We start from the raw sequence: 57,671 nt of genomic DNA on the forward strand, positions 1-57,671 counted from the left end.
CTGCGGTGCGGCACAGCTCCCGGACCCCCTGCCCGCGGGCCCGGCGCCCCTGACCCCGGCGCCCCCGACCCCGCCGCCCCTTACCCTGCCGCCCCTGCCCCCGGCGGCCGTGACCCCGCCGCCGTGACCGACCTCCGCCGCCGGACGGCCGCACCGGTCCGCCGTGCCCGCCCGACCGTGCCGCAGCCGGCGTCCGCCCTCCCCCGGACCAGCCCGTGGCCCGGGCTGCTGGGCCGGCGCACCGAGTGCGAGACCCTGAGCGGGCTGGTGGCCGCGGCGAAGGCCGGCCGCAGCCAGGTCCTGGTGCTGCGCGGGGACGCCGGCATCGGCAAGACCGCCCTGCTCGACTTCCTGCTCGAGCGCGCCGTCGGCTGCCAGGTGGCCCGCGCGGCCGGCGTGGAGTCGGAGATGGAGCTGGCCTTCGCCGGCCTGCACCAGCTGTGCAGCCCGCACCTCGACCGGCTGGCCACGCTGCCCGCGCCGCAGCAGCAGGCGCTGGGCACCGCCTTCGGGCTGCGGGCCGGCGCCGCGCCCGACCGCTTCCTCGTCGGCCTGGCCGTGCTCACCCTGCTGTCGGAGGTGGCCGAGGAGCGGCCGCTGGTCTGCGTCGTCGACGACGTGCAGTGGCTCGACCAGGCCTCCGCGCAGACCCTGGAGTTCGTCGCCCGCCGGCTCGCGGCCGAGCCGGTGGCGATGGTGTTCGCCGTCCGGCCCTCCGACCGGGAGCCCACCCTCACCGGCCTGCCCGAGCTCGAGGTGCGTGGCCTGAGCACCACCGACGCCCGGGCGCTGCTGGACTCGGCGGTGACCGGCACGCTCGACCCGCGGGTGCGCGACCGAGTCGTCGCCGAGAGCCACGGCAACCCGCTGGCCCTCCTCGAGCTCCCGCGGGGGCGCACGCCCGCCGAGCTCGCCGGCGGCTTCGGGCTGCCCGACGCCACACCGCTGGCCGGCCGGATCGAGGACAGCTTCCGCCGCCGGCTGACCCCGCTGCCCGAGGTGACCCGCCGGCTGCTGCTCATCGCCGCGGCCGACCCGGTCGGCGACCCGGTCCTGGTGTGGCGGGCCGCCGAGCGGGTGGGCATCGGCCCCGACGCGGCGGTCCCCGCGACCGACGCGGGGCTGGTGGAGATCGGCACGCACGTCCGCTTCCGGCACCCGCTGGTGCGCTCGGCGGTGTACCGCGCGGCCTCCCCGGAGCAGCGGCGCACCGCGCACCGCGCGCTGGCCTCGTGCCTGGACCCGGGCACCGACCCCGACCGCCGCGCCTGGCACCGGGCGCAGGGGACCGGCGGCCTCGACGAGGACGTCGCCGCCGAGCTGGAGGCGGCGGCGGTCCGGGTGCGCGCCCGCGGCGGGCAGGCCGCCGCGGCGGTCTTCCTGGACCGGGCGGTGGCGCTCACCCCCGGCCCCGGGCGGCGGGCCCGCCGCGCGCTGGCCGCGGCCCACTCGGCCAACCTCGCCGGGGCGCCCGAGCGGGCCCTGGACCTGGTGTCCACCGCGCAGGCCGGACCGCTCGACGAGCTGGACCGGGCCCGGGCGGAGCTGCTGGCCGCCCAGGTCACCTTCGCGGCGACCCGCGGCCGGGACGCGCCCCGGCTGCTGCTGTCGGCCGCGCGGCGGCTGGAGCCGCTGGACGCGACCCTGGCCCGGGCCACCTACCTCGACGCGTTCGCAGCGGCGGTGGCCGCCGGGCGGGAGGCCCGGGGCGGGGACCTGCGCGACGTCGCCGCCGCCGTCCTGTCCGCCGGGTGGGGCCCCTCCCCCGGCGCGCTGCCGCGGTCGTGCGCCCTGCTCCTCGACGGGCTGGCCCTGCTGCTGACCCAGGGACCCGGCGCCGGCGTCCCGGTGCTGCACCAGGCCCTGGCCGCGCTGCGCGACGAGCCGCTCCCCGAGGACGACGCGCTGCGCTGGCTGTGGCTGGCCTGCCGCACCGCGCGGGCGCTGTTCGACGACCTGAGCTGGGACGTGCTCAGCGAGCGCCAGGTGCGGGTGGCCCGCCGGACCGGCGCGCTGTCGCTGCTGCCGATGGCGCTCACCGAGCGGTTCAGCATGCAGCTGTTCGCTGGCAACCTCGCCGTGGCGACGTCCCTGGTCGGTGAGGCGGCCTCCGTCACCGAGGCGATCGGCAGCCGGGTCACCCCCTACGGCGCGGTCTCCCTGGCCACCTGGCGCGGCCGCGAGGCCGAGGCGCGGGCGCTGGTCGACGCCAGCCGGGAGGACGTCGTGCGGCGCGGCGAGGGCCTGTGGCTGATCTCCGCGGACTGGACGACGTCGGTGCTCATGCTCGGGCTGTGCCGGTACGACGAGGCGCTGGCCGCCGCGGAGGGGGCGGCCCGCAAGGCCGACGGGCTCGAGCTGTGGACGTGGGTGGAGCCGGAGGTGGTGGAGGCGGCCGTCCGCAGCGGCCGGCCCGAGCGGGCCACCGGGCCCGCGGAGCGGTTCGGCACCTTCGCGCGGTCCAGCGGCACCGACTGGGCGCTCGGCGTGGACGCCCGCTGCCGGGCGCTGCTCACCGGCGGCGAGGAGGCCGAGGCGCTCTACCGCGAGTCCGTCGAGCGCCTCGGCCGCACGGGCATCCGGGTGGCGCTGGCCCGCGCGCACCTGCTGTTCGGGGAGTGGCTGCGCCGCGAGGGCCGGCGCCGGGAGGCCCGCGACCACCTGCGCACCGCCCACCGGATGCTGGTCGACATGGGCATGGAGGCCTTCGCCGAGCGGGCCCGCCAGGAGCTGACCGGCACCGGGGAGACGGCGCGGCGCCGGGTCGTGGCGACCCTCGACGAGCTGACCCCCCAGGAGGCGCAGATCGCCCGGCTGGCCGCCGAGCGGCTGACCAACCCCGAGATCGGCACGCAGCTGTTCCTCAGCCCCCGCACGGTCGAGTGGCACCTGCGGAAGGTCTTCACCAAGCTCGGCATCGGCTCCCGCCGCGAGCTGGTCGCCGCACTGGCCCGCGCCGACGCCTGAGCGCCCGGCGCCCGCTCCGGGTCCCCCCGGGGCGCGGCTCACCCGGCGACGCGGGCCCCGGTGCGCAGGCGGCGGTCCCAGCCGTGGAAGTGCGACCAGTCCCCGGCGTCCCAGGCCTCGCGCAGCCCCGGCGCGCCGAGGTCCCAGTCGGGGCGCACCTCGGCGGTCGCCGCGCGCAGGTCGCGCCACAGCTCGGCCAGCGAGGGCCGGCCCCAGAACCAGTACCCGTTGTAGACCGAGTGCACGACCAGGCCGGGCTTGAGGACGAGCGTGTGCGGGATCATCGGGTCGTTCTCGGGGTCGGTGTACTCCTGGATGTCGAGGTCGCGCTGCACGACCCGCGCGGGATCGGACAGGAAGGTCCACTGCGCGCCGACCGAGGCCCGGAACTCCTGCAGCGACCGGTGGTCGTCGGTGCTGACGGTGACGATCCGGGTGTAGGCGACCGCGAACCTCGGCTGGGCGGCGGCCAGCTCCAGGTGCTGCTGGTGGTCCTTCGGGCAGTAGTGGCCGCGCGCGAGCAGGAGGACCATCGGGTCGCCGCCCTGCAGCTCGCCGAGGGTGCGCTCGGTGCCGGTGTGGTCGGGCAGGGTGTAGTCGGGGAAGACGCCGCCCGGCGTGATGTCCGAACGCATGGGATGCCCCTCTCCTCCGGCCCCGTCGCCGACGAGCCTGCACCGCCCCCGCGGCCGGTCGCGCCCGGCAGATGCCCTGGCCCCTCGCCCGCCGGTCCCCGGTCGGGTCCCGGCCCGCCCGCGGATCCCCGGGACCAGGCGCCGGACCAGGGACTGTCCCTGGCTCGCCGCCGGCGGCACCGGGCCAGCCTGGACCCGACCGGCGCCGGTCGGTGCCGGGTCCGGCGATCACGAGGAGCACACCGTGGACGAGATGGACGTCGCGACGCTGGCCGGCCTGCTGCGCGAGGCCGAGGAGCACCACGGGCAGTACGAGCCGGTGGGGCCGCCGCACCACTGGTCGGACTGGTACGCCGGCTACATCGTGGCCCGCCGGCAGGGCCGCACCGCCGACGAGGCCGTCGCCGAGGCGACCGCCGTCGTCGAGGGCGCCCGGCACTGACCGCCCCGGACCGGCGGGTCCCTGACCCCCGAGGAACGCACCCGAGGAGCAGACGTGGACTACGACGTCATCGTGCTGGGCGGCGGAGCGCCCGGGGAGCACTGCGCCGCCCGCCTCGCGGAGGGCGGCCGGCGGGTGGCCGTCGTCGAGCGCGAGCGGGTCGGCGGGGAGTGCTCCTACTGGGCGTGCATCCCGTCGAAGACGCTGCTGCGGCCCGGGGAGGCGCTGGCGGGCGCGCGGCGGGCACCCGGCGCCGCGCAGGCGGTGACCGGCCCGCTCGACACCGCCGCCGCCTTCGCCTGGCGCGACTTCATGGTGTCCGACTACGACGACTCCGGCGCCGTGAAGTGGGCCGAGGGCGAGGGCATCGACGTCATCCGCGGCCACGGCCGCCTCGCCGGCCACGGCCGGGTGGCGGTCTCGGGGCAGATCCACACCGCCGAGCACGTGGTCGTGGCCACCGGCTCCGACCCGTTCGTGCCGCCGGTCCCGGGCCTGCGCGAGCTGCCCGGCTTCTGGACCAGCCGCGAGGCGACGAGCACGACCGCGGTCCCCCGCCACCTGCTGGTCCTCGGCGGCGGCCCGGTGGGCGTGGAGATGGCCCAGGCCGTCACCCGGCTGGGCGGCTCGGCGTCGATCGTCGAGGGCATGGACCACCTGCTCTCCCGCGAGCCGCGGCCGCTGGGCACGGCGCTGGGCACGGCGCTGGCCGCCGAGGGCGTGGGCCTGCACCTGGGCCGGATGGCGTCGGCGGCCCGCTACGCGGACGGCGAGTTCGTGCTCGAGCTGTCCGGCGGCGAGCAGCTGCGCGGCGACCGGCTGCTGGTGGCCACCGGCCGCCGTCCCCGGGTGCACGACATCGGCCTGGAGACCGTCGGCCTCGAGGAGCTGCGACTGGACACCCGGTGCAACGCCCGCGAGGGGCTGTGGGCCGTCGGCGACGTCATGACCCCCTGGCCGCTCACGCACGTCGGCAAGTACCAGGCGCGCGTGGTGGCGTCGAACATCCTCGGCCGGCCCCGCACGGTCGACTACTCCGCCGTCCCGCGGGTGACCTACACCGACCCGGAGGCCGCCGCCGTCGGCGCCGCCGACGGCCCGGTCACGGTCACCGTCCCGCTGTCGCAGGTGGCGCGCACGGCGACCTACACGCGCTCGTACGACACCGAGCCCGGCTTCCTCACCCTCGTCTCCGACGGGACCCGGCTGACCGGGGCGTACGCCCTGGGACCGGCCGCCGGGGAGTGGCTGCAGCAGGCCACCCTCGCCATCCGGGCCCGCGTGCCGCTGGAGGTGCTCGAGGACGTGATCCAGCCGTTCCCGACCTTCTCCGAGGCCTTCCTGGAGGCGCTGCTCCGGCTGCGCGCCGCGGCCGGGAGCGGCTGACCGTCCCCGACCCCGTCGCGCCGGCCCCGCGCACCGGCGCGACGGTCATCTGACCGATGCCGGCCCGCGCGGTCCCCCACAGGGTGGGACCGGCGGGCGGCGGCCCCGGCGGCACGGGCCGGGGGCCGCCGCACGAGGAGGAGGGCAGCCATGTCACTGGTCTCTCGGGGGTTCGGCCGCCGGAGGTCCGGCACCACCGACGACCGCCTGCCACCGGGGCAGTACGACACCGGCAGCCGCTTCCCGGTGCTGTCGGCCGGACCGACGCCGCACACCCCACTGGCCCGCTGGGACTTCTCGGTGCGCGGGGAGGTGGAGACCCCGCGCACCTGGACCTGGGAGGAGTTCCGGGCCCTGCCGCGCGAGGCCATCTCCGTCGACATCCACTGCGTGACCAAGTGGTCGAAGTTCGACACCCGCTGGGAGGGCGTCGCGGTCGACACCCTGCTGGCCGACGTCGGCACCCGGACCACCCACGTGCTGGCGTTCAGCGACGGCGGCTACACCACCAACCACCGCCTCGACGACGTCACCGGCGGGCGGGCGTGGGTGGTCGACACCTACAACGGGGAACCGCTGGCGCCCGAGCACGGCGGCCCGGCGCGGCTGCTCGTCCCCCACCTGTACTTCTGGAAGAGCGCCAAGTGGGTGCGCGGGCTGATGCTGACCCGCACCAACGAGCCCGGCTTCTGGGAGACCTTCGGCTACCACGACCGCGGTGACCCGTGGCTCGAGCAGCGGTACAGCGGCGACTGACCTGGCTGCAGGCCAGGATGGCCGGCAGCCGGCCCGCGAGCGCGCGGGTCCGGCGGCTGGTCTTCGACGTGGACGGCTGGCCCGGGCACCTGCCGGGGCAGCACGTCGACGTGCGGCTGACGGCCGAGGACGGCTACACCGCGCAGCGCAGCTACTCGATCGCCTCGCCGCCGGAGGACCCGCAGCTGCACCTGCTCGTCGAGGACCTCGACGGCGGGGAGGTGTCGCCCTACCTCACCGAGGACATGCGCCCCGGCGACGTCCTGGAGCTGCGCGGGCCGATCGGCGGCTACTTCGTCTGGTCGGCCGCCGCCGACGCCGCCACCCCGGCGGAGCAGCGGCGGCCGGTGCAGCTGGTGGCCGGCGGCGCCGGGGTGTCCCCGTTCCTGGCGATGCTCGACCACTCCCGCCGGGCCGGCGACCCCACCCCGGTCCGGCTGCTGTACTCCGCCCGTGACGCCGGCGACGTCCTGGGCGAGGAGCTCCTCGGCGCGCAGACGACGGTCACGCTGACCCGCGGCGCGCCGGAGGGCTGGACCGGGCGCACCGGCCGCATCGACGCCGACCTGCTGCGGCGGGAGGCGTTCGCACCCGCCGACCGGCCGAGGGTCTTCGTGTGCGGGCCGACCGTGTTCGTGGAGACCGTCGCCGGCGCCCTCGTCGACCTCGGCCACGACCCGCGCAGCATCCGGCTCGAGCGCTTCGGCGGCTCGACCGACCCGCAGTGACCGCGACCGCCCCGACGTCCCGAGGAGAGCCATGACCGCTCCCGCCGGCGCACCGCCGACCGTGGGGTCGGCGATGCGTCCCCCGGTCACCAGCGTGGAGCTGCGGGCGCACCTGGCCGCGGCGGCCTACCTGATGAAGCGGTCGGGCGACACCGCCCTCGTCGTCACCCGCGCCGACGACACCGGCGTCCCGATCGGGATCGTCACCGACGCCGACGTCAGCCAGGCGGTGGCCGACGGCCACGACCTCGAGCAGCTGCGGGTCAGCGACGTGGTGTCCGGCCCGCCGGTCACGGTGGCCCCGGACACCCCGGTCCCCGAGGCGCTGCGCGCCATGGTCGACCACCGCCTGCACCACCTGCTGGTGCTCGCCGAGGGCAGGCTCGCGGGCATCGTCGACATGCTCGACCTGTGCCGCGTCTCGCTCGACGGGCCCGCGCCGGCGGTGCCCGGCACGGTCTGAGGTCCGGGCCCGCGCGAGGCGGCGGGTGCCGCCGCCCGCCCGGCGGGCCGGCGCGTGCCGCCGACCACGGGTGCGCACTCGGCCCGCGGATCGTCCCCCGCGAGCGGTCAGCCGGCCGGCGGTGCGGCCAGCAGCAGCACGCCGCTCATCTCCAGGCGCCGCCCGCCGTCGTCGGACGCGCAGCGCATGACGACCTGCATGCAGCCCGGGCAGCGCACCACCATGGCCGGGGCGTCGGCGTAGACCAGGTGCGCGCCCAGCGCCGCCCGGTTGCCGCAGTGCGCGCAGGTGACCATCGCGGTGGTCGGGTCCAGGGTCATCATCTCGGTCAGCACACCGGCCGCCGCGTTGCCGTCCAGTCGGCGGTCGGGCTCGCCCGTCGGGTCGCTCATCGGGTGTCTCCCCTCCCCCGCGCCCCGCGGCGCGGGCGTCCTCACGGTCCGGACCGGCGGGCGGCGGGCACCCCGCGCAGCGGCTGCGCCGCGCGGCTCCCCCCGTCGCCGTGGAAGCGGCGGATCGCCGCCAGCGTCTCCGCCGGCCGCTCCTCGGCCAGGAAGTGGCCGCTGTCGAGCGCCTCGCCGGTGACGTCGTCGGCCCACTCCCGCCACACGGCCAGCGTGTCGTACCAGGCCTCCAGGGCGCCACGGCCGGCCCACAGCACCTGCAGCGGGCAGCCGATCCGCCGCCCGGCGGCCCGGTCGGCCTCGTCGTCGTCCCGGTCGCAGGTGGCCCCGGCGCGGTAGTCCTCGCAGATGGCGTGCACCACGGCCGGGTCCCGCACGCAGCGGGCGTAGTCGGCCACCGCCTCGGGCCGGAAGCCGCGGACGGCGCCGCCGAACTCGGCGTCGAAGAAGAAGAACTCCGGGTCCGGGGCGATGAGCCGCTCGGGCACCGGCTCGGGCAGGGCGAGGAAGGCCCAGTGCCAGTAGCCGAGGGCGGTGCGGGCGTCGGCGCGGGCCCACACCTCGGCGGTGGGGACGACGTCCATGACGGTCACCCGGCGCACCGCCGTCGGGTGGTCGAGGGCCATGCGGTAGGCCGCCCGCCCGCCGCGGTCGTGGCCGACGACGTCGAAGCGGTCGAAGCCGAGCCGGCGCATCAGGCGCACGCCGTCGCCGGCCATCGCCCGCTTGCCGTAGGTCTCGTGGCCGGGGACGGTCGGCGGCTTGGAGCTGTCGCCGTAGCCGCGCAGGTCCGGCGCGACCACGGTGAACTCCTCGGCCAGCGCGCCGGCGAGGCCGCCCCACATCAGGTGCGTCTCCGGGTAGCCGTGCAGCAGCAGCAGGGGCGGCCCCGAGCCGCCCGAGCGCACCCGCAGGGTGACGTCCCCGACCGGGAGCTGCGCCTGCGCGAAGCCCGCGAACCCGTCGCCGGAGCCACCGCCGGAGCCACCGCCGGAGCCACCGCCGGAGCCGCCGGGCCCGGGGGTGCCACCGGTGGGGCGGGTCATGTCGGGCTCCTCTCGGCAGGCCAGCCGTGCGCCGAGTCTGCGCAGGTCACCGTGGCGGGGCATCGGTCATGTGACCGGGCCCACCGCCGGCCGCGGGCGGCGTCAGCCCGGCTGCGGCTCGACCCGCTCCAGGGACTGCACGTGCTCGTCCTGCACCCGCAGGATCGCCGAGTTGCCGCGGAACAGCACGGTCCAGCCGTCCTCGCGCTCGACCACCACGTCGTCGAAGGTCTCGCGGACGACCTGCTCGCCGTCGCCGTACACCATCCGGTAGGTCGGCACGGCCCACTCCCTCGCCTCGGTCCGGTGTCCCCGGGCCGGTGCCGCCGGCCCGGGGACACCGTCTCCGGGCGCCGCGGCCGCCGCATCGGTCATGCGACTGCCGCCGGGACGCGCCAGGGCCTGCCCGGCGGCGCCCTGACCGGGCAGGATGCCCCTCACGGCACCCCGCCGACGACGCCCAGCCGCCCCCGGAGCCAGCCATGTGCGCGACCGCCTCGCTGCGTGACGCCAAGCGCCGGCAGACGCGCGAGCGGCTGGAGCAGACGGCGCTGCGGCTGTTCGCCGCGCGCGGCTTCGACGAGGTCACCGTCGAGGACGTCTGCCGCGAGGCGCACGTCGCGCCGGCCACCTTCTACCGCCACTTCGGCAGCAAGGAGGAGGTCGTCTTCGACTACGTGGCGGGCTTCGGCACCGCGCTGCAGGCCGCCGTCGCCGCCGCGCACGGGGAGACCGAACCGTCGCGGCAGCTGCTGCGGGTGCTGGTGCACTTCGCCGGCCACCTGCAGTCGCAGCTGCCGTCGCTGACGCTGCGCGACGGCATCGTCCTCGGCCACGACGGCCTCATGCGCCGGACGCTCGCCGTCCAGCGCGACGTCGAGACGAGGCTGGCGCAGGGGCTGGCCGAGCTGCGCGGCCTGCCCGGACCCGACGACGACGTCGTCGCCGAGGCGGCCCTCGGGCTGGTCGTGCTGCGGCTGGCCGTGCGGTCGTGGCGGGGCGGGCACGCCGACCACCTGCCGACGGCCACCGAGGCGGCCTACGCGCAGCTGCGCCGGCTGCTGGAGGTCGACGGCGCCCGGCCGTGCGGACTCCCGCCGGCGGGGCACCCGCCGGTCACGCCGGCCCCCGGTCCCCGGCCTCCTGCGGGACGCGGCTGAGCGCGTCCCGCAGCGCCGCGCGGGAGGAGATGCCGAGCTTGGGGAACACCCGGTACAGGTGCGCGCTCACCGTCCGCGGCGAGAGGTAGAGCTGCGCGCCGATCTGCTTGTTGGTCAGCCCCGACGCGGCCAGCAGCGAGATCTCGTGCTCCTGCGGGGTGAGCTCGACCGGGGCGGCCCGCCCGGCCGGGGAGCGGGACACGCCCGTCGCCCGCAGCTCGTGCTCGGCCCTCGCCGCCCACGGCCGGGCCCCGAGCCGGGTGAACGCCTCCAGCGCGGCGGCCAGGTGCAGCCTCGCGGCGCCCGTGGCCCGGACACGGCGCAGGTGCTCGCCGTAGGCCAGCCGCACCCGGGCGTGCTCGAAGGGGTGGCGGTCGGCGCCGGGCACCGCCATCGCCTCCTCGAAGCAGGCCGCGGCGCGGTCGTCGGGCGCGGCCAGCGCGGCGCAGCCGGCCGCCAGCAGGGCCAGCCGGGGACGCAGCCGCACGACCTCCAGCTCCCGCAGCGCCGCCGCGTGCGCCGCCGCCTCCGCGCGCCGGCCGGTGCGCACCGCGGCCTCGACCAGGTCCAGGGGGACCTCCAGGGCCACCGGCAGGTGCGGCGGCAGCACCCCGGGCGGGCCGACCGCCGTCCCCTGCCGGTAGGCCTCCTCCACGTCGCCGGCGGCCAGCGCCGCCAGGGCGCGAGCGCGGCAGGCGGCGTGCTCCAGCCCGCGCAGGCCGCGCGGGCCCGCCCAGGACGACAGCCGGGCGGCCAGCGCGCGGGCGGTCGTCCCGTCGCCCTCGGCGGCGGCGAGCAGCGCCAGGACGCCGGTCGCGGTGAGGGCGGGCAGCCGGTGGCCCAGCGTCTCGCCCAGCTCGACGGCCTCCTCGGCGGTGCGGCGGGCCTCCTCCCACCGGCCCGCGTCGAAGCCGTCGCGGCACAGCAGCACCAGCGCGCCGACCGCGGAGCCGGCGGCACCGCCCTCCCGGCCGTCCCAGACCACCCGCCACAGCGCCGGCCGGCACTCCTCCAGCCGGTCGACGGCGAGGGCGGCGGCACCGATCCGCACGATCCGCGCCGGGTCGGCCTCGGCGTCGATCCCCGCGAGCACGTCGTCGAGCCGGCGCAGGTCGGCGGCGGTGGTGCGCGCCGGGGCGCCGAGGGTGGTGCGGGCGACGGCGAGGACGGGCCCGAGCCGGGGACCCAGCCGGGCGGTCGCCGCCTCCAAGGGGGGCCACCGGTCGGCGCGGCCGGCGGCGCAGCAGACGTCGAGCAGGTCCGACAGCGCCTCGTCGAGGTCGCCGGACCCGACCGGGCCGCGCAGCGCCGACCCGATCGCCCGGACCAGGCCGGCGTGGGCGCTGTCGGCGTCGCCGGTGCCGAGGAACAGGTGGGCGGCGGCGGCCAGCGCCGTCGGCAGGGCGTCCCCGCCGTCGGGGTCGGCCCGCCGGGCCTGCAGCAGCAGGGAGGGGACGCTGCGCAGGTCGCCGAGGACCCGCGCGCCGAGGTAGGCGGCGCGGGCCAGGCGGCGGGCCCGCGGGGCACCGGAGGGGCTCAGGTCGGCGGCGCGCAGCAGCGCGGCGACGGCGCGTCCGCCGTCGCCGCGGCGCAGCGCCCGGTGCGCGGCCTCGTCGAGCAGGTCCGCCGCCTGCCCGTCGGAGCCGACGGCGGCCTCGGCCAGGTGCCAGGCCCGGCGGTCGGGCTGGTCGGCGAGGACGTCGGCCAGCGCCAGGTGGGCGCGGCGGCGCTCGCCGCTGGTGGCCAGCTCGACGGCGGCCGAGCCGGTGAGCGGGTGCCGCAGGGACACCCGCTGGGTGTCCGCGTCGACGCGGACCAGGCCGGCCTCCTCGGCCGGGGCCAGGACGTCGAGCCAGTCCTCCCCGGGCGAGGCCGCGCCCAGGACGGCGAGGTCGCCGGTGCCCTCCAGGGCGGTGAGCAGCAGCAGCCGCCGGGTGGCGGGCGGCAGGCCGGCCACCCGGCCGGCGAACCGGGTCCGCAGCCGGCGGCCCAGCGGCAGCACCGGGGGCAGCGCCTCGAGGGCGGCGCGCTGCCGCCCGCTGAGCTCGGCCGGGAGCTCGAGCAGCGCGAAGGGGTTGCCCCGGGCCGCGGCGACGACGCGCCGGCGCACCCGCACGGCCATCGCCGGGTGGCGGCTGCCCACCAGCTCCGCGGCCGGGCCGTCGTCGAGGGGCCGCACCTCGTGCTCGGGCAGGCCGGCCGGCGGGAGGGACCCGTCGTCGCCCGTGCGGGACGCGGCGAGCAGCCCGACCCGGGCGCCGGCGAGCCGGCGGGCGACGAAGCCGAGGACCGCGACGCTGGCCCGGTCGAGCCACTGCAGGTCGTCGACCACCACCAGCACCGGCCCGCCGTCGGTGACCCGGCGCAGCAGGGTGAGGACGGCGGTGGAGACGACCAGCCGGTCGGCGGGCGGGCCGGCCTGGTAGCCGAGGGTGCGGGCCAGGGCGCCGCGGTGCAGCGGGGAGAGCGCGGCCCACTCGTCCAGCACCGGCACGAGCAGCTGGTGCAGCCCGGCGAAGGGCACCTCCGCCTCCAGCTCGGCGCCCGCCGAGGACAGCACCCGGGTGCCCGAGGCGGCCGCGGCCCGCGCGGCGAGGTCGAGCAGGGCCGTCCGGCCGACCCCCGGCTCGCCGGTGAGCAGCAGGGCCGCGCCGGACCGGGCCGCCCGGTCGAGGAAGGCGGTCAGCAGGGCGGACTCCTCCGACCGGCCCACGAGTCCCTGCGCCGGGTGCGCTGCGTCGCCGTCGTCCACCGGTGTCCCCTCCGCCTCGGAGCCGTCCCGTCCCGACCGGCCGGCGGGGGACGGACGGCCGACCGGCCCCCGTGGAAGCGAGAGCCTCTCTCGCGAACCGGGGGCGGACAACCGCCCCGCGCACGCGGCCGGCCCGGTCGCCCGACACGCCCGTGGGCGTCCGTCGCCGCGACGGGACGTGCGCGCTCAGTCAGATGACCGATGCAGGCTCGCTATGCCGGACCCGATGCTCGCCGCACCAGCGGCGGGCGGTCGGCGACCGCCGGCCACCGACCGGGAGGGGCGCCGGCATGGGCACCGGGAGCTTCGGCACCGACGGCATCTACGACACCGACGGCACCGACCCCGAGGAGGACACCGGCCTCCTCGACGCCGAGGACACCCTGGAGGACCTCGACGGTGTCGAGGACGTGCTCGACACCGGCTGGTCCCCGGCCGAGCGGCCGTGGGGCGTCGACGAGTGGGGCACCACCGAGCGGGAGGAGTCCGCCGGGGAGAGCCTCAGCGGCCGCCTGGCCCGCGAGCTGCCCGACACCGACCGGCTCGAGGACGGGCGGGTCGAGGGCGACGGCCTCGGCGACACCTCCGACACCGACGGCGAGCCGCTCGACGACGAGGTCGGCGACCGGCGGGCCGGCCGGCTGGTCGAGGACGACGGCGAGTGGGACGACGAGGAGCCCGAGCTGCACGCCGCCGACGCCGGCATCGACTCGGCCGCCGCCTCGGCGGAGGAGGCGGCCGTACACGTCGTCGCCGACCGCGACCCCGACCGCTCCGCGGCCTGGGGTGACCCGTCCTGAGCGCGGGGGGCGCGGCTCGCGACGACGCCACCACCGGCGCCGCGGTGGACGGCTGGCCGGCGCTGCCGGTGGCGGGGTGGCAGGACACCCGCGACACGCTGCACCTGTGGACCCAGGTCGTCGGCAAGGTCCGGCTGGCGCTGGCGCCGGAGGTCAACCACTGGTGGCAGGTGCCCCTGTACGTGACCGCGCGGGGGCTGACCACCTCGCTCGTGCCCGTCCGCAGCGGGCTGGGGCTGGAGGTGCTGTTCGACCTCACCGACCACCGGCTGCTGGTGCACACCACGACCGGGGCGACCCGCCGGATGGCGCTCGAGCCGCGCAGCGTCGCCGACTTCCACCGCGAGTTCCGGTCCCACCTCACCGAGTTGGGCGTGGACGTCCCCCTCCGGCCGGTGCCGGTCGAGCTGCCCGACGCGATCCCGTTCGACCGGGACGAGGAGCACGCGAGCTACGACGCCGAGGCCGTCCACCGCTTCTGGACCTCGCTGGTGAGCGCGCACCGGGTGCTGAGCGTCTTCCGCGGCCGGTTCCGGGGCAAGGCCAGCCCGGTGCACTTCTTCTGGGGCGCCTTCGACCTCGCCACGACCCGCTTCTCCGGCCGCCCCGCCCCGAGACACCCCGGAGGCGTGCCCAACTGCCCGGACCGGGTGATGGAGGAGGCCTACAGCGAGGAGGTCTCCAGCTGCGGGTACTGGCCCGGCGGCGCCGCCGAGGGCGCGTTCTACGCCTACGCCTACCCGGAGCCCCCGGGCTACCGGGAGGCCGCCGTCGAGCCGGCCGGCGCGGCCTACGACGGGGCCCTCGGGGAGTTCCTGCTCCCCTACGCCGACGTCCGGGCCGCCGCCGACCCCGACGCGCACCTGCTGCGGTTCCTCACCTCGACCCACGACGCCGCGGCGAGGACGGGCGACTGGCCCGACCCGCCCGGCGCGCCGGCCCCGACGGGGTCCTGAGGGCCGGACCCCTTGCCGGGGAGGGACGGTGCGGCGGACCCTCGGTCCTGCTCCCCGCAGGACGGAGGCCGCCGTGTCCAGCTCCGCCTCCCGGGAGACCCTCCCGGTACCGGTCCCGGAGCCGCGGGACCAGCAGGACCGGCCCGCCGGTGACCGGACCGGCGCCGGCGGCGCCCGGCGCCCGGCCGTCGCGCGGCCGCGCCGGCGCCCGTTCCGCTACACGCTGCCCGGCACGGTCGGCACCCTCGTCTTCTTCTGCCTGTCGCTCACCCCGTCCCTGCTCCCCCGCACCGGGCTGACCCAGGGCCTCATCAGCGGCATCACCGCCGCCTTCGGCTACGGCGTCGGGGTGGCGGCCGCCGCGGCCTGGCGCGCACTGGTCGACCGGGACCCGCGGCCGGCCCGCCGGCGCTCGTGGCTCGTCCTGGCCGGGGTGGCGCTGGTCTGCGTCGTGGCGGCCACGGTGTACGGCCGCTACTGGCAGGCGCGCATCCGGGAGCTGATGGACGCGCCGGCCGACAGCGCGGTGTCCGTCGTCGTCGTGCCGCTGGTCGCCGGCGTCGTCTTCGTCGTCCTCGTCGCGCTGGCGCGGGCGATCCGGCGCGCCGGCCACTGGACCGCGCAGCTGCTCGACCGGTGGATCGGCGCGCGCGCCGCCCGGCTGCTCGGCTGGGCCGTCGTCCTGACCGGCGTGGTGCTCCTGGTGACCGGTGTCGTGGTCGACCAGCTCGTCGCCGCCGCCGACCGGGCCTTCTCCGTGCGCAACGACCGGACCGACGACGGCGTGGCGCAGCCCGCGGTGCCCGAGCGCTCGGGCGGACCCGGGTCGCTGATCAGCTGGACCTCCCTGGGCCGCGAGGGCCGCACGTTCGTGGGCACCGGCCCGTCGGCCGAGGACATCGGCGCCTTCACCGGGGCCGCGGCCCGCCAGCCGGTGCGCGCCTACGCCGGGCTGGACTCGGCGCCGACCGCCGAGCTGCGGGCCCGCCTGGCCGTCGACGACCTCGCCCGCGCCGGCGGCTTCGACCGCGCGCACCTGCTGGTGGTCACCACCACGGGCTCGGGCTGGGTCGACCCCGGCGCGGTGGACTCCCTCGAGTACCTCACCGGCGGCGACAGCGCCACGGTGGCCATCCAGTACTCCTACCTCCCGTCGGTCCTCTCCTACCTGGTCGACAGCGACCGGGCCCGGGAGGCCGGCCGGGAGCTCTTCGACGCGGTGTACGAGCGCTGGAACCGGCTGCCGCTCGACGACCGGCCGCGCCTGCTCGTGGCCGGGGAGAGCCTGGGCTCCTTCGGCGGCGAGACCGCGTTCAGCGGCGAGTACGACCTGCGCAACCGGACCGGCGGGGCGGTGTTCGCCGGCCCGCCGGAGTTCAACACGCTGTACCGGGAGTTCGTCAGCGACCGCGACGCGGACAGCCGCGAGGTCGCGCCCGAGTACCGCGACGGGCGCACGGTGCGGTTCACCGACGACCCCGCCGAGGAGGTCGCGCCCACCGGCGAGCCGTGGGACGGCTCCCGGGTGCTCTACCTGATGCACGCCTCCGACCCCATCGTGTGGTGGACCCCGGAGCTGCTGTACGCCCGCCCGACCTGGCTGGAGGAGCACCGCGGCGACGACGTCGTGCACGCCGTGCGGTGGATCCCGTTCGTGACCTTCTGGCAGCTGACGGCCGACCTGCCCTCGGCCGGCAACGTGCCGGAGGGGCACGGGCACGTCTACCGGACCCAGTACGTCGACGCGTGGGCGCACGTCCTGCAGCCCCCGGGCTGGGACGCCGGACGGGCGCGGCAGCTGCGCGAGCTCGTGGCGGCCGGTGCGTGATGCGGGACCGTCGACGACCACCTGGCCGACCGGTGCGGGCACGGCACGGGCGCCGGCGCCGCGTCGCCGCGGTCACGTCGCTCCTGGCAGCGGCCTGGGTGCTGCTGCTCGGCCTCCGGGCGGCGGTGGACGACTTCCCGCGCGGGCTGCTCCTGCTCGCCTGCGCCGCGCTGGTCGCCGCGGGGGTGTGGGAGGGGGTGCTCCGCCGCGGCTGGGGGCGCGTCGCCGGTCTCGCCGTGGCGGGCGCGGCCCTGGCCGGCGGCGTCCTGCTGCTCATCGACGCCGGGTACCTGCGCACCCTGTTCCTGCTCGCGGTCGGCGCGGTGGTGTGGCACGTCGCGGCCCGGGCGGCCTTCCGCACCCACGTCACCCTCCCTCCCGCCGAGCGCCCGCGGCGGCCGGTCGTCGTCGTCAACCCGCGGTCGGGGGACGGCCGCGCGGCACGGACCGGGCTGAGCGCGGCCGCACGGGACCGGGGCATCACCGTGCTGGAGCTGCAGCCGGGCGAGGACCTCGCGGCGCTCGTCCGGAGCGCGGTCGAGGACGGCGCCGACGCGGTGGGCATGGCCGGCGGCGACGGCTCGCAGGCCGTGGTCGCCGCCCTCGCCGCCGACGCCGGCCTGCCCTTCGCGTGCATCCCGGCCGGGACGCGCAACCACTTCGCCGTCGACCTCGGCGTGGACCGGGAGGACGTGGTGGGGGCGCTCGACGCCCTCGTCGACGGGGACGAGCGGGTGGTCGACCTCGCCGAGGTCAACGGGCGGGTCTTCGTCAACAACGTCTCGCTGGGGGTCTACGCCGAGGCGGTCCAGAGCCGCGGCTACCGGGCGGCGAAGGTCCGGACGCTGCTCGGCACACTGCCCCGGTCCCTGGGTGCGGAGGGCGGGTCGCAGGACCTGAGCTGGCCCACGCCCGGCGGCCGCACCCTGCGCGGGGCGGCGGTCATCCTGGTGGGCAACAACCAGTACCGCCTGGGCGGGGCCGCCGGTGCGGGCACCCGCCCGGCGATCGACCAGGGCGTCCTCGGGGTGACGGTGGTCGACCCGCCCAGCGGCGGCCGGGCCGGGCCGCCGCGGCGCCTGCTGCGCCAGTGGTCGACCCCCGAGTTCCGGGTCGCGGCGACCCTGCCGGTGCCGGTCGGCGTCGACGGGGAGGCCGCCGTGCTGGAGCCGCCGCTGGTCTTCCGGGCCCGCCCGGCCGCCCTCCGGGTCCGCATCGCCGGCCACCACCCCGGCGCCTCACCCTCGGCGATCGAGCCCGTGGGTGCGCTGCCGGCGCTGCGGGCGCTGGTCCGCATCGCGGCCGGGGGCGACCCCCGGCAGCACCCACCGCGGGTGCCGTCGGTCGCAGCGTCCCGGTAGCCGGCGCCGGGTCAGCGGGCGCCGAGGCCGGCCCAGTAGTCGTTGAGCGCCCGGTTGGTCTGCACGAACCAGATGAAGGGCCCGACCAGCAGCAGGATGCCCGGGAAGTACCACAGCCCGGTCAGCGCGGTGACCGGCGGCCGGCGACCGGTGCGCGTGTACAGCCCCCCGACCTCGTGGCTGAGCACGAAGGGCGACACGACGCCGAAGAACAGCGCGATGAGCAGCGCGATCAGGCCGCCGATGCCCTCACCGCTGTGCCGCTTCATCTCCTCCTGGACCTGGTAGTAGTAGACGAAGCCCCAGATCCCGAGGGTGATGAAGAAGAGCAGCATCGTCAGGCCGGTGGGCCGGATCCGCCCGACCGGCCCGGTGGGCCGGGCGTAGAGGTCGGCCGCCGGCGGGGCCGGCATGGGCTGCTCGGGGCCGCGGGGCGGCGGCACCTGCTGCCCGTACGCCTGCTGCCCGTACGGCTGCTGCCCGTACGCCTGCTGCCCGTACGCCTGGGCCGGCGGCGGCCCGGACGCCTGGGCCGGCGGCGGCGGTGCGGGGACCTGCCACGGCTCGGTGGGTGCGGCAGGCCGGGTCGACTGCAGCGGTCCCGGGTCCTCGGGCGAGGTCATGACGCGCCTCCTGGGGAGGGGGTGCCGACGGCGGCCCGGCCGACGCTAGCGGCCCCACCCGCGGCCGCGGCGGGCCCAAGTGCCCTCCTGCGGGGGTCGGAGGCGGCTACCCTTCCGCGCCACGGTGCGCAGCGACGACCCGCGGAGGGCGGACCGCATGGACTCGACGGACACCGCCGGCCGCTCGGGCGCCCCTCCTCCCCGGGCGCCGGACGCCCCGGTGTCCGGGGCCGCGCCGGTCGCGGTGGCCCGCCCCGTCCCGGCGAGGGGCGAGCACCGGCGGGAGGAGGTCACCGGCTACGAGCGGTCGCCCAGCGACGTGCTGCGCACCTGCGTGCTCGTCCTCGTCGCCGTGCCGCTGCTGGGGCTGGCCCGGTGGGCGCGCGAGGAGGCCGCGGCGCTGGATGGGGACCTGGTCGGGCGGCTGTCCGCGGCCGCACCGCTGCTGGAGCGGACCGCCGTGGTCGCCGCCGCGCTGCTGGTCGTGGGGGCGGTGGTGGCGGCCTGGACCGCACCGCTGCTGACCCGGGACCGGCGCCTGGCCGGGTACCTGCTCGTGGCCGGCGCCGCCGCCGTCGGCGCCGCGCACGGGGCGGACGTCGTGCTCGGCGTCGGCGCGGACGTCCCGGGCCGGGAGACGGAGCTGCCGTGGGAGCTCGACGGCGTCCTCGGGGTCGACGGGCTGGCCGTCGCGGCGGCGTCGTTCGCGGTGCTGGCACCCTTCGTGTCCCGCCACTGGCGGCGCGCCGGCGTCCTCGTCCTCACCGCCACCGCGCTGCTGCACCTGCTGGTGCCCCCGGCCCTGCCCACCGACCTGCTGGTCGCGCTCGTGCTCGGCACCGCCGTCGGCTCGGCGACGCTGCTGCTGTTCGGCCGCCCCGTCGCCCGGCCCACCCGCGACGCCGTGGCCGCGGCGCTGGCCGGCAGCGGCCTGGACGCGGTCACCGTCGAGCCGGCCGTCGTCGACGCCCGGGGCTCGGTCCCCTGGACGGCGGTGCTGCGGGACGGGCAGCGGGTCTTCGCCAAGGTCATGGGCGCCGAGAACCGGGCCGCGGACCTGCTGTTCCGGGCCTACCGGTTCCTCCGGCTCCGCGACGTGGGCGACGAGCGCCCGTTCTCCTCGCTGCGCCGCACGGTGGAGCACGAGGCGCTGGTGTCGCTGTTCGTCCGGGACACCGGGGGACGCACGCCCCGCCTGCGGGCGATCGCCCCGGTGGGGCGCGACTCCTGGCTGCTGTCGCACGACCTCGTCGACGGCACGACCCTCGACCGGCTGCCGGACGCGGCGCTGACCGGGCCGGTGCTGTCCGGCATCTGGGAGCAGGTCGGGGTCCTGCGGCGGCACCGGGTGGCCCACCGCGACCTGCGCGCGGCCAACGTCCTGCTCGACCGGTCGGGGACGCCGTGGCTGATCGACTGGGGGTTCAGCGAGGTGGCCGCCGCCCCGGAGCTGCTCGACGCCGACGTCGCCCAGGCGCTGGTCGCCCTCGCGCTGCGGGCCGGGGTCGACCCCGTCGTCGACGCCGCCGTCGCCGCGCTCGGGCCGGAGGCGGTGGCCGCGTCCCTGCCCCGGCTGCAGCCGGACTCGCTCAGCGGCGCCACCCGGGACGCGCTCAAGCACGACCGGGCGCTGGCCGGGCGGCTGCGCGCGACCGTCGCCCGGCGGTGCGGCGTCCCGGAGCCGGGGCTGGCCCGGCTGGAGCGGATCCGGCCCCGGACGCTGCTGCTGGTGGCGGTACTCGCGCTCGCCGGGTACCTGCTGCTGCCGCAGCTCGGGGACGTCCCGGGCATGGTCCGCAGGGTCCGGGACGCCGACTGGGACTGGGCGTCGGTGGTGGTGGCGGCGTCGGTGCTGACCTACGTCGGCGCCGCGCTGAGCCTGGCGGGGGCGGTGCCCGCGCGGCTGCGGCCGGTGCCGCTGTTCGCCGCCCAGCTCGCCTCCTCCTTCGCCGGGCGCCTGGTGCCGGCCGGGCTCGGCGGGATGGCGCTGAACGTGCGGTACCTGCAGCGCAGCGGGATGGACGTGGCGGTGGCCACCTCCGGCGTCGGGCTCAGCTACGCCGCCGGGACCGCCGTCCACGTGGTCCTGCTGCTGGGGTTCGCCGCGCTGGCCGGCCGCTCGCTGGCGTCGCTGCAGCCGGGCGGGTCCCCGGCGCTGCTGTGGGGCGCCGTGGCGCTGCTGGTGCTGTGCCTGGCCGCGGTCGCGGTGCCGGCGCTGCGGCGGCGGGTCACCGCGCGGCTGCTGCCCCCGCTGCGCCGGTCGGTCCACGGCATCGCCGCGGCCCTGCGCAGCCCCGGCCGGCTGGTCCTGCTGGTGGGCGGCTCGGCGGCGACGACGCTGGGCTACCTGGTCTGCCTGTACGCCTCCACCCGGGCGCTCGGCGGGGACCTGGGCCTGGCCGCCGTCGGGGTGGTCTACCTCCTGGGCGCCGCCGTCGCCGCGGCCGCACCGACGCCCGGCGGCCTGGGCGCCCTCGAGGCGGCGCTGGTGGCCGGGCTGGTCGCGGCCGGCATGGACCACACGGTCGCCGTCCCGGCCGTGTTCCTGTACCGGCTGGCCACGTTCTGGCTGCCGGTCCTGCCCGGGTGGCTGGCGTTCGAGTGGCTGCGCCGGTCGGGGCGGGTGTGAGCGCCGGGAGCGGCGCACGGCCTTCCCCCGTCGGAGGAACGGGACCACCATCGGCGGGTGAGCAGGTTCGCGGAGATGGTGGCCGTCTTCAACGACCGGCGGGTCCACGACCTGGTGACCGACACGACCGGGGACTACCGCTACTCGGACCCGTACTTCGGTGAGCGCGAGGGTGCCGCGGCGCACGAGGCCCTGATGAGAGAGGTGCTGGCTCGGTTCCCGGACCGGCGGATCGACCTGCTGGACTGCTGGGTCGCGGAGGGCGCCGAGGTCGCCAGGTACCGCTGGACGGGGACGCCGGCCGACGGCGGCGACCCGGTCGAGGTGGTGTTCCTCGCCGTCCTGGAGTTCGACGACGGCCGCCTCCGGCGCTGGGCCAACTACCGGGCCTGATGTGGGGGCCGGACCGGTCAGAGGCCGAGGGAGCCCGAGGCGGGGTCGGCCCACCGGCTCGAGGCGTCGTAGGAGCGGACCACCAGCGACCGCCAGCGCCCGGTCCGGCTGATCTCCTTCTCCGGCACGCCCGAGGCGTAGGCGGTGGTGGCGAACCCGCGGCGCAGGGAGTGCGGCGAGAGACCCTCGGCGGAGACGCCGGCGCGCGCGGCGGCGCGCTGCAGCACCAGGTCGACGCTGCGGGTGGTGAGCGCGGCGGTGCCCAGCCGCGGGTCGCGGCCCTTGCCCACCGACCGGAACAGCGGCCCGGAGGTGACGCCCCGCTCGGCCAGCGCCGCGCGCCAGGCGGCGACGGCGCGGACGGGGCAGGTCACCTCGCGGACGCCCACGGCCAGGGCCAGGGTCTCCCCCGCGCCGTCCTGGTCGGTCTTGGAGTACCGCAGCAGCACGTCGAGGCCGCCGTGCCCGGCCGGGGTGAGGTCCTCGATGCGCAGCGCGCACAGGTCCGAGGCGCGCAGGCCCAGGGCGAACCCGACGAGCACCATGCAGCGGTCCCGCAGCCCGGCGGGGGTGTCCGGGAGGTCCTCGACGAGCGCCCGCACGGTGGCGGTGTCGACCGCGCGGGCCCGCCGCGGCCGGTGACCGGCGCGCACCGCCGTGCGGCGGATCCCGGCCAGCGTGCGCCGGACGCCCTCGTTGTCCCCCGGGGCGGGGTGACCGGCGCTGCGGTGGGCGTCGTTGAGGGCCGACAGCCGGCGGGCGACGTAGCTCGGGCTGTGCCCGTCGTCGGCCATGGCGGCCAGCCAGGCGGCGACGGTGAGCGGGTCGGCGGGCGGCCCGCTCGGCAGCGACCGCTCGCGGCACCACGCCGCCCAGGCCCGCAGGTCGCGCGCGTAGGCGTCCCGGGTGGCGGCCGACCGCGCGGCGGCGACGTAGGAGCCGACGGAGCCCAGGTCCCCGGGCAGGAGCAGGCCGCCCTCCCCCGCGGCGTCGACGGCGGCGTCCTCCCCGGATCCGGTCGGAGCGGTCATCGGGTGGGCCTCCCGGCTCGGTCCAGGGATCAAGGGATCACTGCGCAGAATAGGTGCTTCTCGGAAGCCATCGCCCCTCGGCCAATCGGCGATTGACGACAGAAAGATGCGTGCGCCTCCCATTCGACTATCGTCCGTCACCATGACGGCTGACAAGGGCGCGGTCCCACCGTCACCGGACACGTGCGCATTCCCGGGCTGCGCCGAGCCACCGCGACCCCGAGTCGCCGGGCGCAGCGGCCCGTCCCCGCGCTTCTGCGAGCGGGCCGACCACAACCCGGAGACCGCCCGGCGGGCGCGCGCCCGTGCGGCGGCCGGCCGCTCCCCTGGAGCCGGGGCCACCGCGGCCGCGCTGGCCGAGGACCTGCCGCCGGAGGGCCGGGTCCGCCAGTTGGTGGGACGGTGGGCGGTCGCGGCCCGCGAGGCGGCGGCCGCGGCCGAGAACCAGGCGGCCCTGCTCACCGCCGCCCTGGAGTCCCTCGACGCCTACCGCGACGAGGCCACCGTCGAGGCGCGGCTGGCGCAGGCCCGGTCCGACATCGACGCCGCCCACGCCGCGCAGCTGCGCGCGGAGGAACAGGCCCGCCTCGCCGAGCGGCTGCGCGCCGAGGCCGAGGACGCCCGCGAGGCCGCCGAGCGCGACGCCGCCGCAGCCCGGGCGACCGCCGAGGAGCAGGTCACCGCAGCCCGCGCCGAGGCCGACCGGCGCACCGCGGCCGCCGAGGAGGCCGGCCGGGCCGCCGAGGCGGCGCGGCAGCAGGCGGAGTCCGAGCGGGACCGGGCCGTGCGCGAGCGGGCGGCCGCCGAGGTGCGGGTCCGCGACGCCGAGGAGGCACGCCGGGCCGCCGAGCGGGACTCCGCCGAGGTCCGCGAGGCCGAGCAGCGCGCCCGTGCCGACGCCGCCCGTGAGCACGACGCCCTCGTCGAGGCCCGCGCCCGGTGGGAGGTGACCGAGCAGACCCTCACCGGGGTGCTGCGGACCCGGACCGCGGAACGCGACGAGGCCCTCGCCGCGCACGACGCAGAACGGGTCGCGGCCGCCGCCGCGCGCGAGCAGGCGCGCGGCGCGGAACGGGAGCGGGACGCGGCCCGGCGCGCCGAGCAGGACGCCCGCGCCCGCGCCGAGGCGGCCGACGACCGGGCGGCCGCCGCCGGCCGGGGGCGCGAGGAGGCGCTCACCGCCGCCGCGCGGGCGGCCCAGCGCGCCGAGGACGCCGAGCGCCGGGCGGCCGCGGCGGAGACCGAGGCGCGCGCGGCGCGCGAGCGCGTCGGCGCGCTGACCGCCGAGGTCGCGACGCTGCGTGCCCGCCTGACCGACGAGCCGGCCGACGAGCCGGCGGGCGGCTGACCCGGCGGCGTTGACCGCCGCACCCCGGCACCGGCACGGTGGCCGGGTGACCGCACCCGGCTGGGCCCTCGAGGTCGCCCGCGACGACCTGACCGCCACCTCGCTGATCGACGTCGACGTGCCCGAACCTGCCGACGGCGAGGCCGTGCTGCGGGTCGAGCACGTCGGGGTGACGGCCAACAACGTCACCTACGCCGTCCTCGGCGACACGCTGCACTACTGGGACTTCTTCCCCGCGGCCGGCGCCGGCGCCGGCCGGGTGCCGCTGTGGGGGTTCGCCGAGATCACCGCCTCCCGCGCCGACGGCGTCGAGGCCGGACAGCGGCTCTACGGCTACCTGCCCCCGGCGAGCCACCTGCTGGTGCGCCCGGAGCGGGCCGGCGCTCACGGGTTCCGCGACGGCAGCCCGCACCGCGCCGCGCTGCCGGCCGTCTACAACTCCTACGCGCCGGCCGACCCGGACGCCGACGCCGGGCAGGAGGACCTGCAGGTGCTCTTCCGGCCGCTGTTCCTCACCTCCTTCCTGCTCGCCGACCAGCTCGCCGGGCAGGACGCCGACGTGGTGGTCCTGTCGTCGGCGTCGAGCAAGACCGCCTACGGCACCGCCTTCCTGCTCTCCGGCGGCGACGTCGAGGTGGTCGGGCTGACCAGCCCGGGCAACGTGGAGTTCACCCGGTCGCTGGGCTGCTACGACCGCGTGCTGCCGTACGACGCGGTGACCGAGCTCGCCAGCGAGCCCACCGCCTACGTCGACCTCGCCGGCAGCACGCCGCTGCGCCAGGAGCTGCACCGCCACCTGGGCACGGACCTGGTGCTGGACCTGGTCGTCGGCGTCACCCACCGGGACACCAGCCCGCCGGGCCCGCTGGAGGGGACGCGCCCGACGTTCTTCTTCGCGCCCGACCGGATGGCCGCCCGCACCGCCGACTGGGGGCGGGCGGGGTTCGAGGAGCGCTCCGGCGAGGCGTGGCGCCGGTTCACCCCCGCCGTGGCGGCGTGGGTCGACGTGCGGGAGTCCTCCGGGCCGCAGTCGCTGCGCGACGTGTGGCTCGAGGTCCTCGGCGGCGGCGGGGACCCGCGTGCCGGGTACGTGGTGCGCCTCTGAGAGGGTCGGTGTACCGGTGCTGCGGCCGGGTAGAGCCCGCTGGACCTGGGCGGACCACCGCAGAGGCCCTCCCCCTTGCGCTCACGACTGGACCCGGATGACAGGCAACGCGACCCACCGCTTCCGCAACACCGCGATCCTGACCGTGCAGACGGCGGACGCCTCCCAGGTTGTGACCTCCGACGCCCTCGACGCGCTCCTCGTCGACACCTACCGGCGGGTGGGCCTGCGGCCGGGCCTGCTCGAGCGGCTCGCCGGCATCCGCGAGCGCCGCTGGTGGGCCGACGGCGTCTCCTTCGTCGACGGCGCGGCCACCGCCGGGGCCAAGGCGATCAGCGAGAGCGGCGTCGACCCGGCGCAGATCGGGCTGATGGTCAACACCTCCGTCAGCCGCAAGCACCTCGAGCCCTCGACGGCGGTCGCCGTGCACGACGCGCTGGGGCTGCCCAGCTCGTGCCAGAACTTCGACGTCACCAACGCCTGCCTCGGTTTCGTCAACGGCATGGAGCTGGCCGCGGCGATGATCGACAGCGGGATGGTCGAGTACGCCCTCGTCGTCAACGGCGAGGACTCCCGGCCGGTGCAGGAGCGCACGATCGACCTGCTCAACCGGCCGGAGACCACCGCCAAGGACGTCATGCAGCACTTCGCCACGCTGACGCTCGGCTCGGGCGCCGCGGCGATGGTCCTCGGCCCCGCCGACCGCCACCCCGAGGGCCACCGCCTGGTCGGTTCGGTCAGCCGCGCCGGCACCGAGCACCACCAGCTGTGCACCGGCGACAACGACGGCATGCACACCGACCTCAAGGGCCTGCTCGCCGCGGGGCTCGCGCTGTCGGAGGAGCTGTGGGCCGAGGCCGCCGGCGAGTTCGACTGGGTGGGCATGGACCGCTACGTCGTCCACCAGGTCAGCAAGGTGCACACGCAGGCGATGTGCGACCGGTTCGGCATCGACCCCGCGCGGGTCCCGACCACCTTCCCCACCCGGGGCAACCTCGGGCCGGCGTCGGTGCCGTTCACCCTGGCCAGCGAGGCCGGCGGCCTGGTCGACGGCGACCGGGTGCTGCTCATGGGCATCGGCTCGGGCCTGAACGCCTGCTGCCTCGAGATCGCCTGGTGACGGGCGGCGCGCCGACCGACCTGCCCGGGCTGGACCCCTCCTGGTCCCGCCGGGTCCGCGTCAAGGACGCCGACGGCCGCGAGCACGGCTGGCACGTGCTCGACACCGGCCCCGACACCGGGACCGAGGACGGCGCGGCCGGGACGCTGCTGTGCGTCCACGGCAACCCGACCTGGTCCTACCTCTGGCGCCGGCTGCTGGCCGCCCCGCCGCCGGGCTGGCGCGTCGTCGCGCCCGACCAGCTGGGCATGGGCTGGTCCGACCGGCTCGACGCGCCGCGGACGCTGGCGCAGCGGGTGGCCGACCTCGGTGACCTCACCGCCGCGCTCGACATCCGCGGGCCGGTGGTCACCGTCGCCCACGACTGGGGCGGGATCATCTCGCTGGGCTGGGGGCTCGAGCACCGCGACCAGCTGCGCGGTGTGGTGCTCACCAACACCGCCGTGGCCATGCCGGAGGGCGACCTCGGGCCGGCGCTGATCCGGCTCGCTCACGCCCCGGGCATCCGCGCGACGGCCACCGTGGGCACGCCGGTGTTCGTGCGGGCCGCCACCGCGCTCTCCCGCCCGGCGCTGCCGCCGGGGGTCCGCCGCGCCTTCGCCGCCCCCTACCGGTCGCCGGGACGCCGCCGGTCGGTGGGCGACTTCGTCGCCGACATCCCCTTCCGCGAGGGCCACCCCTCCCGGGCGGTGCAGGAGGCGATCGCCGAGGGCGTGCGCACCCTCGACGTCCCCGCACTGCTGCTGTGGGGCCCGCGCGACCCGGTGTTCGGCGAGCGGTACCTCACCGACCTGCGCGAGCGGCTGCCGGGGGCCCAGGTCCACCGCTACGAGGGGGCCTCGCACCTGCTGCCCGAGGACGCGCCGCAGTACGCGGCGGCCGTCGCCCGGTGGGTCGAGGACCTCTCCGCCGGCCCGACGTCCCCGCCCCCGGCCCCGGAGGCGGCGGCGCCCGCGCGCCCGTGGGCGGCGCTGGCCGGCCGCGCGGCCGACGCGTCCCCGGCGGTGGTCACCGTCGGCGGCACCGCCGTGACCTGGGCGCAGCTGGCGCGCCGGGTCGAGCACCTGGCCGCGGGACTGGCCGCGGCCGGGGTCCGCCCGGGTCAGCGGGTCGCGCTGCTGCTCGAGCCCTCCCCCGACCTCACCGCCGCGGTGTACGCCGTGTGGCGGGCCGGCGCGGCCGTCGTCGTGGCCGACAAGGGCCTGGGCTTCGCCGGGATGCGCCGCGCGCTGCGCGGCGCGGCGGCCGACCACGTCCTCGGTGCCGCCCCGGGCCTGCTCGCCGCGCGGGCCATGGGCCTGCCCGGGACGCGCATCGCGGCCGGCCCGCTGACCCCCGCCCGCCGCCGGGCGCTCGGCGCCGCGCACGACCTGGCGGAGCTGGAGGAGCGGGGCCGAAGCGCGCCGGTGCCGCCGGAGGCCCCGCCGGACACCGACGCCGCCGTCGTCTTCACCTCCGGCGCCACCGGCCCGGCCAAGGGCGTGGTCTACACCCAGCGCCAGGTCGGCGCCCAGCTGGACCTGGTGCGCCGCACCTACCGCCTCACTCCCGACGACGCGCTGGTCGCCGCCTTCGCCCCCTTCTCGATCCTCGGGCCGGGCCTGGGCATCGCCTCGGCCGTGCCCGACGTCGACGTCACCGCACCGGGCACGCTCACCGCCGCCGAGCTCGCCGACGCCGCGGCCGCCGTCGACGCCACCGTGGTGTTCGCCGCGCCGGCCGCCCTGCGCCGGGTCGCCGCGACGGCGGCGGAGCTCACGGCCGGGCAGCGGGCGGCGCTGGCCCGGGTCCGGCTGCTGATGTCGGCCGGCGCCCCGGTGCCCGCCGCACTGCTGCGGTCGCTGCGCGACGTCCTGCCGGCGGCCGAGGCGCACACCCCCTACGGCATGACCGAGGCGCTGCCGGTCACCGACGTCTCCCTCGGCGAGATCGAGCGCGCCGGCGACGGCGAGGGCGTGTGCGTCGGCCGGCCGGTCGCCGGTGTCGAGGTGCGCGTCAGCCCGCTGTCGGCCACGGGCGCGGCCGACGGCCCGCTCACCGGGGTCGTGGGCGTGACGGGGGAGGTCTGCGTGCGCGCGCCGCACGTCAAGGACCGCTACGACGCGCTGTGGGCCACCGAGCGGGCGGCCTCCCGCGACCCCGGCTGGCACCGCACCGGCGACGTCGGCCACCTCGACGACGAGGGCCGGTTGTGGATCGAGGGCCGGCTGGCCCACGTGGTCCCGACCGCCGGGGGCGTGGTGACGCCGGTCGGCGTCGAGCAGCGGGTCGAGGGCCTGCCCGGGGTCTCGGCGGCCGCGGCGGTCGGCGTCGGTCCCGCCGGCGCCCAGGTGGTCGTGGTGGTCGTCGTCCCCGCGGAGCCCGCCCGGCGCGGCCGCCGGCTCGCCGTGGCCGGCGACGAGCTGGCCGCCGCCGTCCGGGCAGCGGCGGGGGTCGACGTCGCCGCGGTGCTCGTGGCGCGGTCGCTGCCGGTCGACGTCCGGCACCAGTCGAAGGTGGACCGCACCGCGCTGGCCCGCCGGGCCGCCCGGCTGCTCGCCGGCTCCCCCGTCCGCCGCCGGGGCCGCGCCCGGTGAGGGTGCTGGTCACCGGGGCCAGCGGCATGCTCGGCCGGGCCACGGCCGGGGCCCTGCTGGCCCGCGGCGACGAGGTCACGGTGCTGCAGCGCCGCCCGGCCGGGCTGCCGTGCGCCGAGGTGCTCGGCGACGTGGCCGACGCCGCGGCGGTGGCGCGGGCGGTCCTGGGCCAGGACGCCGTCGTGCACCTGGCGGCCAAGGTCGACGTGACCGGCCCGTGGGCGGAGTACGAGCGGGCCAACGTCGGGGGCACCCGGAACGTCGTGGCCGCCTCCGCGGCCGAGGGCGTCGGGCGGCTGGTCCACGTGTCCTCCCCGTCGGTCGCGCACGCCGGCGACCCGCTGACCGGCGCGGGCGCCGACCCCGCCGACCCCGACTCGGCGCGCGGCTCCTACGCGCGCTCCAAGGCGCAGGCCGAGGTGCTGGCGCTGGCCGCCGACTCCCCCGGCCTCGCCGTCCTCGCGGTGCGCCCGCACCTGGTGTGGGGGCCCGGGGACGAGCAGCTGGTGGCGCGGATCGTCGCGCGGGGCCGGGCGGGCCGGCTGCCGCTGATCGGCTCGGGGGCGGCCCTGGTCGACACCACCTACGTCGACAACGCCGCCGCGGCGCTGGTGGCCGCGGTCGACGCCTGCGGCCCGGTGCACGGGGAGGCGCTGGTGGTCAGCAACGGCGAGCCCCGCCCGATCGGGGAGCTGCTCGGCCGGCTGTGCGGCGCGGCCGGCGCACCGGGCCCGCGGCGCCGGGTGCCGGCCCGGGTCGCGTGGCTGGCCGGCGCCGTCGTCGAGGGGGTCTGGGCCGCCACCGACCGCCGCTCGACCCCACCGCTCACGCGGTTCCTCGCCGAGCAGCTGAGCACCGCCCACTGGTTCGACCAGCGGCGCACGCGGGCCGCGCTGGGCTGGCGCCCCGAGGTCCCCCTCGAGGAGGGGTTCGCGCGGCTGGCCGCCTGGTACGCCGACGAGGACCGGGAGGCGCAGACCGCCGGGCCGTGACCGCCGCGCCGGTGGGGTGACGGAGCGAACTGCGCGGGGTGCGCACCGCGCCCGACGGGACGCCCGAGCACGCGGGCGACGTGCGTGCCCAGGTGTCGCTCCGCGTGGACGACCCCGAGGGGTGCTCGGCGAGGCGGGGACGACGCTCGGGGACGTCGTCCGCGTCACCGTGCTCGGCACCGACGTCGACGCGGGGGTCGGGTGCTGGGAGGAGCTGGTGGGGCGGTCCGGCGCGGCCGGCGCACGGCCGACCAGCACGCTGGTCGGGGTCACCCGCCTGGCGTTCCCGAGCTGGTGGTGGCGATCGGGTCCACCGCCGTCGGCCGAGGCGCGGTTCCCTGGTGGGTCGGCCGGGCCTGCCGCACCGGTCGACGGACCCGGCCTAGCCTCGGCGCCGTGGCCTTCACCGTCGCCGACGCGCACCTGCTCGCGCTGGCGGCGCACGAGGGCCAGGTGGACGCCCGGGGCCACGACCTCTACCTCGCCTCGCTGCGGCCGATGGCCGAGGCGCTGCGCCGGTACGGCCCGCAAGCGGAGATGGCCGGGCTGCTGCGCGACATCGTCACGGCCACCCGCGACCACCCCGACCCGGCCCGCCGCTACGACCTGCACCGGCTGCGCGCCCTCGGGGTGCCGGAGGTCGTCGTCGAGGCGGTGGACGCGGTCACCCCGCGCCCCGGCGAGCCCTACATCTCCGGCCTGATCCGCCGCTCCGCCGCGCACCCGCTGGGCCGGCTCGTCGGGCTCGCTGAGAACAGTGCCGCGCTCACCGCCAGCGCGCACCTGGCCGCGACCGACCCGGCCAAGGCCCGCAGCCTCCGCGAGGGCCGCTACCGCCCGGCCCGCCGGATCCTGCTGGCCGCCGAGGCCGCCGACGCCGTCCACGGCCGCCGCGTCCTCGTCTGACCGGCGCTCCCGCCGCTGCCGGGGACCTGTCGGAGCGCGGCCGACCCGGGCATGCTCGGGGGCCGGCCACCGGAGGGAGCGGTCCATGCCCGTCCACCTCGACGACCTGCGCGGGCTCGCGCTCTTCGCCGGCAGCGACGACGACCAGCTGCGCACGCTGCTCGACGCCGGCACCGAGGTCGCGTTCGCGTGCGGCGACGTCCTGTTCGAGGAGGACCACCCGGCGCAGAGCTGGTGGGTGCTCCTCGACGGCTGCATCGACCTGCTGCGCCACCTCGGGCAGGACGAGACGCGGCTGGGGACCATGGACGTCCCGGGACGCTGGGCGGGCGGCTTCCGGGCGTGGGACGAGCACGGCGCCTACCTCGCCACCGGCCGGGCGACGACGGCCGGGCGGGTCCTGCGGGTCCCCGCCGAGGAGCTGCGCCGGCTGTGGGCCGCCCGTTTCCCGCTCGGCCTGCCGCTCATCGAGGGGGTCTCCCGCTCGGCGCGCAACTACGAGTCGATGGCGCGGCAGCGCGAGGCGCTCGCCGCCCTCGGGAAGCTCGCCGCCGGGCTGGCGCACGAGCTGAACAACCCGGCGGCCGCGGCCACCCGGGCCGTCGACGCCCTCGGCGAGGCGCACACCGACGTGGTCGCCGCGGTGCGCCGGCTCACCGCGGCCGCGGTCACCGACGAGCAGTTCACCCGGCTCGACGCCCTGCGCCGGGAGCTCGAGGGCCGGCCGGCCCTGGGCCCGATCGACCTGGCCGACCGGGAGGACGAGCTGGCCGACTGGCTGTCGGAGCACGGCGTGGCCCGCGACTGGGTGCTGGCGCCGACCCTGGCGGGGGCCGGCGCCGACGTCGCGTGGGCCGAGCAGCTGGCCGAGGCGCTGGGCGCCGACCGGCTCGAGCCGGGGCTGGACTGGGTGGCGAGCACGCTGACGGCGACCGGCTTGCTGGCGGAGGTCAAGGACTCCACCCGGCGCATCTCCGACCTGGTCGCGGCGGTCAAGTCCTACTCCCAGCTCGACCGCGCCGCCGTGCAGCTGACCGACCTGACCGAGGGGCTCGACAGCACGCTGACGATGCTCAAGCACCGCATCCCCGCCGGGGTGAGCGTCGTGCGGGACTACGGCGCGGACGTGCCCCGCATCGAGGCGCTGGCCGCGGAGCTCAACCAGGTGTGGACCAACCTCCTCACCAACGCCCTGGACGCGGTGGGCGAGTCGGGGACGCTGCGCGTCTCCACGCGCCTGGAGCCGGGCACGGCGGTGGTCGTGGAGGTCGCCGACAGCGGTCCCGGGATGTCGCCGGAGACGCTGGCGCACGCCTTCGATCCCTTCTACACGACCAAGGGCGTCGGCCTGGGCACCGGACTGGGCCTGGACATCTCCCGGCGGATCGTCGAGCGGCACGGCGGGGACATCGGGATCGACCAGCGGCCCGGCGAGACGGTGCTGCGCGTCCGGCTGCCCACCAGCGGCGTCGCGGCGGCCCACCGGCGGGCGGGCGGGACCGGCTGACCGACGGCCCTCCCCAGCGGGCGCACGGGCCAGTACGGTCGAGGCCGTGTGATCCAGCTCACAGGGGGGTCCCGTGACGACGACACCACCACGCCCGCGCTCCGCCCGCACGGCGGACCCGGCCCCGCCGACCGTGCCGGTGGAGGGCGGTGAACCGGTCGCGATGCCCTCGACCCGCGGGATGGTCCGCGGCGTCGTCGCCACCCTCGCCCAGCCCCGCCCGCTGGCGCGCGAGGCCGTGCGGCTCGGGCGCGACGGCGTCCGGATCCTGCGGGGCACCGACGAGATCGCGCCCTCCCCGAGGGACGCCCGCTTCGCCGACCCCGCCTGGTCGCAGCACCCCGGGTACCGCCGGCTCGCGCAGTCCTACCTGGCCGCCTCGGCGTCGCTGCGCCGCCTGGTCGACGACTTCGAGGCCGGCGGCGCCGACTGGCGCGAGGTCGAGCAGGTGCGCTTCGTCCTCAACGCCCTCACCAGCGCGATGGCACCCACCAATACGTTGGCCGGCAACCCCGCCGCCCTCAAGCGGGCGTTCGACACCGGCGGGCGCAGCCTGGTCCGCGGCGCCCGGAACGTGCTGTACGACCTGGTGCGCAACGGCGGGCTGCCGTCGCAGGTCGACCGCAGCGCCTTCACCGTCGGCGAGGACCTCGGCGTCACGCCCGGCGCCGTCGTCCACCGCGACGACGTCGTCGAGCTCATCCAGTACACGCCGTCCACCCCGCGGGTGCGGCAGCGGCCGCTGGTGATCGTCCCGCCGCCGATCGGGCGGTTCTACTTCCTCGACCTGCGGCCGGGCCGCAGCCTGGTCGAGTACGCCGTCAGCCAGGGCCTGCAGGTCTTCATGATCAGCTGGCGCAACCCGACGAAGGCGCAGGCCGCGTGGGGCCTGGACGAGTACGCGCAGGGCGTGGTCAGCGCCGTCGATGTCGCCCGGGAGGTCACCGGCTCCCCCGACGTCACCACCCTGGGGCTGTGCGCCGGCGGGCAGATCATGACGACGGCGCTCAACCACCTCGCGGCCACCGGCGACGACCGGGTGCGCGCTGCCGGCTACGCGGTCACCCTGCTGGACTTCGCCAGCCGCGCGCCGCTGGGCGCGTTCTCCGGCCGGCGGCTCGTCGACGTCGCCCGGCGCAACTCCCGCCGGCAGGGCGTCATCACCGCCCGCCAGATGGGCTCGGTGTTCACCTGGATGCGCCCCGACGACCTGGTCTTCAACTACCTCGTGCGGCAGTGGCTGATGGGCGAGGACCCGCCGGCGTTCGACATCCTGGCGTGGAACGCCGACGGCACGAACCTGCCCGCGCGGCTGCACGAGCAGTTCCTGGAGATCTTCTCCGACAACGCGCTGGTCAAGCCCGGCGCGCTGCGGGTGCTCGGGACGCCGGTGCACCTGAGCCGGATCACCATCCCGACGTTCGTCACCGGCGCGCTCACCGACCACCTCACCCCGTGGGACGGCTGCTACCGGACCACCCAGCTGCTGTCGGGACCGAGCACCTTCGTGCTCAGCAACAGCGGGCACATCCAGAGCCTGGTCAACCCGCCGGGCAACCCCAAGGCGCGGTACTGGACCGGCGACGAGCCCGGGCCGGACCCGCACGCCTGGCGCGCGACGGCCGAGGAGCACACCGGCAGCTGGTGGGAGCCGTGGTCGGAGTGGGCCATCGGGCACTCCGGGGACGAGGTGCCGGCGCCCACCGAGGCCGGGAGCGCCGCCCACCCGCCGCTGGAGCCGGCGCCGGGCTCCTACGTCCGCGACCGGGTCCCGTCCGGGCGGTAGGCCGTGGACTACGAGGGCGCCAAGGCGGCGCTGCTGTGGAACCTCACCCACCCCGAGCCGGAGGGGTCGGAGGTCTACACCGACGACGCGCTGCTGGAGTTCCCGCAGTCCGGCGAGCGCTTCCACGGCAAGGCGAACTTCACGCCGTGGCGCGCCGCCTACCCGCTCGAGACGTGGTTCGCCCTCCGGTCGGTGCGGGGCGAGGGCGACACGTGGATCGCCGAGGGCGAGGCCGGCTACGAGGGCGTCGACGAGACCCTGCCGTTCGTCGACGTCCTCCACTTCCGCGGCGACCTCATCGACCGGGAGACCATCTACATGGGCGGGGCGTTCCCCCCGGCCGAGGACCGGGCTCCGTACGCCGAGGGGTCACCGCTGGAGACGACGCCCGGCCTGCCGGTGCGGGTGCGCGGCGGCGGCTGAGTCCCGCCCGCGTCGACGGGCGCGGTCGACCGGCCGGCCGGCCGGCGTCACTACGGTGACGTCGTGATCGGCAGGGACGACGTCGAGGCCGCTCGGCGCCGCGTCGCCGCGAACGTGCGTCGCACGCCGGTCACCGTGCTGGAGGCCGGTGACCTCCTCCCCGGCACGGCGGTGGCCCTCAAGCTGGAGCAGCTGCAGCACACCGGGTCGTTCAAGGCCCGCGGCGCCCTCAACCGGGTGCTGGCGGCGGCGGAGCGGGGTGAGCTGGGTCCGGCCGGCGTGGTCGCCGCGTCCGGGGGCAACGCCGGGCTGGCGGTGGCCCACGCCGCGGCCCGGGAGGGGGTCGCCGCCCGGGTCTACGTCCCGGCCACGGCGCCCGCGGTCAAGGTCGCGCGGCTGCACGACCTCGGCGCCGAGGTCGTCCAGGTCGGTGACCGGTACGCCCACGCCCACGACGCCGCCGTCGCCCACGCGGAGGCGGCCGGTGCGTTGTTCTGCCACGCCTACGACCAGCCGGAGATCTGCGCCGGCCAGGGCACGCTCGCCCTCGAGCTGCACGAGCAGCTCGACGGCGCCGTGGACACCGTCCTGGTCGCGGTCGGTGGCGGTGGGCTCATGGCCGGGGTCGCCGCCGCCCTGGAGGGTCGCGCCCGCGTCGTCGGCGTCGAACCGAGGACCGTCCCGACCTTCGCCGAGGCCGTCGCGGCCGGGGAGCCGGTCGACGTGCCCGTGTCGGGGGTCGCCGCCGACGCCCTCGGCGCGACGCGACTCGGCGCCATCGCCTGGGCGGTCGCGCGTCGCACCGGTGCCCGTTCGGTGCTGGTCGACGACGCCGACGTCGTCGCGGCCCGGCGCCTGCTGTGGGAGCGGTACCGGCTGGTGGTCGAGCACGGTGCCGCCTGTGCGGTGGCAGCACTCCTGTCCGGCGCCCACGTCCCCGACAGCGACGAGCGCGTCGCCGTCGTCCTGTGCGGCGCCAACACCGCGCCGGAGGACCTCACCCCCGAGGGACCCGGCGGCCGCTGACCCTCTCCCGGTCGCCCGCGGCCGTCCGGCGCCGTCGCGATGACGTGGCGGTGACGCTGCCGGTCGAGCATGGCGGGCGACGCAGGCGGAGGGAACCCGGACGTGGACGTCAAGGTCGGCACGTTCAACGTGCTCAACCTCGCCCGGCAGGGCGAGCGCTTCTACCCCGACGAGAAGCCGTACACGGCCGGCGAGTACGCCCGGAAGGCGGCGTGGACCGCCGGGCAGCTGACCCGGATGAAGGCGCACCTCGTCGGCTTCCAGGAGGTCTTCCACGAAGAGGCCCTGCGCGACGTCTGCGACCGGTCGGGCCAGTTCCCCGGCGGCACGGTCGTGGCCCCGGGCGCCGACGGCGTCAGCGGTCCACGGCTCGGCCTGGCCACCCGGTTGCCCGTCGACGGGCCGGTCACGGCCGTCACCGACTTCCCGCCCGGGGTGGACGCGGAGGTCGAGGGGGTCGCGCTGCCGGTCGGGACCTTCAGCCGCCCGGTCCTGCGCACGCGCGTGGTCCTCGACCCCGCCACGGGCACCACCACGACGGTCTTCGTCGCGCACCTGAAGTCCAAGCGGCCGATCCGCGACCCCGGGGCACCGGAGCACGACCCGCGCGAGGAGGCGCTCGGCAAGGCGCGGGCGCTGATCCGCCGCGCCGCCGAGGCCGCGGCGCTGCGCTTCCTCGTGCTCCAGGAGGTCGTGGACAACGCCCGACCGGTGATCGTGCTGGGTGATCTCAACGACGCCGCCCGGGCGGTCACCACCGACATCGTCACGGGCGACGCGCCGTCGAGGTTCTGGCCGAGGGATCCCGACGACCGCAGGGCCTACTGGGACCGGCTGCTGTACTCGGCCCACGAGATCACCACCCGCCGCAGCGGACGCGACGTCAGCTACACCCACGTCTTCAACGGGCACTACGAGAACCTCGACCACGTGCTCGTGAGCCAGGAGTTCTACGAGCGCAACCCGCAGCGGATCGGGGAGGTGGTGGGCATGCGGTACCTCAACGACCACCTCGTCGACAGCCAGGTCAGCGACGAGCGCCCCGACCGCACGGTCTCCGACCACGCCCAGCTGCTCGCCGAGATCCGCCTGCCGTGACGTCGGCCGACGGACTGCCCACCCTCACACGCTGCTGACCTGCGGGAACTGTCGTACCCCGTGCGTAGGTTCGGGGTCGTGCAGGAGATCGCGGACGTCGATTCGCCGGTGGCGGGTGACCTCCTCGACCTGCTCGCTTCCCGCCCGCCGGAGTTCCGTCGGCTGCCGGTCGGCCTGCTCTCACGCGAGCAGAAGGCCGCCGAGCTGCAGCGGGTGGCCGCGCTCAAGGCGGTGACCGCCGCCTACGAGGCGGAGCTGGTGCTGGGCCTGGCCGACGACAGCCCCGATGGCGACGGCCCGCCGCCCGGTGCCCCCGGTGCCCGCCGCGGGTCGTGGAAGCCCGATGGCGAGCTGCCCGGGGTGTCGGAGTTCTTCACCGCCGAGCTGGCGGTGGTGCTCAACTGCGGCCGGGGTACGGCCAACCACCTGGCCACCCGCGCCTGGACCTACCGCGAGCGGCTGCCCGCCACCTGGGCCGCACTGGCCGCCGGGGAGCTGGACGAGGCCCGCGCGCGGGCGCTGGTCGACGTGCTGCAGCACACCAAGCCAGCGCTCGCCCGCCGCATCGAGGCCGCCGTGCTGCCCGAGGCGGCACAGCTGACCGTCGGGAAGGTCAAGAAGCGGGCGCTGGAGCTGCTGCTGGAGGCCGACACCGACGCCGTCGACCAGCGCCGCACGACCGCCGAACGACAGGCCGACGTGCGCGTCTACCCGTCCCCCAGTGACGGGATGAGCACCCTCGCCGCCGACCTACCGACCGACGTGGCCGCCGCCTGCCATGCGACCGTCGACGCGCTGGCGCGGATGCTCAAGGCCGACGGCGACCCGCGCCCGATCGGGCAGCTGCGCACTCTGGTGTTCGCCGACCTGCTGCAACGCCCCTGGCAGGCCGGGATGGCGGTCACCGCCCATCTGCAGATCATCGCCACGCTGGCGTCGCTGGCCGGGCGGTCGACGCAGGCCGGGGAGGTGAACGGGCTGCCGATCACCGCCGCCCACCTACGGGCACTCCTCGCCCAGCTCGACGCCCTCGGCGTGCAGGCGCCCGAGGGTGGGTCGGTGACGGTGGCGCTGACCGAGGACGACGGGACGCTCCGGGCGGCGGCCACCCTCGACCGGCTGCGGAAGCTGGCCACCCGAGGCTGCCCTGATCATGCGGAGACCGAGTGCGACTGCCCGGTGCTCGACCGGCCGGCGGCCAGGAACGGCTACACCCCGTCGGCGGCGCAGCAGGCGTTCGTGCGCACCCGCGACCGCACCTGCCGGATGCCCACCTGCGGGCAGCGGGTCGGCTGGGCCGACGCCGACCACGTCCTCCCCCACGCCGCCGGCGGGGCCACCGACTGCGCCAACCTCTGCTGCCTCTGCCGCTCGCATCATCGCGTGAAGACCTTCGCCCGCGGCTGGCGCTTCGAGATGGCCGAGGACGGAACGCTCACCGTCACCACACCGTCCGGCATCACCCGCACCACCCGGCCACCGGGCCTCCGGCGACCACCGCCGCCGACACCCGAGCCACCACCGGAAGCCGACGGGCCGCCCGACCCGGACGACGACCCGCCGCCCTTCTGATCCCGCCTGCCCGGCGGTCCCGGCCCGCCACGGGCCGGGACCTGGACCAGCCGTCAGCCGAAGGCCTCCTGCATGCCCTCCGAGGCCGAGCGGGTCTCGTCGGACGGCGGGGGCGCGGGGGTGTCGGCACCGTGCTCGTGCGGCACGGACGGCGTCGACACCGCGACCACCGCCGGGTCGACCCGCAGCACCACGTACCCGGCCACGGCACCGGCGCCGAAGCCGGGTGCGAACACCCGCACCGGCTCGGTGATGACCCCGTCGCGGACGGCGTCGTGGATGGCCAGCGGGATGCTCGCCGAGGAGGTGTTGCCGACCTCGTCGATGTCGAAGTAGAGCTGGTCGGCCGACAGCCCGGCCCGCTCGGCCAGCTGCACCACCATCGTCTTGTTCGCCTGGTGCGGCACGATCAGGTCGATGGCGTCCATCATCGAGCCCGCCCGCCCCTCCGGCGCCGGCAGCTGCCCGAGCTCCTCGATCATCTGCGTGAGGTAGCGGCCGGCCAGCGCCTTCACCTGCGGCCCGAACACGGTGATGTTGTTGTCGAACTCCGGGTTGGGCCACAGGATCGAGTTGACCTCGCTCGCCGGGCCGCTGGCGTAGGTCTTGAGCAGGTCGACGTCGCCGTCGTCGCCCTCGGGTGCGGGGCCCACCACCATCGCCGCCGCGCCGTCGCCGAAGATCATCCGCGAGGTGCGGACGTTGCCGATCTTGTCGGAGAACTTCTCGGCGCAGACGACCAGGACCGGCCGCTCGACCTCCTGCAGCAGCCGGGTGGCGTCCGCGACGCCGTAGGGCATGCCCGCGCAGGCGGCGATGACGTCGTAGGCGGCGTACACCTGGTGCATCCCGAGCTGGCCGCACAGGTAGGTGGCCAGCGACGGGATCAGGCGGGAGCTGGTGCAGGTGCACACCAGCACCGCGCCGATCTCCTCCGGCTCGCGGCCGGCCCGCGCCAGCGCCCCCTCGGCGGCCTGCAGCGCCAGCTCCTCCAGCGGCAGCGAGCTGTAGCGCCGCTCCCGGATGCCGGTCTTGGCCGCGATCTCCTCGGCGCTCATCGGCGACCAGTTGTAGGCGGTGTTGCGGATCAGGTCCTCGTTGCTGCACACCTGGTCGCCGTGCACGGCCACCAGCGCCTCCAGCCGCGGCCGGACGGCGAACCGCGCCCGCACGTCGACCGCCGGGAACGGCCGCACCGGCGGTCGGGACTCGCGCGGCGCGGGCGCGTGCCGCGGCGGGACACCGGCGCGCAGCCGGCGCAGGAAGCCGCGCACCTCCCGGTCGCGCGGGTGGAAGGCCACCACCCAGTCGTCGTCGCGCAGCCGGCTCGCCTCGGTCAGCTCCACCTGCGAGCGGTCCCACGGGTACTGGTTGTGCAGCACCATCGCCCAGCGGTGCAGCGCCTCCAGCTCCGGCACGTCCTCGCTGCAGTCGACGATGTCGTCGTAGCTGTACACCGGGTGGTCGGGGTCGTAGGACGCCAGCCGGAAGGTCAGCGCACCCGACTGCGCCAGGAACTCCGCGACCGTCGGCTTGACCGCCGGCAGCGTGGTGGCCTGGTGCCGGCGGTGGCCGTAGACGTCGAAGAGGATGCCGAACACGCGGTCCTCCACCTCGGCGTCCCACCGCGCCGGCAGGGTGGGGTAGGCCTGCTCGACGGCGGCGATCTTCGTCTCGCCGTCCTCCCACGGCCGCAGTACCGGCAGGAAGACGTCGTCGCGGGTGCGGGGGACGTCGGCCCAGCGGGTGGGCCGCTTGTCGTACATGGTGATCGAGAAGCGGTTGGCCCAGAACAGGTTGAGCGCGACGTCGCGCATGAGGTCGTAGCGGGTGGCGTAGGCGCCGGTGCGCACCTTGCCGAGGATCTCGGTGCCGCTGGGGGCCTTGGTCTCGAAGTCCCGCCGGATGACGCTGTCGAGCTGCTCGAGCGTCTCCACGGTGGAGAGGTCCAGCTCGGGCATGACGTTCGAGGGGAACACGACGCGGCCGTGCCGGTTCAGGACGAAGGTGTTCACGGGGGTCCTCCCTGTCGACGGTCAGCTGCGGACGGCGCGCCCCATCCCGCGCTCGACGGCGGCGATGAGGCGGGGCCGCAGCTCGGCGGCGGGCACGATGTCGTGCACCGAGCCCACCCGGCGGGCGCGCTCGATGTCGTGGACGGCCTCGAACTCGGCGGCGACCTCGCCGAGCTTCTCCGACCGCACGGCGCTGCGGACGCCGGCGAGCTCCGCCCGCAGGTGCGCCTGCTCGACGGCGTCGGCCGAGCCGAGGGCGGCCTCGAGCTCCCGCACGCGGGGGTCGGCGGCCGTGCGCCGGTCGACCTCGCGGGAGAAGACGACGGCCGCGGCGGGGGCGCCGCCGATCACCGAGGCGTAGGAGCCCTCGACGGCCAGCACCTCCATCTGCTCGTTGAGGGCGCCGGAGAACACGACGAACGCGCCGCCGTGGTAGCGGGACACGACGCAGAACACGATCGGCCCGTCGAAGTTGGTGATCGCCCGGCCGATCTCTGCGCCGTACTCCAGCTGCAGGTTGCGCAGTGACTCCGGTGACCCGTCGAAGCCCGACAGGTTGGCCAGCACGACCAGCGGCCGGTTGCCGCTGGCGGCGTTGATCGCGCGGGCGGTCTTGGCCGACGACCGCGGGAACAGCGTGCCCGCCGTCCACTGGTCGGGCCCGTCGGCCGGGCGGCTGCCGCGCCGCGGGATCGGCCGGGACTCCACCCCGAGCAGGCACACCGGGTGGCCGCCGAGGTGGGCGTCGAGGACGACGGCGGTGTCGGCGTCGGCCATGCCGGCCCACCGCTCCAGCACCGGGTGGTCCTGGTCGCTGACCGCCCGCATCACCGTGCGGATGTCGAAGGCCTTCTTGCGCTCGGGGTTGGCCTCGGCGGAGAACACGTCGCCGACCGTGGTGAAGTCGCTGGCCGGGTGCTCGTGCGGGAAGGAGCGCACGTCGCGGTCGCGCGGGTCCGAGGTGCCCGCCGGCCGCGGCCACCGCTCCCCCGGCGCGCGGTAGGTGTGGTCGTAGTGGCGGGTCAGCACGTCGAGGGCGCCGGTGAGGTCGGGCGCCCAGTACTGCGCCTGCCCGTTGGGCCCCATGACCCGGTCGTAGCCGCCGATGCCGAAGTTGTCCTCCGCCGACACGCCGCCGGAGTAGTCCAGGGAGTGCTTGCCGGTCAGCACCATCGCGCTGTCCGGCGTCATGACGAGGATGCCCCGGGTGTGCATGAGCATCGTCGCCTCGGCGTTCCAGTACGGCTGGGCGCCGACGTTGATGCCGGTGACGACGACGTTGACCTCCCCGCCGGCCTGCGTGAACGTGATGATCCGGCGCAGCGCCCGCGACACCCAGTCCATGTTCTCGGTGCCGCTGTCCATCGAGATGCGGGCACCCGACGAGAGCGCGAACCACTCGACCGGGATGCCCCGCTCCTCGGCGAGGTCGAGGGCGGCGACGATGCGGGAGCACTCGGGCTCGGCGACGGTGCCCAGCGCCTTGGTCGGGTCGCCGAAGAGGGCCACCCGGGTCACGCCCTCCGGGTAGCGCTGCGTCGGGGTGCTCACCAGGCCGACGACGACGCCGGCCCGGTTCTGCCCCGGCGGCCGCTCCACCGGCGCCAGCCGGCCGTCCTCGCCGAGGTCGAGCTCGGTGAACGACCCGCCCGGCCCGGCGAGGATCGGGGCCAGCTCGTAGGGGTAGGGGGCGCCGCGGGCCCGGGCGCTGAGCACCTTCTCGGTGTAGTCGTCCAGCGGCCGCAGCGGCGTGGTGGGGCGGTCGGTGACCGCCATGCGCACCCCGACGCCGGGGCGGTTGGCGAAGCGCAGCGCCACGTCGCGCGGCGGCCGGCCCTCCTCCTCCTGCAGCCGGGCCAGCAGCACGATCTGGTCCAGGCCCGCGCCGAGGGTCAGCGGCGCGGCGGTGCGCGCGAACTCGGCGACCTCCGCGAGCGGCACCTCGATCGACGGCCAGGTGTAGAGGTGGATCCGGTTGTGCTCCAGCGGCCGGCGCGAGCGCCGCAGCGACTGCGAGCGCCGCAGCCCGTCGAGGCAGGACAGCAGCTGGCGCTCGATGGTGGGGAACCCGACGACGTCGCCACGCTCGTCGCGCACCGGCGTCAGGTCGCGGACCTCGGCCAGCGCGATGAACCGCTCGTCGTTGGGGTGGTCCTTCGCCGTGACGTGCAGCAGCACGGTGTCCTCCGGGGAGGGCACCCGCTCGACGTCGAAGGCCTCCAGCCGCCACAGGTCCAGCCGCTGGGCGGTGAGCGGGTGCAGGCCGCGCAGCAGCCGCGCCTCGGCCGGCCGGCCGTCGTCGTCCGGGCGGAAGGTGAGCGTCTCGACCTCGCCGCCGTTGGGGCCGCCGTCGGGGGTGGACGCGGTCACGGTGACGCGGCGGGCGGCGCGCAGCCCGGGGACGCCGTCGACCAGGCCGCGGGCGGTGTCCGACAGCGCGTCGGGGTCGGCCGGGCGGTCGGGCCAGTCGACGTAGAGGTCGACGACGGTCCGCCCCGGGTCGGCGAGGCGGTCGACCGCGCCGGCCACCGCCGCCAGCGCCTGCGGCAGCCGCTCGGCGCGGGTCATGAGCGCCAGCAGGTGCAGCCGCTCCCCGCCGAGGGCGTACTCGGCGGTGACGCAGGTGTCGCCGTCGAGCAGGCTCGAGCGGACGTCCTCGAGGTTGCGGCTGCGGTAGTAGCGGCGGGTGAGGACCTCCAGCACCGGGTCGGGGACGCTCGTGGTGCGCGCCAGGCGCTGGGCCAGCAGCCGGACCAGCGGCTCGGGGCTGGCGACCAGCGCCTCCATCCGGCGGATGCTCTCGGCGGTGTCCCCGCGGGCGCCGGCCTCGTCGAGCTCCTCGAGCAGCTTCGCGGCGCGGTCGAGGACCTCCTGCCGGGCCGCGCGGACGACCGGCTCCTCGAAGTGCCGGAAGCGCACGGCGCGGGCGAGGTTGCCGACCGAGGGGTGGCGCAGCTGGGTGGCCACCACCAGCCGGTCGAGCACCTCCCCCACCTCCGCGCGGGAGGGCCCGTCGGGCAGCCGGTCGGCGGTGAGCCAGCGGTCCAGCAGCGCCGAGACGGCGGGCAGCTGCTCGGCGGTGCGCTGCTGCGCGAGGAACACCCGGTGCACCGCCTCCTCCAGCGCCGGGCCGGGCTCGAGGTCGGACACGTCCTGGTCGAGGTCGTAGTGGGCCAGCGCCCGCCGCAGCCGGGCGCGGAAGGTCTCCGGCAGCCCCTCCCGCTCGGCGTCGAGGGAGTGCAGGAACGCGTGGAAGTGCTCGCGCGGGCTGTGGACCTGGGTGTCGGCCTCCTCCTCCGCGCTGGCCGGCCGGTTGCGGGAGAGCTCGGCGAGGTCGGCGAAGGTGACCAGCACGTCGAGCTCGGCCGACAGCAGCCGCGCGTCGTCGGCGGGCAGCCCGTCGCGGGCGGCGGCGTACTCGGCGACCAGCCGCCGCGCGTGACCGGCGCTCACGTCGAACCCGGTGACCAGCGCCCGCAGCTCGGCCAGCAGCGCCAGCGCCCGGGCGTGCGGGTCGCCGTCGGGCTCGTCGTCGCCGCCGGGCAGCACCACCCGCTCGCCGGTGGCCTCCTCGACGTCGCCGCCGGCCCGGTCGAGCAGCAGCAGCGGCGCGCCGGCGTCGACCTGGCTGTTGACCACCGCCCGCACCTCGCGGACCCGGCCGGCGAACGGCGCCCGCACCGCCGTCTCCATCTTCATGCTCTCCACCACCGCGACCGGGGCGCCGGCCTCGACCTCGTCGCCGGGGGCGACGCGGACGGCGACGACCACCGCCGGGGCCGGCGCGCGGACCACGCCGCCGACGTCGCGGCCGACCCGGTGGGTGACGCCGTCGACCTCCACCAGCGAGGACCCGGGCGCCTCGACGGCGACCACCGCGTAGCGCCGCCCGGCGGCGGCCAGCCGGGTCTCCAGCGGGCCGAGCCGGTCGACCTCGACGTCGACGACCCGCCCGTCGAACCCGACCCGGTAGCGGTCGTGCCCGACGCTGGCGACGGTCAGCCGGTACACCTGCCCGCGGACGCCGAGCTCGACGGTGCGCCCCACCTCGTGCGGCGCCCGCGGCCGCCCGCCGCGCGCCGAGGCCAGGAACGCCTCCCGCTCCCGCGCCTCCTCGGCGGCGGCGATGTCGACGGCGACCTGCACCAGCGCCACCCACGCGTCCCCGGCGCCGCGGTCGCCGCCGACGATCTCGGCGAGGCCCGAGCGGTCGAGCCAGCCGGTGTCGGCGGTGCCCTCGACCACCTCGGGGCGGTCGAGCAGGTCGAGCAGGAAGGACTTCGTCGTCGCCCCGCCGCGCAGGACGACGGTGGTCTCCCGCAGCGCGCAGCGCAGCCGGGCGAGGGCCTCGGGGCGGTCGCGGCCCCAGGCGATGACCTTGGCGATCATCGAGTCGTACTGCGGCGGGACGACGTCGCCGACGCCGAGCCCGGTGTCGACGCGGACGCCCGGACCGGTCGGCAGCCGCAGCAGCTCCACCCGGCCGGGCGCCGGCGCGAAGCCCTGCTCGGCGTCCTCGGCGGTCAGCCGGGCCTCGACGGCGTGCCCGGTGGCCGGCGGCGGGTCGCCCTCCAGCCGGCCGCCCGCGGCGACGTGCAGCTGCAGCTTGACCAGGTCCAGGCCGGTGGTCGCCTCGGTGACCGGGTGCTCGACCTGCAGCCGGGTGTTGACCTCCAGGAAGGTCGTGAGCCGCTCCTGCGGCTGGTACAGGAACTCGACGGTGCCCGCGCCGACGTACCCGGCGGCCCGCACCAGCGCGATCGCCGACTCCCGCAGCGCGGCGTCCTGCTCGGGCGACAGCGCCGGGGAGGCCGACTCCTCGATGACCTTCTGGTTGCGCCGCTGCACCGAGCAGTCGCGCACCCCGGGCGCCCAGACGGTGCCGTGGGAGTCGGCGATCACCTGGACCTCGACGTGCCGGCCGCCCTCGACCAGCCGCTCCATGAAGACGACGGGGTCGCCGAAGCTCTTCGCCGCCTCCGACCGGGTCCGCTCGAGGGCCTCGGTGAGCTCGCCGGGCGTGCGGACGACGCGGATGCCCCGCCCGCCGCCGCCGCTGCGCGACTTGACGATCAGCGGGTAGCCGATCGCCTCGGCGTGCCGGCGGGCGTCGTCGGCGCCCTCGACCGGGCCGGCGCTCCACGGCGCGACGGGGACGCCGACCCGCTCGGCGAGCACCTTCGCCTCGATCTTGGCGCCCAGCAGCCGCATCGCCTCCGGCGGCGGCCCGACGAAGGTGACGCCGAGGTCGGCGCACAGCTCGGCGAAGGCGGGGTCCTCGGCGACGAAGCCCCAGCCGACCCAGGCCGCGTCGGCGCCGCTGACCCGCAGCGCCCGGCCGAGCTCGGCGTGGTCGAGGTAGGGGTTGACGCCGCCGGTGTCGGCCAGCACGACCGCCTCGTCGGCGGCCCGCACGAACGTGGCGCGGCGCTCGGCCTCGGTGTGCAGCGCGACCACCCGGGTCCGCGTGCCGTGCTCGGCGTCGAGCTCGCGGACCGCGCGGATCAGCCGCAGCGCGGGCTCACCACGGTTGACGACGGCGATCCGTTCGAACACGCGGGTACCTCTCCCTGGTCGATGGGTCGAACGGAGCCCCGGGGGCCGGTGGCAGGGCTGCACGGCGCGGGCTGCACGGCGCGGGCTACATGTCCAGCCCGCCGTTGACCCCCCACACCTGCCCGGTGATGTAGCCGGAGGCGTCGGCGGCGAGGAAGTGGACGACGCGGGCGACCTCCTCCGGCTCCCCGAGCCGGCCGAGCGGGATCTTGCCCTTGAGGCCGTCGAGCACCTTCTCCGGCACGCTCTCGAGCATCTCCGTGGCGGTGTAGCCGGGCGTGACGGCGTTGACGGTGATGCCCAGCCCGTCGGTCTTGCCCGAGCGCTGCACCTGCATCGCCGCCTCGCGGGCCAGCGTCTTGGTCAGCCCCAGGAGGCCGGCCTTGGCCGAGGCGTAGTTGGACTGGCCGATGCCGCCGGTCTCCCCGATGACCGAGGAGATCATCACGATCCGGCCGCTGCCGCGCTCGAGCATGTGCTTGAGCGCCGCCTGCGACAGGTAGAAGGCGCCGGAGAGGTTGACGTCGATGACCCGGCGCCAGTCGTCGTCGGTCATCTTCAGCACCGTGCGGTCGGCGGTGATGCCGGCGTTGTTGACCAGGATGTCGAGCCGGCCGTGCCGCTCGATGACCTCGGCGACGGTGCGCCGGCAGTCGTCGGGGCTGGCGATGTCGCCGCGGTGGACGCTCATCCGGCTGTCGGGGTAGGCGCCGGAGAAGTCCTGCGCGAACATCTCCGCCCGCTCGGTGTTGCCGCTGTAGCCGGCGGCCACGTCGGCGCCCTGCGCGGCCAGGCTGCGGCAGATGGCCGCCCCGATGCCGCGGGTGCCGCCGGTCACGAAGGCCACCCGGCCGGAAAGCTTGTCACCGGCCCTGCTGGTACGGGTCTGGGTCGCTGTCACCGGCTCCTCCTGGGGCTCGGGCGCGTGCGCCGTGTCCTGCACCGGAGCGGGGGGGACGACGTGGTGGACGACGCCACCTGCTCCGGCATCGGGTGCGGGCAGCATCCTGCGCGGCGGGCGGCGGGGCAAGCGGACGGCGGGAGCGCGGGGCGCGGCGGCCGCACCGGCCGGCCGGACCGGGACGGGGCGGGAGGACCCGCCGGGTGACGCCGTGGATCACGCAGCGTCACGCCATGCGGGGTCACCCGGACGGGTGAGCCGGCGGCCGGCCGCCGAGCACCGTGCGGGGCTTGTGGTGCGTATCCGCAGGCCAGCACCCTGAGCGCCGCCCAGCACCGGCCTGTCAGGCGACCACAGGAGACCGCGTGGCCGACGCCCGAACGACCCGCGGGGGCCTCGGCGCCCTGCTCGCCGTCATGTGTGCCGCCCTCGCCCTGGTCATCGGCGCCGGCTCGTCGCTCGCGCTGGCGCTGCCCGAGCTCGCCCGGGACACCGGCGCCACCCAGACGGAGCTGACCTGGGCGGTCAACGTCTACGCGCTGACCTTCGCCGCCCTGCTGCTGCCGCTGGGCATCGCCGCCGACCGCTACGGCCGCCGCGGCGCGCTGCTGCTGGGGCTGACCGTGTTCGCCGGCTGCAGCGCCGCCTCGGGGCTGGTCGCCGACCCGGCGGCGCTGATCGCGCTGCGCGGGCTGGCCGGCGCCGGCGCGGCCGCGGTCATGCCGGCCACCCTGTCGGTGCTGGTCGACGCCTACCCGCCGCAGCGCCGGGCCTCGGCCATCGGGGTGTGGGCGGCGGTGTCCGGGGCCGGCGCGCTGCTGGGCCTGGTGCTCGCCGGCGTCCTGCTGGAGTTCGCCTGGTGGGGCAGTGTGCAGCTGGCGTTCGGCCTGCTGTCGGCCCTGGTCGCCGCGCTGTGCCTGGTGGTGGTCCCGCCCTCGCGCAACCCGGACCTGCCGCTGGACCCGCTCGGCGGCCTGCTCGCGCTGCTCGGCCTCGGCGCGCTGGTGTGGGGGATCATCGAGGGCCCCGAGCGCGGCTGGACCGACGCGGTCACGGTGGCCGTGCTCGCCGCGGGCGCGGTGTGCCTGGTGGCGTTCGCCGTCCACGAGCTGCGCGCGGCCGCCCCGATGCTCGACGTCCGGCTGTTCCGCGACCGCGGGCTGTCGGCCGGCAGCGCCGCCGTCTTCCTACAGTTCTTCGCCGCCTTCGGGCTGTTCTTCCTCGCGCCGCAGTGGCTGCAGTACGTGCACGGGCTCACCCCGCTGCAGGCCGCGCTGTGGCTGGCGCCGATGGCGCTGGGGATCGGCCCCACCGCGCAGCTGGCCCCGGTCCTGCTGCGGCGCCTCGGCGCCCGCACGGTGGCCGCCTGGGGGCTCGGGCAGATGGCCGCCGGCCTGGCGCTGCTGGCCGCCCAGGCCGACGGCCGGTCCCCGCTGTGGCACTTCGCCGGGGCGCTGTTCGTCTTCGGCGTCGGGTTCGGGCTGGCCCTCACCCCCGGCACCGCGCTGATCATCGAGGGCCTGCCCGCCGACCGGCGCACGCTCGCCGCCGCGGTCAACGACGTGACCCGGGAGGTCGGTGGCGCGCTCGGCGGCGCGGTGGCGGCCAGCGTGCTGCTGGCCGGGTACCGGGACGACCTGCGGCCGGCGCTCGCCGGGCTGCCCGACCGCGCCGCCACCTGGGCGGAGTCCGGGGTCGCCCAGGCGCTGGCGGTGGCCGAGCGGGAGGGACCCGGCGCCGCCGCCGTGGCCGACGGCGCCCGCGACGCGTTCGGCGCCGGCTACGCCTCCGCGCTGCTGCTGGGCGCCGGGGTGCTGCTCGCCGGCGCGCTGCTGTGCGGGGTGCTGGCGCCGCGGGCACAGACCGGCCGGCACCGCCGGCCGGAGCCGGTCCCGCTCGTGGCGCCGGCCCGGCACCCGGTGGTCAGCGTCGGGGCCCCGTCGGTCGCGGTGCGCAGCCGGCGCCTGCCCCGCGCCGTGGAGGCCGCCGCGGCCGCCGCCGTGGTGCTCGCCGTCGTCGGCGGCGTCGCCTACGCCACCGAGGCCCTGTCCTCTCCGGACCCGGCACCGCCGCCGTCCGCGGTGCCCAGCGCCGACCGCGGCGTGGTCGTCCCGCCCGGGCCGGCGCGCGGCGCCTCGGTGATCCAGGCCGCGCCGCCGGTGGCCCCGGCGCCGGCGCCGTCCCCGCAGGCCGCTCCCCCGCCGGTCGAGGAGGTGGCGCCGCCGCCCGCGCCGGTGACGACCGCCCGGCCGGCACCGGTCACCACCACCCCGCCGCCCACGACGGCTCCCCCTCCGACGACACCGCCGGCACCGACGACGACCGCGGTGCCGACGACGACCGCGCCCGCGGAGACGACCGCCCCGCCGACCGCGACGACACCGCCCGCCGAGACCACCACCCCGCCGGCGGAGGCCACACCCCCCACCGAGACCACCCCACCGGCGGAGACCACTCCGCCGCCGACCACCGCACCCCCGACGGAGACCACGCCGCCGACCGCGACGACACCGCCCACGGAGACCGCACCGCCCACCGAGACGACGCCGCCGACGGAGACCACGCCGCCGACGGAGACCACGCCGCCCACCGAGACGGCCCCGCCGCCCAGCCCCTGAACCCGGCAGCCCCGCTGCGCTACGGGGCCGTTCCACCCCTGTCGCCGGCCGGTGCCGGGGGCCATCGTGGCGTCATGTCGCCGCTGGTCGCCGTCCTCACCGGGGTCGTCCTCACGGCCGCCGTCCTGCCGCGCCGGGACGGGCCGCCCGGAGCGGGCCCGCTGCGCCGGGCGGTGGCCCGGCACTGGCGGGCGCAGCTGCACCTGTGGGACACGGTCCTGTCCCGGGACGCCTGGGAGCCCTCCGACGGCGGGGCCCGGCCGCTGCACTGGGTGGGGTCGGTGCTGGAGGGCTCGGTGCTGCCCGGCCCACCGCGCTGAGACCCCGGCCGGGCGTGCCGGGTCACCGCTCCGCGATCGACCCGGGCCCGTCGGCGGGCTCGGCCGGTGCGGCGCCGGCCCGGCCCGAGCGGGCGTCCAGCCACGCCTGCCACTCCACCCGGTTGCCGGCTCCGGGCCGGGCGGCCGCCAGCAGCAGGACCACCACGGCGAGGGCGGCGAGCAGCAGCAGCCCGGCCCCGACCCCCTCCCACCCGGACAGCAGCGGGACGGTCAGGTCACCCGGGGCCGGCGTGCTCGGGACGTCGTCCATGGGGTCAGCGTGCTCGCCCGCACCGGCGCCGCGCCCCGCGACGGCGGCGCTGTCACCCGCCGGGGCGACGTCGCGGGAGGTGACGCACCGGTGACGCAGGGGTGGCACCCCGGAACGGCCGTCGCCCCTTCGGGCGGGCTCACGACGCCCCCGGGTGACCACCGCCGGATCCCGGCCGCCGGCCGGCCCCGGCGGCCGTAGCGTGCCCAGCCCGGACCCGACCGCGGAGAGGCAGCTGGCATGGGCATCGAGCTCCGCACCGACCCCGGCACCACCGGGGCCTCCTCCACCGACCTCCCCGACCCGCGGCGCCCCAACGTCGCCGGCGACCTGCCCACCGTCCTCGCGGCCGGCCCGATGTTCGACCGCGCCCTCGCCGGCTACGACCGCTTCCAGGTCGACACCTACGTCCGGTGGGCCGAGGACGAGCTCGCCACGGCCGAGCGGGAGCGCGAGCACCTGCTGGCCCGGCACCTGGAGACCGCGACCGCGCTCGCGGAGGCCCGGGAGCTGCTGGCCCACTCCTCCGGCGGCGCCGAGCTCGTCCGGGTGTCCGGGCGGATCGCGGCGCTGCTGGCCGCGGCGGCCGACCAGGCCGACGGCATCCGCGCCGAGGCCCGGGCCGACCGGCGCGCCGCCGCGGCCGAGGCCGAGCAGGTGCTGGCCTGCGCGCGGGGCGTGCGCGCCGACGCCGCGGCCCACGCCGAGCGGGTGCTGGCCGTGGCGGCCGCCCGCGCGGAGCAGACCACCGCCGAGGCCGGCCGGGTCCTCGAGGCGGCCGAGCAGGCACGCCGGGACACCGACGCGGCGATCACGGCGCGGCTGGCCGAGGCGCGGGCGGTCGAGGACGCCGCCGCGGAGCACGCCGCGGCGGTCCGCCGGCAGGCCGCCGACGACGCGGCCGCCGCCCGGCTGCACGCCCGGCAGGAGATCGTCCGGATGCTGGACACCGGGCGCGAGCAGCGGCAGCGCGCCGACGAGGAGGCGGCCGCGGTCCGGCAGCGCCTCGACCGGGACGCCGCGGCGCGGCGCACCGCCCTGCTCGCCGAGGTCGCCGAGCTCGAGCGGCGGCGGGACGCGCTGCGGGCGGCCACCGCCGCGCCGGCCGGCCCGGTCCCGGCCCCGCCGACCCGCCGTCGCGGCGCGCACCCGCGCCGGCTCCTGCACCGGTTCCGGCCGGGGTCCCTGCGGGCGCGCTGAGTCCCGCGCCCGCCTCACCCCCGTGCCCGGTCGGCGAGCTCCACGACGGCGGCCACCAGGGCCCGTCCGTCGAGCAGGACGGCGTCGTTGTGGTCGGCGCCGGGCACCTCCACCAGCCGGTGCAGCCCCGAGGCGGCCTCGGCCACCCGCCGGCTCTGCGCCGGCGGCACGATCGTGTCGGCGTCGCCGAGCACGACCGTCGTCGGCACCCGGATCCGGGCCACCTGCTCGGCGACGGGGTACCGGTCGCGCAGCAGCAGCCGGACGGGCAGGAACGGGTGGTGGTGGCCGCCGGCGGCGGCGAGGTCGACGAACGGCGAGCGCAGCACCAGCCCCGCCGGCGGGTGCTCGAGCGCCAGCGCGGTGACCACCCCGCAGCCCAGGCTCTCGCCGTAGTAGAGGAGCCGCTCCTGCGAGACGCCCGCCTCCTCGACCAGCCAGTCGCGCGCGGCCCGGACGTCGAGGGCCAGACCCTCCTCGCTGGGGCTGCCCGGGTTGCCGCCGTAGCCGCGGTAGTCGAAGAGCAGCACGCCGAGCCCCGCGTCGGCCAGCGCCCGCGCCAGCGGCGCCCGCAGGCCCCGGTGCCCGCCGTTGCCGTTGGCCACCAGCACGACCGGCGCCCCCGGACCGGCCGGGACGAACCACGCCCCGAGCTCGAGCCCGTCGGCGGTCCGCAGCGGGACGTCGCGGCCGCCGGGGACGGCGTCGGCGGCGGCGGGCACCGGGCCGTCGTCGGGCAGGTACACCAGGCGGCGCTGGAACGCCCACAGCAGGCCGACGAGCACCGCGCACACGACGACGACCACCAGCAGGGCCCGCAGCACGCCGCGCACCGGGCGGTCAGCCGGACAGGCTGCGGCTGCGCTGCTCGACCCCCAGCTCGCCGTAGGGGTAGTCCGGGGCGGCCGGGTCGCTGACCGCGTCCAGCCGCGCGGTCTCCTCGGCCGACAGCACCAGGTCCGCCGAGCCCAGGTTGTCGCGCAACTGCCCGGTGGTGCGCGCCCCGAGGATCACCGAGGTCACGGCCGGCCGGGCGCGCAGCCAGGCGAGCGCCACCTGCGGCATCGACACGCCGCGCGCCTCCGCGACGTCCTGCACGGCCTCCAGCACGTCCCACGTGCGCTCCCGGCCGCCGACGCGGTCGTAGGCCTCCATGCCGCGGTCGGGGTCCTCGCCGAGGCGGGTGGTGCCCTGCGGCCGCTGGTCGCGGGTGTACTTGCCCGACAGCCAGCCGCCGGCGAGCGGACCCCACGGCAGCAGGCCCAGCCCGTTGAACAGGCACGCCGGCACGATCTCGGCCTCGGTGCCGCGCACCAGCAGGCTGTAGTTCGGCTGCAGCGTGACCGGGACGGCGAGGCGGTCGCGCTCGGCGACGTCGACGGCGCGCTGCAGCTGCCAGCCGGTGAAGTTCGACAGGCCCGGGTAGCCGACCTTGCCGGCGGAGACGGCGTCGTCGAGGAAGCGCAGTGACTCCTCCAGCGGGGTCAGCGGGTCCCACGCGTGCAGCTGGTAGAGGTCGACGTGGTCGACGCCGAGCCGGCGCAGCGAGTCGTCCAGAGCGCGCCGCAGGTGCCGCCGGGAGCTGCCCAGCGCGTTGGGCTCGGCGCCCATCGGGAAGCGGCCCTTGGTCGCCAGGACGACGCGGTCGCGGACGTCGGCCGGGCGGGCGGCCAGCCAGCGCCCGACGATCTCCTCCGACGCGCCGGCGGAGTAGACGTCGGCGGTGTCGACGAGCGTGCCGCCCGCCTCGACGAAGACGTCGAGCTGCTCGTGCGCGCCGGCCTCGTCGGTCTCGGCGCCGAAGGTCATCGTGCCCAGGCACAGGGCCGAGACGGCACAGCCGCTGCGGCCGAGGGTGCGCAGTTCCATGCGTCCAGCAGGCCACACCGGCCGCGGTCCCGCTCGTCGGGGGACGGCCGGGCCCCCGCGGTCCGGCGGCGCCCCTACGGGTCCTCCCCCAGCCGACCGTGCGCGGTCGGGGGCGCCACCCGATGGTCGCCGAGGTGCCCGGTCGGGAGGCTCGACCTGCCCGGCCGGGACGCGGTCACCTCCCGCCGGAGCCCCGACGCCGGTGGCCGAGACGAGGCGCCATGAGCACTCTGGAGCAGGTCCGCACCCCCGCACCGCCGGAGCGCCCCGCACCGCCCCGGACCGGGCCGGTCCCCCGGCTGCGCGCGCGACTCCGCTCGTGGCTCGGCGCCCGGCTGGCCCGCCGGGTCCGGCGCCGGGGACCGGACCCCGCCGTCGTGCGTGCCCTCCCGCGGTCGGCCACCCTGCCCCTGCGGCGCGACGGCCTCGACCCGGTGCCGGAGTTCACCGAGCTGGCGGCGCGCGGGCCGGTGCACCGCCTCGAGCTGCCCTTCGACCTGCCGGTGCACCTCGTCACCGGCGCCGCGGAGGCCCGCGCGGTGCTCGCCGACCACGCCGCCTTCAGCACCGACGTGCGCCACCTGTTCGGCGGCGACGGCCCGGTCACCGCCGACGACGTCGGCGGCCTCGGCATGACCGACCCCCCGGACCACACCCGGCTGCGGGCGCTGGTCGCGCCCGAGTTCACCCGCGCCCGCGTGCAGCGGCTGGCGCCGGCCGTCGAGCGGACGGTGCACCGGCAGCTCGACGCCCTGGCCGCGGCCGGGTCACCGGCCGACCTCGCGCGGCACGTCTCCGCGCCCGTGCCCCTGCAGACGATCTGCGACCTGCTCGGGCTCGACGGCGCCGACGGGGGGCTCCTCCGGCGGCTGGGCGCCCGCCGCTTCGACGCCACCCGGGGCACCGCCGGGGCCCTCGGCGCGGTCTCCGCGCAGCGCCGGTCGCTCGCCGAGGCGGTGGCCGCCCAGCGCCGCGAGCCCGGCGACGGCCTGATCGGGCGGATCGTCCGCACCTCCGGGGACACCGTCTCCGACGCCGACCTGGTCGGCCTCGCCGACGGCGTCGTCACCGGCGGGTACGAGACGACCGCCGCGATGATCTCCCTGGGCACGCTGGTCCTGCTGCGCGACCCCGCGACCGCGGCGCTGGTGCGCGAGGGCTCCCCGCGCGACGTCGAGCGGGTGGTGGAGGAGCTGCTGCGCCACCTGTCGGTGGTGCAGGTGGCCTTCCCCCGCTTCGCCCGGCGCGCCGTGGACGTCGGCGGGCAGCGGATCGGCGCCGGCGACGTCGTGCTGGTCTCGCTGAGCGGCGCCGACCGCGACCCGGCCTGGGCCGGCGCGGACCCCGGCGCCGTCGACCCGGGCCGGTCACCGCGCGGCGGGCACCTGGCCTTCGGGCACGGCAGTCACCGGTGCGTCGGCGCCGAGCTGGCCCGGCTGGAGCTCACCGTGGTGCTGCCCGCGCTGCTGCGGCGCTTCCCCGACCTGGCCCTCGCCGTCCCGCCCGAGCGGCTGTCGTTCCGGCGGCTGTCGTTCGTGTACGGCGTCGACGCGCTGCCCGTGCTCACCGGGTGAGGTCCGGCCGTGAGTCGGCGGGTCGACACGCCGGGGACTCCCGGTGGGGTGGCTCCTCGGGCTAGGTTCGTGACCTGCGTCACAGCTCCAGGGAGGTCAGGCCATGACCACGACCGGAACGGCGACCCTCGAGGCCCCGGCACCGACCGCGGAGGACGTCGAGCACGTCGACGTCCTCATCGTGGGGGCCGGGGTGTCGGGCATCGGGGCCGCGCACCACCTGCGGGAACGGTTCCCCGACCGGACGTTCGTGCTCCTCGAGGCGCAGGAGACCCGGGGCGGGACCTGGTGGACCCACCGCTACCCGGGCGTGCGCTCCGACAGCGACCTGTTCACCTACGGCTACCGGCACAAGCCGTGGCGCGGCCCCTCGATCGCCGCGGGCGAGGAGATCCTGGCCTACCTCGACGAGGTCATCGCCGAGGACGACCTCGCCCCGCGGATCCGCTACCGGCACCGCGTCACCACCGCCTCCTGGTCCAGCGAGGACGCCCGGTGGACGGTGGAGGTCACCCGCGAGGACACCGGCGAGAAGCTGCGGATGACCACCGACTGGCTGTGGATGTGCCAGGGCTACTACAACCACGCCGAGCCCTACCAGCCGCGGTGGGAGGGCATGGACTCCTACCAGGGCCTCGTCATCCACCCGCAGTCCTGGCCCGAGGACCTCGACCTCACCGGCAAGCGCGTCGTCGTCATCGGCTCCGGGTCGACCGCCGCCACGCTGATCCCGGCGATCGCCAAGGACGCGGCGCACGTGACGATGCTGCAGCGCTCCCCCTCCTACTTCCTCGCCCCGCCGCTGACCCACGAGCTCGCCGTGACGCTGCGGGCCCTGGACATCCCCGAGGACTGGACGCACGAGATCCTCCGCCGCGCCTACGCGGCCCAGTTCAACGAGCTGGCGCGGATGTCGCACGAGGCCCCCGACGACCTGCACGCCTTCCTCATCGAGTCGATGCGGCCCCTGCTGCCCGAGGGGTTCGACGTCGAGAAGCACTTCACGCCGCGGTACCGGCCGTGGCAGCAGCGCATCGCGATCGTCCCGGAGGGCGACCTGTTCGCGGCGATCCGGGAGGGGAAGGCGTCGATCGTCACCGACACCATCGACACGTTCACCGAGAAGGGCATCCGGGTCGGCGCCGGCGAGGAGCTCGAGGCCGACGTCGTCGTCACCGCCACGGGCTTCAACCTCTCGGCGTTCGGCGACGTCTCCTTCACCGTCGACGGGGAGCCGGTGGCCTTCCCCGAGCGGGTCACCTGGCGCGGCCTGATGATCAGCGGCGTGCCGAACATGGCCTACGTCTTCGGCTACTTCCGGCACAGCTGGACGCTGCGCGTGGACCTCGTCTGCGACCTCGTCGACCGGCTCTTCGCGCGCATGCAGGAGAAGGGCGCCCGGAGCGTCGTGCCGGAGCTGCGCCCGGAGGACGCCGGGATGCAGCTCGGGCCGTGGTCGGACCCGGAGAACTTCAACGCCGGCTACGTGCTGCGCTCCCAGCACCTGCTGTTCAAGCAGGGCGACCGCGAGCCGTGGACCCACATGCTCGAGCACGCGCAGGAGGCCGAGCTGCTGCCGAAGGCCGACCTCGACGACGGCTCGCTCGTGTACCGCTGACCACCCCCGCCGACGACGTCAGGAGCCCCCGTGCCGGTCGACCCGCACATCGCCGCCCTGCTCACCGCGCTCGAGGAGTCGGGCGCGCCGCCGCTGAGCGAGGGCACGCCCGAGGCCGGGCGCGCCTACTACCTCGCCCTCACCCGGGACGTGCGCACGCCCGAGCAGGTGGTCCCGGTGGGCAGCACCGAGGACCGCACCGTGCCCGGTGCCGAGGGCGACCTGCGGGCGCGGGTGTACCGCCCCGACGCCTCCGGGCCGCTGCCCACCGTCGTCTTCTTCCACGGCGGCGGCTGGGTGATCGGCGACCTCGACACCCACGACAACATGGTCCGCAACGTCTGCCGGCACGCGGAGGCCGTCGTGGTCGCCGTCGACTACCGGCTGGCGCCCGAGCACCCCTTCCCCGCCGCCGCCGAGGACGCGGTCGCGGCGGCCCGCTGGGTGGCCCAGCACCTCGACGAGTTCGGCGGGGACCCGCGCCTGGCGGTGGCCGGTGACAGCGCCGGCGGCAACCTGGCGGCCGTCGTCGCCCAGACCCTGCGCGACGACGGCACCCCGCTGGTCGGGCAGCTGCTGATCTACCCCGCCGTCGACGCCGAGGGCGAGTACCCCTCCCGCCAGGAGAACGCCAAGGGCTACTTCCTCGAGCAGGACACGATGGACTGGTTCTACGGTCACTACACCGGGGCGTGGGAGGACGCCCGGGACGCGCGACTGTCGCCGCTGCACCACGGCGACCTGTCCGGCCTCCCGCCGGCGGTCGTCGTCACCGCCGAGTACGACCCGCTGCGCGACGAGGGCGAGGCGTACGGCCAGGCGCTCGAGGCCGCGGGCGGGACGGCGCACGTGCTGCGCTACGACGGCCTGATCCACGGCTTCTTCGACATGGGCGCCGCCTCACCGGCCGCGCAAGCGGCGATCGAGGAGAGCTGCGCCCGGTTCCGGGAGGTCATCCACCGCTGAGGACCCGCGCTGCCGAGTGCGCACCTGCGGCTCCCCGACACGGCGTGCCCGCGCGTGTCGTCGACCGCCACTGCCCACTCGACGCGGTCCGGCGGGGCGTCACACCCAGTAGGTGTCGTGGCGGAGCATGAACTCCGCCCGCTCCTCCGGCGTCATGCGCTCCCCGCGCGCCAGCGTCTCGAAGTACTCCTCGCGCGGGCCGCCCGGGGCGAACATGAGCAGCATCGTGGCGCGGTCCCCGCCGCGGAAGCCGTGCACGCCGCCCTCGGGCACGTAGAGGAAGTCCCCGGGGCCGGCGGTGCCCCACGACCGGCCGTCGTAGACCTCGACCGTGCCCGACAGCACGTAGAACTGCTCGGAGATCGAGCGGTGGAAGTGCGGCCCCGGACCGGAGGGCTCCGCGCCGAAGGTCCACCGGTACAGGCCGAAGCGGCCGGCGGTCTGGTCGCCGGTGGCGAGGAACTCGCAGGTGACGCCGGTGGCCGAGACGGTGTCGGGCGGGCGGTCGGCGGGGCGCGACCAGGCACTGGCCTCCCCGGTGGTGCCGCGGTAGAGGTCGGGCGGGTAGTGCCGGTGCAGGGACACGGGGGTGCCCTCCTTCCTCCGTCGCCGGCGCCCATCCTGGCAGCGACCGGGCCGGCGCACCCGGTCGCCGGACGGCGGGGGCGGTACCGTCCGCCGCGTGCCGGACGCCGCGCCCCCGCAGGACACCCGGCGGGGCACGCGGCGGCAGCTCGACGCGCTGACCCTGGGGCTGTTCACCGTGGCGCTGGGCACCAACGTCCCCACCCCGCTGCTGCTGGTGTACCGGCGCACGCTGGGCCTGTCCGACGCCGACCTCACCGCCGTCTTCGGCTGCTACGCCATCGGCCTCATCGCCGCGCTCACCGTGGCCGGCGCGGCGTCGGACCGCTTCGGCCGCCGCGCGCTGGTGCTGCCGTTCT

General features: G+C 77.3%; 46 protein-coding genes (1 of these 46 running past the window's edge). 32 read left to right on the forward strand and 14 right to left on the reverse strand.

The window, feature by feature from the left end; translation table 11 throughout:
- The first annotated feature begins 123 nt into the window (after positions 1 to 123).
- A complete protein-coding gene (locus tag ACI8AD_RS00785) occupies positions 124 to 2,967 on the forward strand; it encodes an ATP-binding protein (RefSeq protein ID WP_456868621.1) in 2,844 nt (947 codons plus the stop codon).
- A 38-nt stretch (positions 2,968 to 3,005) separates the two neighbouring features.
- Here the strand turns inward: ACI8AD_RS00785 and ACI8AD_RS00790 are convergent, their stop codons facing one another.
- Positions 3,006 to 3,602, reverse strand: coding sequence for a peroxiredoxin family protein (locus ACI8AD_RS00790; protein WP_456868622.1), 597 nt, complete (start codon positions 3,600 to 3,602; stop codon positions 3,006 to 3,008).
- Positions 3,603 to 3,846: 244 nt separating this feature from the next.
- Between ACI8AD_RS00790 and ACI8AD_RS00795 the strand changes: the two genes are divergently transcribed.
- The 5 genes from ACI8AD_RS00795 to ACI8AD_RS00815 all read left to right on the forward strand — a co-directional run bounded on the left by ACI8AD_RS00795 (position 3,847) and on the right by ACI8AD_RS00815 (position 7,377).
- Entirely contained in the window at positions 3,847 to 4,044 is a 198-nt protein-coding gene (locus tag ACI8AD_RS00795; protein ID WP_456868623.1) for a hypothetical protein, read from the forward strand.
- 54 nt (positions 4,045 to 4,098) lie between these two features.
- Positions 4,099 to 5,430 carry a dihydrolipoyl dehydrogenase family protein gene (locus ACI8AD_RS00800; RefSeq protein WP_456868624.1) on the forward strand — a complete coding sequence of 444 codons (1,332 nt, stop codon included), beginning with the start codon at positions 4,099 to 4,101 and terminating at the stop codon, positions 5,428 to 5,430.
- 150 nt (positions 5,431 to 5,580) lie between these two features.
- Positions 5,581 to 6,186 carry a molybdopterin-dependent oxidoreductase gene (locus ACI8AD_RS00805; protein ID WP_456868625.1) on the forward strand — a complete coding sequence of 202 codons (606 nt, stop codon included), beginning with the start codon at positions 5,581 to 5,583 and terminating at the stop codon, positions 6,184 to 6,186.
- 17 nt (positions 6,187 to 6,203) lie between these two features.
- Complete coding sequence (locus tag ACI8AD_RS00810) at positions 6,204 to 6,914, forward strand: FAD-binding oxidoreductase (protein ID WP_456868626.1); 711 nt, start codon at positions 6,204 to 6,206, stop codon at positions 6,912 to 6,914.
- A 31-nt stretch (positions 6,915 to 6,945) separates the two neighbouring features.
- Positions 6,946 to 7,377: a CBS domain-containing protein gene (locus tag ACI8AD_RS00815; RefSeq protein WP_456868627.1), complete on the forward strand. Its 432-nt coding sequence runs from the start codon at positions 6,946 to 6,948 to the stop codon at positions 7,375 to 7,377.
- A 107-nt stretch (positions 7,378 to 7,484) separates the two neighbouring features.
- Here ACI8AD_RS00815 and ACI8AD_RS00820 read toward each other — a convergent pair whose 3' ends face one another.
- From ACI8AD_RS00820 to ACI8AD_RS00830, 3 genes are all read right to left on the reverse strand, one after another.
- Positions 7,485 to 7,769, reverse strand: coding sequence for a DUF6510 family protein (locus ACI8AD_RS00820; protein WP_456868628.1), 285 nt, complete (start codon positions 7,767 to 7,769; stop codon positions 7,485 to 7,487).
- 41 nt (positions 7,770 to 7,810) lie between these two features.
- Positions 7,811 to 8,827, reverse strand: coding sequence for an alpha/beta fold hydrolase (locus ACI8AD_RS00825; protein WP_456868629.1), 1,017 nt, complete (start codon positions 8,825 to 8,827; stop codon positions 7,811 to 7,813).
- Positions 8,828 to 8,929: 102 nt separating this feature from the next.
- Positions 8,930 to 9,109: a hypothetical protein gene (locus tag ACI8AD_RS00830; RefSeq protein WP_089403635.1), complete on the reverse strand. Its 180-nt coding sequence runs from the start codon at positions 9,107 to 9,109 to the stop codon at positions 8,930 to 8,932.
- 200 nt (positions 9,110 to 9,309) lie between these two features.
- On the opposite strand from ACI8AD_RS00830, the gene ACI8AD_RS00835 reads away from it, so the two are divergent.
- Positions 9,310 to 9,987 carry a TetR/AcrR family transcriptional regulator gene (locus tag ACI8AD_RS00835; RefSeq protein ID WP_456868630.1) on the forward strand — a complete coding sequence of 226 codons (678 nt, stop codon included), beginning with the start codon at positions 9,310 to 9,312 and terminating at the stop codon, positions 9,985 to 9,987.
- Here ACI8AD_RS00835 and ACI8AD_RS00840 read toward each other — a convergent pair.
- Positions 9,944 to 12,739 (reverse strand): AAA family ATPase, encoded by a 2,796-nt coding sequence (locus tag ACI8AD_RS00840; RefSeq protein ID WP_456868631.1) that lies wholly within the window; start codon positions 12,737 to 12,739, stop codon positions 9,944 to 9,946. The two genes, ACI8AD_RS00835 and ACI8AD_RS00840, sit on opposite strands and share 44 nt — an antisense overlap.
- Positions 12,740 to 13,029: 290 nt before the next feature.
- Between ACI8AD_RS00840 and ACI8AD_RS00845 the strand changes: the two genes are divergently transcribed.
- The 4 genes from ACI8AD_RS00845 to ACI8AD_RS00860 all read left to right on the forward strand — a co-directional run bounded on the left by ACI8AD_RS00845 (position 13,030) and on the right by ACI8AD_RS00860 (position 17,684).
- The gene (locus tag ACI8AD_RS00845; RefSeq protein ID WP_456868632.1) at positions 13,030 to 13,539 is read left to right on the forward strand and encodes a DUF5709 domain-containing protein; all 510 of its coding nucleotides are present in this window, start codon (positions 13,030 to 13,032) and stop codon (positions 13,537 to 13,539) included.
- Positions 13,540 to 13,583: 44 nt separating this feature from the next.
- Positions 13,584 to 14,495 (forward strand): DUF5996 family protein, encoded by a 912-nt coding sequence (locus ACI8AD_RS00850; protein WP_456868633.1) that lies wholly within the window; start codon positions 13,584 to 13,586, stop codon positions 14,493 to 14,495.
- Between the two features lie 73 nt (positions 14,496 to 14,568).
- Positions 14,569 to 16,323, forward strand: coding sequence for an alpha/beta hydrolase (locus tag ACI8AD_RS00855; RefSeq protein WP_456868634.1), 1,755 nt, complete (start codon positions 14,569 to 14,571; stop codon positions 16,321 to 16,323).
- Between the two features lie 32 nt (positions 16,324 to 16,355).
- Entirely contained in the window at positions 16,356 to 17,684 is a 1,329-nt protein-coding gene (locus tag ACI8AD_RS00860; RefSeq protein WP_456868635.1) for a diacylglycerol/lipid kinase family protein, read from the forward strand.
- An 11-nt stretch (positions 17,685 to 17,695) separates the two neighbouring features.
- Here the strand turns inward: ACI8AD_RS00860 and ACI8AD_RS00865 are convergent, their stop codons facing one another.
- A complete protein-coding gene (locus tag ACI8AD_RS00865; protein ID WP_456868636.1) occupies positions 17,696 to 18,307 on the reverse strand; it encodes a DUF4234 domain-containing protein in 612 nt (203 codons plus the stop codon).
- Positions 18,308 to 18,464: 157 nt separating this feature from the next.
- Here ACI8AD_RS00865 and ACI8AD_RS00870 point away from each other — a divergent pair, with 157 nt between their 5' ends.
- The gene (locus tag ACI8AD_RS00870) at positions 18,465 to 20,936 is read left to right on the forward strand and encodes a lysylphosphatidylglycerol synthase domain-containing protein (protein WP_456868637.1); all 2,472 of its coding nucleotides are present in this window, start codon (positions 18,465 to 18,467) and stop codon (positions 20,934 to 20,936) included.
- Between the two features lie 57 nt (positions 20,937 to 20,993).
- On the forward strand, positions 20,994 to 21,329 hold the full coding sequence (locus ACI8AD_RS00875; RefSeq protein ID WP_456868638.1) for a nuclear transport factor 2 family protein: 336 nt from the start codon (positions 20,994 to 20,996) through the stop codon (positions 21,327 to 21,329).
- A 17-nt stretch (positions 21,330 to 21,346) separates the two neighbouring features.
- Here the strand turns inward: ACI8AD_RS00875 and ACI8AD_RS00880 are convergent, their stop codons facing one another.
- Positions 21,347 to 22,360 carry a site-specific integrase gene (locus ACI8AD_RS00880; RefSeq protein WP_456868639.1) on the reverse strand — a complete coding sequence of 338 codons (1,014 nt, stop codon included), beginning with the start codon at positions 22,358 to 22,360 and terminating at the stop codon, positions 21,347 to 21,349.
- Between the two features lie 142 nt (positions 22,361 to 22,502).
- On the opposite strand from ACI8AD_RS00880, the gene ACI8AD_RS00885 reads away from it, so the two are divergent.
- From ACI8AD_RS00885 to ACI8AD_RS00940, 12 genes are all read left to right on the forward strand, one after another.
- Positions 22,503 to 23,708, forward strand: a complete 1,206-nt coding sequence (locus tag ACI8AD_RS00885) for a hypothetical protein (RefSeq protein ID WP_456868640.1) — start codon at positions 22,503 to 22,505, stop codon at positions 23,706 to 23,708.
- A 46-nt stretch (positions 23,709 to 23,754) separates the two neighbouring features.
- Positions 23,755 to 24,813 carry a DUF2855 family protein gene (locus tag ACI8AD_RS00890; RefSeq protein ID WP_456868641.1) on the forward strand — a complete coding sequence of 353 codons (1,059 nt, stop codon included), beginning with the start codon at positions 23,755 to 23,757 and terminating at the stop codon, positions 24,811 to 24,813.
- Between the two features lie 97 nt (positions 24,814 to 24,910).
- Positions 24,911 to 25,933 (forward strand): 3-oxoacyl-ACP synthase III, encoded by a 1,023-nt coding sequence (locus ACI8AD_RS00895; RefSeq protein ID WP_456868642.1) that lies wholly within the window; start codon positions 24,911 to 24,913, stop codon positions 25,931 to 25,933.
- Positions 25,930 to 28,509 carry an alpha/beta fold hydrolase gene (locus tag ACI8AD_RS00900; RefSeq protein ID WP_456868643.1) on the forward strand — a complete coding sequence of 860 codons (2,580 nt, stop codon included), beginning with the start codon at positions 25,930 to 25,932 and terminating at the stop codon, positions 28,507 to 28,509. The genes ACI8AD_RS00895 and ACI8AD_RS00900 overlap by 4 nt, the downstream gene beginning before the upstream one ends.
- Entirely contained in the window at positions 28,506 to 29,501 is a 996-nt protein-coding gene (locus ACI8AD_RS00905; protein ID WP_456868644.1) for an NAD-dependent epimerase/dehydratase family protein, read from the forward strand. The genes ACI8AD_RS00900 and ACI8AD_RS00905 overlap by 4 nt, the downstream gene beginning before the upstream one ends.
- Positions 29,502 to 29,897: 396 nt before the next feature.
- Complete coding sequence (locus ACI8AD_RS00910; protein WP_456868645.1) at positions 29,898 to 30,407, forward strand: phosphohydrolase; 510 nt, start codon at positions 29,898 to 29,900, stop codon at positions 30,405 to 30,407.
- Positions 30,408 to 30,492: 85 nt separating this feature from the next.
- Complete coding sequence (locus ACI8AD_RS00915) at positions 30,493 to 31,914, forward strand: ATP-binding protein (RefSeq protein WP_456868646.1); 1,422 nt, start codon at positions 30,493 to 30,495, stop codon at positions 31,912 to 31,914.
- Positions 31,915 to 32,077: 163 nt separating this feature from the next.
- Positions 32,078 to 33,700, forward strand: a complete 1,623-nt coding sequence (locus ACI8AD_RS00920; protein WP_456868647.1) for a PHA/PHB synthase family protein — start codon at positions 32,078 to 32,080, stop codon at positions 33,698 to 33,700.
- Positions 33,701 to 33,703: 3 nt separating this feature from the next.
- On the forward strand, positions 33,704 to 34,123 hold the full coding sequence (locus ACI8AD_RS00925) for a nuclear transport factor 2 family protein (RefSeq protein ID WP_456868648.1): 420 nt from the start codon (positions 33,704 to 33,706) through the stop codon (positions 34,121 to 34,123).
- 63 nt (positions 34,124 to 34,186) lie between these two features.
- On the forward strand, positions 34,187 to 35,149 hold the full coding sequence (locus ACI8AD_RS00930) for a threonine/serine dehydratase (RefSeq protein ID WP_456868649.1): 963 nt from the start codon (positions 34,187 to 34,189) through the stop codon (positions 35,147 to 35,149).
- 102 nt (positions 35,150 to 35,251) lie between these two features.
- Positions 35,252 to 36,247: an endonuclease/exonuclease/phosphatase family protein gene (locus ACI8AD_RS00935; RefSeq protein WP_456868650.1), complete on the forward strand. Its 996-nt coding sequence runs from the start codon at positions 35,252 to 35,254 to the stop codon at positions 36,245 to 36,247.
- 78 nt (positions 36,248 to 36,325) lie between these two features.
- Positions 36,326 to 37,819 (forward strand): DUF222 domain-containing protein, encoded by a 1,494-nt coding sequence (locus ACI8AD_RS00940; protein ID WP_456868651.1) that lies wholly within the window; start codon positions 36,326 to 36,328, stop codon positions 37,817 to 37,819.
- A gap of 53 nt (positions 37,820 to 37,872) precedes the next feature.
- Here the strand turns inward: ACI8AD_RS00940 and ACI8AD_RS00945 are convergent, their stop codons facing one another.
- From ACI8AD_RS00945 to ACI8AD_RS00955, 3 genes are all read right to left on the reverse strand, one after another.
- Positions 37,873 to 39,834, reverse strand: coding sequence for a 3-oxoacyl-ACP synthase III family protein (locus ACI8AD_RS00945; RefSeq protein WP_456868652.1), 1,962 nt, complete (start codon positions 39,832 to 39,834; stop codon positions 37,873 to 37,875).
- A gap of 21 nt (positions 39,835 to 39,855) precedes the next feature.
- Positions 39,856 to 45,390 (reverse strand): ATP-binding protein, encoded by a 5,535-nt coding sequence (locus ACI8AD_RS00950; RefSeq protein WP_456868653.1) that lies wholly within the window; start codon positions 45,388 to 45,390, stop codon positions 39,856 to 39,858.
- A gap of 85 nt (positions 45,391 to 45,475) precedes the next feature.
- The gene (locus ACI8AD_RS00955) at positions 45,476 to 46,291 is read right to left on the reverse strand and encodes a 3-oxoacyl-ACP reductase family protein (protein WP_089403615.1); all 816 of its coding nucleotides are present in this window, start codon (positions 46,289 to 46,291) and stop codon (positions 45,476 to 45,478) included.
- Positions 46,292 to 46,656: 365 nt separating this feature from the next.
- Here ACI8AD_RS00955 and ACI8AD_RS00960 point away from each other — a divergent pair, with 365 nt between their 5' ends.
- The gene (locus tag ACI8AD_RS00960) at positions 46,657 to 48,909 is read left to right on the forward strand and encodes an MFS transporter (protein WP_456868654.1); all 2,253 of its coding nucleotides are present in this window, start codon (positions 46,657 to 46,659) and stop codon (positions 48,907 to 48,909) included.
- Positions 48,910 to 48,983: 74 nt separating this feature from the next.
- Entirely contained in the window at positions 48,984 to 49,229 is a 246-nt protein-coding gene (locus tag ACI8AD_RS00965) for a hypothetical protein (protein ID WP_456868655.1), read from the forward strand.
- Between the two features lie 22 nt (positions 49,230 to 49,251).
- Here ACI8AD_RS00965 and ACI8AD_RS00970 read toward each other — a convergent pair whose 3' ends face one another.
- Complete coding sequence (locus ACI8AD_RS00970) at positions 49,252 to 49,500, reverse strand: hypothetical protein (RefSeq protein WP_456868657.1); 249 nt, start codon at positions 49,498 to 49,500, stop codon at positions 49,252 to 49,254.
- Positions 49,501 to 49,740: 240 nt separating this feature from the next.
- On the opposite strand from ACI8AD_RS00970, the gene ACI8AD_RS00975 reads away from it, so the two are divergent.
- Positions 49,741 to 50,700 carry a hypothetical protein gene (locus ACI8AD_RS00975; RefSeq protein WP_456868660.1) on the forward strand — a complete coding sequence of 320 codons (960 nt, stop codon included), beginning with the start codon at positions 49,741 to 49,743 and terminating at the stop codon, positions 50,698 to 50,700.
- A 14-nt stretch (positions 50,701 to 50,714) separates the two neighbouring features.
- Here the strand turns inward: ACI8AD_RS00975 and ACI8AD_RS00980 are convergent, their stop codons facing one another.
- Together ACI8AD_RS00980 and ACI8AD_RS00985 are read right to left on the reverse strand one after the other, a co-directional pair.
- On the reverse strand, positions 50,715 to 51,524 hold the full coding sequence (locus ACI8AD_RS00980) for an alpha/beta hydrolase (RefSeq protein ID WP_456868662.1): 810 nt from the start codon (positions 51,522 to 51,524) through the stop codon (positions 50,715 to 50,717).
- Between the two features lie 16 nt (positions 51,525 to 51,540).
- Positions 51,541 to 52,569, reverse strand: coding sequence for an aldo/keto reductase (locus ACI8AD_RS00985; RefSeq protein WP_456868664.1), 1,029 nt, complete (start codon positions 52,567 to 52,569; stop codon positions 51,541 to 51,543).
- Positions 52,570 to 52,790: 221 nt separating this feature from the next.
- Between ACI8AD_RS00985 and ACI8AD_RS00990 the strand changes: the two genes are divergently transcribed.
- The 3 genes from ACI8AD_RS00990 (at position 52,791) to ACI8AD_RS01000 (ending at position 56,727) form a co-directional block, all read left to right on the forward strand.
- Positions 52,791 to 54,143, forward strand: a complete 1,353-nt coding sequence (locus tag ACI8AD_RS00990; protein WP_456868666.1) for a cytochrome P450 — start codon at positions 52,791 to 52,793, stop codon at positions 54,141 to 54,143.
- 103 nt (positions 54,144 to 54,246) lie between these two features.
- Positions 54,247 to 55,761 carry a flavin-containing monooxygenase gene (locus tag ACI8AD_RS00995; protein ID WP_456868668.1) on the forward strand — a complete coding sequence of 505 codons (1,515 nt, stop codon included), beginning with the start codon at positions 54,247 to 54,249 and terminating at the stop codon, positions 55,759 to 55,761.
- A gap of 30 nt (positions 55,762 to 55,791) precedes the next feature.
- Positions 55,792 to 56,727 carry an alpha/beta hydrolase gene (locus tag ACI8AD_RS01000; RefSeq protein WP_456868669.1) on the forward strand — a complete coding sequence of 312 codons (936 nt, stop codon included), beginning with the start codon at positions 55,792 to 55,794 and terminating at the stop codon, positions 56,725 to 56,727.
- Positions 56,728 to 56,826: 99 nt separating this feature from the next.
- Here ACI8AD_RS01000 and ACI8AD_RS01005 read toward each other — a convergent pair whose 3' ends face one another.
- Positions 56,827 to 57,312, reverse strand: a complete 486-nt coding sequence (locus ACI8AD_RS01005) for a cupin domain-containing protein (protein ID WP_456868671.1) — start codon at positions 57,310 to 57,312, stop codon at positions 56,827 to 56,829.
- 97 nt (positions 57,313 to 57,409) lie between these two features.
- On the opposite strand from ACI8AD_RS01005, the gene ACI8AD_RS01010 reads away from it, so the two are divergent.
- On the forward strand, positions 57,410 to 57,671 hold the beginning of the coding sequence (locus ACI8AD_RS01010) for an MFS transporter (RefSeq protein WP_456868672.1). Its footprint extends 926 nt past the window's final position; 262 of the gene's 1,188 nt are visible here — the first part of the coding sequence; the start codon lies at positions 57,410 to 57,412; the stop codon falls past the right edge of the window.

The sequence above is a fragment of the Geodermatophilus sp. SYSU D00766 genome (assembly GCF_054049915.1).

Coding starts and splice junctions, on each gene's coding strand:
- ACI8AD_RS00790 (WP_456868622.1), bottom strand. CDS start 3,602: ATGCGTTCGGACATCACGCCGGGCGGCGTCTTCCCCGACTACACCCTG.
- ACI8AD_RS00805 (WP_456868625.1), top strand. CDS start 5,581: ATGTCACTGGTCTCTCGGGGGTTCGGCCGCCGGAGGTCCGGCACCACC.
- ACI8AD_RS00810 (WP_456868626.1), top strand. CDS start 6,204: ATGGCCGGCAGCCGGCCCGCGAGCGCGCGGGTCCGGCGGCTGGTCTTC.
- ACI8AD_RS00815 (WP_456868627.1), top strand. CDS start 6,946: ATGACCGCTCCCGCCGGCGCACCGCCGACCGTGGGGTCGGCGATGCGT.
- ACI8AD_RS00820 (WP_456868628.1), bottom strand. CDS start 7,769: ATGAGCGACCCGACGGGCGAGCCCGACCGCCGACTGGACGGCAACGCG.
- ACI8AD_RS00825 (WP_456868629.1), bottom strand. CDS start 8,827: ATGACCCGCCCCACCGGTGGCACCCCCGGGCCCGGCGGCTCCGGCGGT.
- ACI8AD_RS00835 (WP_456868630.1), top strand. CDS start 9,310: ATGTGCGCGACCGCCTCGCTGCGTGACGCCAAGCGCCGGCAGACGCGC.
- ACI8AD_RS00845 (WP_456868632.1), top strand. CDS start 13,030: ATGGGCACCGGGAGCTTCGGCACCGACGGCATCTACGACACCGACGGC.
- ACI8AD_RS00865 (WP_456868636.1), bottom strand. CDS start 18,307: ATGACCTCGCCCGAGGACCCGGGACCGCTGCAGTCGACCCGGCCTGCC.
- ACI8AD_RS00870 (WP_456868637.1), top strand. CDS start 18,465: ATGGACTCGACGGACACCGCCGGCCGCTCGGGCGCCCCTCCTCCCCGG.
- ACI8AD_RS00880 (WP_456868639.1), bottom strand. CDS start 22,360: ATGACCGCTCCGACCGGATCCGGGGAGGACGCCGCCGTCGACGCCGCG.
- ACI8AD_RS00885 (WP_456868640.1), top strand. CDS start 22,503: ATGACGGCTGACAAGGGCGCGGTCCCACCGTCACCGGACACGTGCGCA.
- ACI8AD_RS00895 (WP_456868642.1), top strand. CDS start 24,911: ATGACAGGCAACGCGACCCACCGCTTCCGCAACACCGCGATCCTGACC.
- ACI8AD_RS00915 (WP_456868646.1), top strand. CDS start 30,493: ATGCCCGTCCACCTCGACGACCTGCGCGGGCTCGCGCTCTTCGCCGGC.
- ACI8AD_RS00920 (WP_456868647.1), top strand. CDS start 32,078: ATGCCCTCGACCCGCGGGATGGTCCGCGGCGTCGTCGCCACCCTCGCC.
- ACI8AD_RS00965 (WP_456868655.1), top strand. CDS start 48,984: ATGTCGCCGCTGGTCGCCGTCCTCACCGGGGTCGTCCTCACGGCCGCC.
- ACI8AD_RS00970 (WP_456868657.1), bottom strand. CDS start 49,500: ATGGACGACGTCCCGAGCACGCCGGCCCCGGGTGACCTGACCGTCCCG.
- ACI8AD_RS00975 (WP_456868660.1), top strand. CDS start 49,741: ATGGGCATCGAGCTCCGCACCGACCCCGGCACCACCGGGGCCTCCTCC.
- ACI8AD_RS00985 (WP_456868664.1), bottom strand. CDS start 52,569: ATGGAACTGCGCACCCTCGGCCGCAGCGGCTGTGCCGTCTCGGCCCTG.
- ACI8AD_RS00990 (WP_456868666.1), top strand. CDS start 52,791: ATGAGCACTCTGGAGCAGGTCCGCACCCCCGCACCGCCGGAGCGCCCC.
- ACI8AD_RS00995 (WP_456868668.1), top strand. CDS start 54,247: ATGACCACGACCGGAACGGCGACCCTCGAGGCCCCGGCACCGACCGCG.